The sequence below is a fragment of the Murimonas intestini genome (assembly GCF_024622195.1).
In the GTDB taxonomy this organism is placed as follows: domain Bacteria; phylum Bacillota; class Clostridia; order Lachnospirales; family Lachnospiraceae; genus Murimonas; species Murimonas intestini.
The window spans coordinates 115,343-173,013 of record NZ_JANKBI010000012.1; the positions used below are offsets into that span (position 1 = coordinate 115,343).

General features: G+C 47.5%; 51 protein-coding genes, 1 pseudogene and 1 other annotated feature (2 of these 53 running past the window's edge). Of the genes and pseudogenes, 46 read left to right on the plus strand and 6 right to left on the minus strand.

Going from position 1 to position 57,671, the window contains the following annotated elements:
• The 14 genes and pseudogenes from NSB28_RS16390 to NSB28_RS16455 form a co-directional block, all read left to right on the plus strand.
• Positions 1 to 212, plus strand: partial view of an ABC transporter permease gene (locus tag NSB28_RS16390; protein ID WP_109624897.1) — the end only. The gene continues 649 nt to the left of window position 1, outside the view; only the last 212 of its 861 coding nucleotides appear in the window; the start codon falls outside the window, past its left edge; it ends in the stop codon at positions 210 to 212.
• Between the two features lie 9 nt (positions 213 to 221).
• Positions 222 to 2,225 (plus strand): ABC transporter ATP-binding protein, encoded by a 2,004-nt coding sequence (locus NSB28_RS25245; protein ID WP_109624896.1) that lies wholly within the window; start codon positions 222 to 224, stop codon positions 2,223 to 2,225.
• Between the two features lie 16 nt (positions 2,226 to 2,241).
• Positions 2,242 to 3,399, plus strand: coding sequence for a CapA family protein (locus NSB28_RS16400; RefSeq protein ID WP_109624895.1), 1,158 nt, complete (start codon positions 2,242 to 2,244; stop codon positions 3,397 to 3,399).
• Positions 3,399 to 4,250: an alpha/beta fold hydrolase gene (locus NSB28_RS16405; protein ID WP_109624894.1), complete on the plus strand. Its 852-nt coding sequence runs from the start codon at positions 3,399 to 3,401 to the stop codon at positions 4,248 to 4,250. Before NSB28_RS16400 ends, NSB28_RS16405 begins: the two co-directional genes overlap by 1 nt.
• 35 nt (positions 4,251 to 4,285) lie before the next feature.
• Positions 4,286 to 5,443 carry a 2-hydroxyacyl-CoA dehydratase family protein gene (locus tag NSB28_RS16410; RefSeq protein ID WP_187374128.1) on the plus strand — a complete coding sequence of 386 codons (1,158 nt, stop codon included), beginning with the start codon at positions 4,286 to 4,288 and terminating at the stop codon, positions 5,441 to 5,443.
• A complete protein-coding gene (locus NSB28_RS16415) occupies positions 5,434 to 6,825 on the plus strand; it encodes a 2-hydroxyacyl-CoA dehydratase subunit D (protein WP_109624892.1) in 1,392 nt (463 codons plus the stop codon). The genes NSB28_RS16410 and NSB28_RS16415 overlap by 10 nt, the downstream gene beginning before the upstream one ends.
• Positions 6,815 to 8,029: a CaiB/BaiF CoA transferase family protein gene (locus tag NSB28_RS16420; protein ID WP_109624891.1), complete on the plus strand. Its 1,215-nt coding sequence runs from the start codon at positions 6,815 to 6,817 to the stop codon at positions 8,027 to 8,029. The genes NSB28_RS16415 and NSB28_RS16420 overlap by 11 nt, the downstream gene beginning before the upstream one ends.
• Before the next feature lie 170 nt (positions 8,030 to 8,199).
• On the plus strand, positions 8,200 to 8,547 hold the full coding sequence (locus tag NSB28_RS16425; RefSeq protein WP_109624890.1) for a PadR family transcriptional regulator: 348 nt from the start codon (positions 8,200 to 8,202) through the stop codon (positions 8,545 to 8,547).
• Positions 8,548 to 8,584: 37 nt separating this feature from the next.
• The gene (locus NSB28_RS16430) at positions 8,585 to 9,658 is read left to right on the plus strand and encodes a permease prefix domain 1-containing protein (protein ID WP_148409211.1); all 1,074 of its coding nucleotides are present in this window, start codon (positions 8,585 to 8,587) and stop codon (positions 9,656 to 9,658) included.
• Positions 9,659 to 9,880: 222 nt separating this feature from the next.
• Positions 9,881 to 10,432: pseudogene (locus NSB28_RS25000) on the plus strand (HAD family hydrolase); the annotation flags it as partial.
• 78 nt (positions 10,433 to 10,510) lie between these two features.
• Complete coding sequence (locus tag NSB28_RS16440) at positions 10,511 to 11,836, plus strand: L-cysteine desulfidase family protein (RefSeq protein WP_243134680.1); 1,326 nt, start codon at positions 10,511 to 10,513, stop codon at positions 11,834 to 11,836.
• Complete coding sequence (locus tag NSB28_RS16445) at positions 11,814 to 13,202, plus strand: MATE family efflux transporter (protein WP_109624888.1); 1,389 nt, start codon at positions 11,814 to 11,816, stop codon at positions 13,200 to 13,202. Before NSB28_RS16440 ends, NSB28_RS16445 begins: the two co-directional genes overlap by 23 nt.
• Before the next feature lie 60 nt (positions 13,203 to 13,262).
• Complete coding sequence (locus tag NSB28_RS16450; protein WP_109624887.1) at positions 13,263 to 14,636, plus strand: MATE family efflux transporter; 1,374 nt, start codon at positions 13,263 to 13,265, stop codon at positions 14,634 to 14,636.
• Position 14,637: 1 nt separating this feature from the next.
• Positions 14,638 to 15,516 carry an EamA family transporter gene (locus NSB28_RS16455; RefSeq protein WP_109624886.1) on the plus strand — a complete coding sequence of 293 codons (879 nt, stop codon included), beginning with the start codon at positions 14,638 to 14,640 and terminating at the stop codon, positions 15,514 to 15,516.
• Positions 15,517 to 15,759: 243 nt separating this feature from the next.
• On the opposite strand, the gene NSB28_RS16460 is transcribed toward NSB28_RS16455, so the two are convergent.
• Together NSB28_RS16460 and NSB28_RS16465 are read right to left on the minus strand one after the other, a co-directional pair.
• Complete coding sequence (locus NSB28_RS16460; RefSeq protein ID WP_109624885.1) at positions 15,760 to 16,212, minus strand: hypothetical protein; 453 nt, start codon at positions 16,210 to 16,212, stop codon at positions 15,760 to 15,762.
• A gap of 138 nt (positions 16,213 to 16,350) precedes the next feature.
• Positions 16,351 to 17,049, minus strand: a complete 699-nt coding sequence (locus NSB28_RS16465) for a TetR/AcrR family transcriptional regulator (protein WP_109624884.1) — start codon at positions 17,047 to 17,049, stop codon at positions 16,351 to 16,353.
• A gap of 235 nt (positions 17,050 to 17,284) precedes the next feature.
• Here NSB28_RS16465 and dcuC (NSB28_RS16470) point away from each other — a divergent pair, with 235 nt between their 5' ends.
• From dcuC (NSB28_RS16470) to ftsZ, 17 genes are all read left to right on the plus strand, one after another.
• Positions 17,285 to 18,661: a C4-dicarboxylate transporter DcuC gene (gene dcuC / locus NSB28_RS16470; protein WP_109624883.1), complete on the plus strand. Its 1,377-nt coding sequence runs from the start codon at positions 17,285 to 17,287 to the stop codon at positions 18,659 to 18,661.
• Between the two features lie 40 nt (positions 18,662 to 18,701).
• Positions 18,702 to 19,808 carry a uroporphyrinogen decarboxylase/cobalamine-independent methonine synthase family protein gene (locus tag NSB28_RS16475; RefSeq protein ID WP_109624882.1) on the plus strand — a complete coding sequence of 369 codons (1,107 nt, stop codon included), beginning with the start codon at positions 18,702 to 18,704 and terminating at the stop codon, positions 19,806 to 19,808.
• Between the two features lie 15 nt (positions 19,809 to 19,823).
• On the plus strand, positions 19,824 to 20,819 hold the full coding sequence (locus NSB28_RS16480) for a uroporphyrinogen decarboxylase family protein (RefSeq protein WP_109624881.1): 996 nt from the start codon (positions 19,824 to 19,826) through the stop codon (positions 20,817 to 20,819).
• Positions 20,820 to 20,837: 18 nt separating this feature from the next.
• Positions 20,838 to 22,106 (plus strand): SLC13 family permease, encoded by a 1,269-nt coding sequence (locus NSB28_RS16485; RefSeq protein ID WP_187374126.1) that lies wholly within the window; start codon positions 20,838 to 20,840, stop codon positions 22,104 to 22,106.
• A 12-nt stretch (positions 22,107 to 22,118) separates the two neighbouring features.
• Positions 22,119 to 23,501, plus strand: coding sequence for a C4-dicarboxylate transporter DcuC (gene dcuC, locus NSB28_RS16490; protein WP_109624879.1), 1,383 nt, complete (start codon positions 22,119 to 22,121; stop codon positions 23,499 to 23,501).
• Between the two features lie 111 nt (positions 23,502 to 23,612).
• Positions 23,613 to 24,557 carry a 2-hydroxyacid dehydrogenase gene (locus NSB28_RS16495; protein ID WP_109624878.1) on the plus strand — a complete coding sequence of 315 codons (945 nt, stop codon included), beginning with the start codon at positions 23,613 to 23,615 and terminating at the stop codon, positions 24,555 to 24,557.
• A gap of 471 nt (positions 24,558 to 25,028) precedes the next feature.
• A complete protein-coding gene (mraZ, locus tag NSB28_RS16500; protein WP_109624877.1) occupies positions 25,029 to 25,460 on the plus strand; it encodes a division/cell wall cluster transcriptional repressor MraZ in 432 nt (143 codons plus the stop codon).
• A 15-nt stretch (positions 25,461 to 25,475) separates the two neighbouring features.
• On the plus strand, positions 25,476 to 26,423 hold the full coding sequence (gene rsmH / locus NSB28_RS16505) for a 16S rRNA (cytosine(1402)-N(4))-methyltransferase RsmH (RefSeq protein ID WP_109624876.1): 948 nt from the start codon (positions 25,476 to 25,478) through the stop codon (positions 26,421 to 26,423).
• A gap of 64 nt (positions 26,424 to 26,487) precedes the next feature.
• Entirely contained in the window at positions 26,488 to 27,024 is a 537-nt protein-coding gene (locus NSB28_RS16510) for a hypothetical protein (RefSeq protein ID WP_109624875.1), read from the plus strand.
• 11 nt (positions 27,025 to 27,035) lie between these two features.
• Positions 27,036 to 29,171, plus strand: a complete 2,136-nt coding sequence (locus NSB28_RS16515) for a peptidoglycan D,D-transpeptidase FtsI family protein (RefSeq protein WP_109624874.1) — start codon at positions 27,036 to 27,038, stop codon at positions 29,169 to 29,171.
• Between the two features lie 77 nt (positions 29,172 to 29,248).
• The gene (locus NSB28_RS16520) at positions 29,249 to 31,000 is read left to right on the plus strand and encodes a peptidoglycan D,D-transpeptidase FtsI family protein (RefSeq protein WP_109624873.1); all 1,752 of its coding nucleotides are present in this window, start codon (positions 29,249 to 29,251) and stop codon (positions 30,998 to 31,000) included.
• Positions 31,001 to 31,116: 116 nt separating this feature from the next.
• Positions 31,117 to 32,076, plus strand: a complete 960-nt coding sequence (gene mraY, locus NSB28_RS16525) for a phospho-N-acetylmuramoyl-pentapeptide-transferase (protein ID WP_109625264.1) — start codon at positions 31,117 to 31,119, stop codon at positions 32,074 to 32,076.
• 37 nt (positions 32,077 to 32,113) lie between these two features.
• Complete coding sequence (murD, locus tag NSB28_RS16530) at positions 32,114 to 33,469, plus strand: UDP-N-acetylmuramoyl-L-alanine--D-glutamate ligase (RefSeq protein ID WP_109624872.1); 1,356 nt, start codon at positions 32,114 to 32,116, stop codon at positions 33,467 to 33,469.
• Between the two features lie 21 nt (positions 33,470 to 33,490).
• Positions 33,491 to 34,573 carry an FtsW/RodA/SpoVE family cell cycle protein gene (locus NSB28_RS16535; protein WP_109624871.1) on the plus strand — a complete coding sequence of 361 codons (1,083 nt, stop codon included), beginning with the start codon at positions 33,491 to 33,493 and terminating at the stop codon, positions 34,571 to 34,573.
• A 63-nt stretch (positions 34,574 to 34,636) separates the two neighbouring features.
• Complete coding sequence (gene murA / locus NSB28_RS16540; protein ID WP_109624870.1) at positions 34,637 to 35,908, plus strand: UDP-N-acetylglucosamine 1-carboxyvinyltransferase; 1,272 nt, start codon at positions 34,637 to 34,639, stop codon at positions 35,906 to 35,908.
• Between the two features lie 19 nt (positions 35,909 to 35,927).
• Positions 35,928 to 36,956: a cell division protein FtsQ/DivIB gene (locus NSB28_RS16545; RefSeq protein ID WP_109624869.1), complete on the plus strand. Its 1,029-nt coding sequence runs from the start codon at positions 35,928 to 35,930 to the stop codon at positions 36,954 to 36,956.
• A 180-nt stretch (positions 36,957 to 37,136) separates the two neighbouring features.
• Positions 37,137 to 38,318 (plus strand): cell division protein FtsZ, encoded by a 1,182-nt coding sequence (gene ftsZ / locus NSB28_RS16550; protein ID WP_109625263.1) that lies wholly within the window; start codon positions 37,137 to 37,139, stop codon positions 38,316 to 38,318.
• Positions 38,319 to 38,422: 104 nt separating this feature from the next.
• On the opposite strand, the gene NSB28_RS16555 is transcribed toward ftsZ, so the two are convergent.
• Complete coding sequence (locus NSB28_RS16555; protein WP_109624868.1) at positions 38,423 to 39,328, minus strand: AraC family transcriptional regulator; 906 nt, start codon at positions 39,326 to 39,328, stop codon at positions 38,423 to 38,425.
• A gap of 223 nt (positions 39,329 to 39,551) precedes the next feature.
• Between NSB28_RS16555 and NSB28_RS16560 the strand changes: the two genes are divergently transcribed.
• From NSB28_RS16560 to galE, 3 genes are all read left to right on the plus strand, one after another.
• The gene (locus tag NSB28_RS16560; RefSeq protein WP_109624867.1) at positions 39,552 to 40,475 is read left to right on the plus strand and encodes a sugar phosphate nucleotidyltransferase; all 924 of its coding nucleotides are present in this window, start codon (positions 39,552 to 39,554) and stop codon (positions 40,473 to 40,475) included.
• Positions 40,476 to 40,478: 3 nt separating this feature from the next.
• Positions 40,479 to 41,594 (plus strand): phosphotransferase enzyme family protein, encoded by a 1,116-nt coding sequence (locus tag NSB28_RS16565; RefSeq protein WP_109624866.1) that lies wholly within the window; start codon positions 40,479 to 40,481, stop codon positions 41,592 to 41,594.
• 65 nt (positions 41,595 to 41,659) lie between these two features.
• Positions 41,660 to 42,676 (plus strand): UDP-glucose 4-epimerase GalE, encoded by a 1,017-nt coding sequence (galE, locus tag NSB28_RS16570; RefSeq protein WP_109624865.1) that lies wholly within the window; start codon positions 41,660 to 41,662, stop codon positions 42,674 to 42,676.
• A 90-nt stretch (positions 42,677 to 42,766) separates the two neighbouring features.
• Here the strand turns inward: galE and NSB28_RS16575 are convergent, their stop codons facing one another.
• Entirely contained in the window at positions 42,767 to 43,663 is an 897-nt protein-coding gene (locus NSB28_RS16575) for a shikimate dehydrogenase (protein WP_109624864.1), read from the minus strand.
• Between the two features lie 216 nt (positions 43,664 to 43,879).
• Between NSB28_RS16575 and aroD the strand changes: the two genes are divergently transcribed.
• The 4 genes from aroD to NSB28_RS16595 all read left to right on the plus strand — a co-directional run bounded on the left by aroD (position 43,880) and on the right by NSB28_RS16595 (position 46,873).
• Complete coding sequence (gene aroD, locus NSB28_RS16580) at positions 43,880 to 44,644, plus strand: type I 3-dehydroquinate dehydratase (protein WP_109624863.1); 765 nt, start codon at positions 43,880 to 43,882, stop codon at positions 44,642 to 44,644.
• Between the two features lie 198 nt (positions 44,645 to 44,842).
• Positions 44,843 to 45,622, plus strand: a complete 780-nt coding sequence (locus tag NSB28_RS16585) for a sigma-E processing peptidase SpoIIGA (protein WP_109624862.1) — start codon at positions 44,843 to 44,845, stop codon at positions 45,620 to 45,622.
• A 12-nt stretch (positions 45,623 to 45,634) separates the two neighbouring features.
• Positions 45,635 to 46,375: an RNA polymerase sporulation sigma factor SigE gene (gene sigE, locus NSB28_RS16590; protein WP_109624861.1), complete on the plus strand. Its 741-nt coding sequence runs from the start codon at positions 45,635 to 45,637 to the stop codon at positions 46,373 to 46,375.
• 12 nt (positions 46,376 to 46,387) lie between these two features.
• Complete coding sequence (locus NSB28_RS16595; RefSeq protein WP_109624860.1) at positions 46,388 to 46,873, plus strand: hypothetical protein; 486 nt, start codon at positions 46,388 to 46,390, stop codon at positions 46,871 to 46,873.
• Between the two features lie 59 nt (positions 46,874 to 46,932).
• Here NSB28_RS16595 and NSB28_RS16600 read toward each other — a convergent pair whose 3' ends face one another.
• Together NSB28_RS16600 and NSB28_RS16605 are read right to left on the minus strand one after the other, a co-directional pair.
• Positions 46,933 to 48,309: a TrpB-like pyridoxal phosphate-dependent enzyme gene (locus NSB28_RS16600; protein WP_109624859.1), complete on the minus strand. Its 1,377-nt coding sequence runs from the start codon at positions 48,307 to 48,309 to the stop codon at positions 46,933 to 46,935.
• A gap of 116 nt (positions 48,310 to 48,425) precedes the next feature.
• Positions 48,426 to 48,590 carry a ribbon-helix-helix domain-containing protein gene (locus tag NSB28_RS16605; RefSeq protein ID WP_109624858.1) on the minus strand — a complete coding sequence of 55 codons (165 nt, stop codon included), beginning with the start codon at positions 48,588 to 48,590 and terminating at the stop codon, positions 48,426 to 48,428.
• Positions 48,591 to 48,806: 216 nt separating this feature from the next.
• Here NSB28_RS16605 and NSB28_RS16610 point away from each other — a divergent pair, with 216 nt between their 5' ends.
• From NSB28_RS16610 to thrS, 8 genes are all read left to right on the plus strand, one after another.
• Positions 48,807 to 49,832, plus strand: coding sequence for a hypothetical protein (locus NSB28_RS16610; protein ID WP_109624857.1), 1,026 nt, complete (start codon positions 48,807 to 48,809; stop codon positions 49,830 to 49,832).
• Between the two features lie 306 nt (positions 49,833 to 50,138).
• Positions 50,139 to 50,645 carry an SEC-C metal-binding domain-containing protein gene (locus tag NSB28_RS16615; protein WP_109624856.1) on the plus strand — a complete coding sequence of 169 codons (507 nt, stop codon included), beginning with the start codon at positions 50,139 to 50,141 and terminating at the stop codon, positions 50,643 to 50,645.
• Positions 50,646 to 50,715: 70 nt separating this feature from the next.
• Positions 50,716 to 51,444 carry a YdcF family protein gene (locus tag NSB28_RS16620; RefSeq protein WP_109624855.1) on the plus strand — a complete coding sequence of 243 codons (729 nt, stop codon included), beginning with the start codon at positions 50,716 to 50,718 and terminating at the stop codon, positions 51,442 to 51,444.
• A gap of 12 nt (positions 51,445 to 51,456) precedes the next feature.
• On the plus strand, positions 51,457 to 52,053 hold the full coding sequence (locus tag NSB28_RS16625; RefSeq protein ID WP_243134654.1) for a TIGR01440 family protein: 597 nt from the start codon (positions 51,457 to 51,459) through the stop codon (positions 52,051 to 52,053).
• A 183-nt stretch (positions 52,054 to 52,236) separates the two neighbouring features.
• The gene (locus NSB28_RS16630; protein WP_109624854.1) at positions 52,237 to 52,617 is read left to right on the plus strand and encodes a GntR family transcriptional regulator; all 381 of its coding nucleotides are present in this window, start codon (positions 52,237 to 52,239) and stop codon (positions 52,615 to 52,617) included.
• Positions 52,604 to 53,506 carry an ABC transporter ATP-binding protein gene (locus NSB28_RS16635; RefSeq protein WP_109624853.1) on the plus strand — a complete coding sequence of 301 codons (903 nt, stop codon included), beginning with the start codon at positions 52,604 to 52,606 and terminating at the stop codon, positions 53,504 to 53,506. Before NSB28_RS16630 ends, NSB28_RS16635 begins: the two co-directional genes overlap by 14 nt.
• Positions 53,481 to 55,568: a DUF6449 domain-containing protein gene (locus tag NSB28_RS16640; protein ID WP_109624852.1), complete on the plus strand. Its 2,088-nt coding sequence runs from the start codon at positions 53,481 to 53,483 to the stop codon at positions 55,566 to 55,568. Before NSB28_RS16635 ends, NSB28_RS16640 begins: the two co-directional genes overlap by 26 nt.
• A gap of 75 nt (positions 55,569 to 55,643) precedes the next feature.
• Positions 55,644 to 55,836, plus strand: a binding site (T-box leader).
• A 113-nt stretch (positions 55,837 to 55,949) separates the two neighbouring features.
• A protein-coding gene (thrS, locus tag NSB28_RS16645) for a threonine--tRNA ligase (RefSeq protein ID WP_109625261.1) crosses the window boundary here: on the plus strand, positions 55,950 to 57,671 show its 5' portion. The gene runs 243 nt beyond the window's last position; only the first 1,722 of its 1,965 coding nucleotides appear in the window; it begins with the start codon at positions 55,950 to 55,952; the stop codon falls past the right edge of the window.

Genomic DNA, 57,671 nt, shown 5'->3' on the forward strand with positions numbered 1-57,671 from the left:
CAGAATCATCTCTGAGTTTTTTAGGAATGGGAATTAATCCGCCGACGGCTTCCTGGGGAGCAATGGTCAGTGCCGGTTGTTCGAAGCTGCTTTTAAATCCTGTATATGGAATAGCCCCGGGAATATGTGTATGCCTGCTGGTCTATGGCTTTAATGTACTTGGGGACGGACTGCGGGATGTGCTTGACCCGAGACTGCGCGGGAGCTTATAGGAGGGGAATATGGAACACTTTTTAGAAGTAAAGAATCTGCGGGTTTCTTTTACGGGCGATATACAAAAATCCATTGCGGTAGATGATGTCTCCTACTATGCAGAGCCGGGGGAGGTAGTTTGTTTTGTTGGAGAAAGCGGCTCGGGGAAATCTGTGACCCAGCTGGCGGCGCTGCAGCTGCTGCCTGTCCCTCCGGCAGTGATTGAGGGCGGTGAGGTATGGCTGGAAGGGGTAAACATCATGCAGTATAAGGCTGACAGCCCACAGATGCGCGCTGTGAGAGGCGGGGAGGTTGGAATGATATTTCAGGAGCCAATGACCTCTTTAAACCCGGTCAAGACAATAGGGGTGCAGATTATGGAATCTGTCATCCTACATTTAAAATGCAGCAGGGAAAAGGCAAGGGAGCGGGCATTGGAGCTGCTGGGCCAGGTAGGGATCCCGGATGCCGCAGCAAGGCTGAATGACTTTCCATACCAGTTTTCAGGCGGGATGCGCCAGAGGATCATGATTGCCATTGCTCTGGCGGCAAGCCCAAAAGTCATAGTGGCAGATGAGCCTACGACAGCCCTGGATGTGACTACTCAGGCACAGATACTGGACCTGCTTACCTCGCTGGCGGCTAAGAATAATACGGCATTGATCCTGATCACTCATAATCTGGGGATAGTGGCTAGATATGCCCAGCGTATATATGTGATGTATGCAGGAAAAATTGTAGAGGAGGGGCCGGCAGAAAAGATTTTTGGACATACTGCCCATCCTTATACAAAGGGACTTCTGCAGGCTGTCCCCCGGCTGGATGACCAAAACCGGCGCCTGGTTCCCATAGACGGGATAGGGCCAAGCCCGGGAAAACGTCTTACTGGCTGCCAGTTCAGAAACAGATGCAGGTATTCAAGTGAAAAGTGCTGTGAAGAGCAGGCGCTCAGGGAGATCGGAGGGGGCCAGCGTTCAGCTTGTATCTGGTCCTATGAGGAGTTAAAAGAGCAGGAAAAGGAAGGCGCAGAGGACGAAAGAAAAGAGACGGAGGAGTTCGGGGAAAATGTATTAGAAGTAAAAGATCTGCGTGTAACTTATCCTCTGCGGAAAGGTATCTTAAACCGAAAGGCCGGGGAACTGACAATTATAGACGGTATCTCCTTTAGTATACGCAAGGGAGAGACACTGGGCCTTGTAGGAGAATCCGGATGCGGAAAGACTACAACAGCCAAGGCCATACTGAAACTTCTGGAAGGGACTTCAGGACGTGTACTGCTTAATGGGCGGGATATCCTGCCGCTGCGGGAAAAGGAGTTCCGCAGCCAGAGGAAGAATATCCAGATGATCTTTCAGGATCCATTCAGTTCTCTGGATCCCAGAAAACCTGTGGAAGAATTAGTGGGAGAACCCTTGCTGATACATAAACTTGTTAAAGACCGTGCGGAATATGACAGGAGGGTAGATGAGCTGTTTTGTCTGGTGGGTTTGGAGCCGTCTATGAAAAACCGCGTTGCCCATGAATTTTCGGGCGGACAGCGGCAGAGGGTGGGGATTGCAAGAGCTTTGGCAGCAGCTCCCGACATTATTATCTGTGATGAGCCGGTTTCCGCATTGGATGTGTCCATTCAGGCGCAGATCATAAATTTGCTGGAGGATCTTCAGCAGAGGCTGAAATTAACTTTTTTATTTATAGCCCATGACCTGTCTGTCGTAAAGCATATCAGCCACAGGGTAGCTGTGATGTATCTTGGCAATATAGTGGAGATTTCAGACAGTGAAGAATTGTATGCAAAAGCCAGGCATCCGTATACAAAAGCCCTGCTGAATGCAGTGCCCATACCGGATCCGGCCATTGAACAGGAGAGAGAACGCAGGATGCTGCCGGGAGAAGTGCCAAGCGTAATGAAAAGGCCGGCAGGCTGCTGCTTTTGTGACAGATGTGAACTCTCAGATGAACGGTGCAGAAAAGAAAAACCAGAGCTTGTCTGGGATGGAAAAAAGCATGGAACGGCATGTTTTCAAATAACCTAGAGGGGGATTTTATGAAATGGAAAACAAAAATGAATTTGTATTGCTGGCTCTTGGCGATATTATCCTGGGAGAGGATTCCCCTAAATTTATGGAGGGGGTAAGGCCTGCATTAAAGGAGGCAGACATCCGGATCGGGCAGCTGGAAGTACCCTACACCACACGGTGTGAAGTGATGGAGGGACTGTACAGGGAGCCCTGGCGGCTGGAGCCGCTGGCAGACTGCATGGATATATTGACTTTGGCGGGCAATCACCTGTACGACGCCAAAGAGGAGGGGATTGAAGATACGCTCGGATGGCTGGATGCTAATGGGCTGCTACATGCCGGCGCTGGTAATAATCTGCAGGAAGCCAGGAAGCCTGCCCTTATTGAAAAAAACGGATGCAGGATAGGAGTGCTGAATTATAACTGCACAGGGCCTAAAGTGACATATGCCGGGGAGGACAAGGCGGGATGCGCTTACGTAAAGATTATTACAAAATATGAGCTGGGAGATGTGGCCAATCCGGGCGGGCCTCCGGAAAAGATATATACATTTCCTGACCTGGAATCCCTGGAATGGATGAAAGCTGATGTCAGTGGGCTAAAAAAGGAATGTGATCTGGTTATTGTATACTTTCATAAGGGTATTGTACACAAACCGGTGCAGCTGGCTGACTACGAGGCAGTTGTATCTCATGCGGCAATAGATGCGGGCGCTGACCTGATCTTAAGTTCACATGCCCACATTCTGCACGGGATAGAATTTTACAAAGGTAAAGCAATATTCCACGGTCTGGGTAATGGAGTTGCCTGGGTGCCGTCCCTGGGGCCGGACTATGAATTTGGGAAAGCTGCAAAAAAGAATGATGTTTTTGATCCGAAAGGATGGGCAGAAAAAAGGATAGAACGTTTTGGATTTGTACCGGACCCGGATTATCCCACTTATCCATTTCATCCTGAAGCTGTAAATACGATTTTGGCAAAATGTATAATCAGGGATAAAAAAATAGCTGAGGTCAGATGTATGCCTGCAATTGTCGGCCGGGATGGTGTTACCAGAATTGTAAAAAAGGGCAGTGGGGCAGAAGATGTTTTTAGATATCTGGACGATATTACACAAAAGGCAGGGCTGAATGCGTCCTACAGATGGGATGATAATGAAATAATAGCAGAGGAAAGGGAGGGATTTTAATGCCATATGCAAATGTAAATGGGGTATCTTTGTACTATGATGAATTCGGGAGCGGTGATAAGGTGGTGATCACGGCTTCCGGAGGGGATTTTAAGCATCCTGACAATAAAAAATGGCCATATTATCTGGCGGATTATGGATACCATCTCTATACGGTCACCTTGAGAGGTCACTGGAAATCTACCCATGTGACAACAGATTATGGAATGGAATGGTATAACATCTGGGCAGACGATATCTACGAATTTGGAAAATATATAGGAGCAGAAAAATATATTTATATGGGCCTGTCACACGGAAGCGGCGTGGGCTGGCATTTGGCAGACCGCCATCCTGAGGTGTTAAAAGGATTTGTGGCAATTGTGTGCGGGCCGCATTACCTGAACGGGGATCTGAATGATAAACAGACATCTTTTGCCCGGGAGCGGACCATACAGGCCGCTGACGATCCAGAGCTGAAAGCGGAAATAGCCAGATCCTGGGAGCCGGACTGGAGCAAGATCCCGCCGGAGGATATAGAAGCGGAAAAGAAGAGATACGAGCAGCGGGTAGAAGAATGGATGGAAATGTCTCCTGAAGAAATGCGTATCCGTCCCAGGATTGCTTTTGCGTGGATTGATACAGAAGACGATCTGGCAGAGAAGCTAAAGACAATACATGTGCCGATGCTGATGATAGCAGGTGTGCAGGATGAGATCGTATCTGTGAGGGCTATGCTACGTTCAGCCTGCTCGGTTCCGGATGCGAAGACGATCTTTTATCAGTCGGGAGATCATGGAGTAGCCTATGACCCTGAATGGAAAGAGGATGTAAGGGATGAGATACTGTTGTTTTTAAGTAAGAAGGCATAAAGGTTAATAGCAAAAAGAGAATGGGTGTGAGCAGTATGGGAATCAGGAAGTGTGCCCTGAGCAGCAGTGCATTTAGAAAATTGAAGGAATATTATGACAATAGAGAAGCGGCATCTGAAAAATGGAGGATGCAGGGCAGAAAAGTCGTGGGTGAACTGGGAGCAGATGTGCCTGATGAATATATTATAGCCGCCGGTATGCTGCCTGTCCGTATTTATGCAGCCCCAAAAGAATGCCTGCCAGAGGCGGAGCGTTTTTTGGAGTATGCTTTTGACCCCATGATGCGTGCTAAATTTGAAAAAATTGCAGACGGAACTTATGCACGGGAAATAGACGCCCTGGCTGTCTCCAACAGTACAGATGTAATTATACGCCTGTATCTGTATCTGAGGGAGCTGCACCGTGTGGAGCCTGAAAGGCCTCTGCCTGAAATGGCTTTTATTGACTGGCTGTTTACACGGAACAGGCTGCATCAGGAGAGAAATGAGTTTATAATGCAGAAGTTTATGAAAACCATAGAGAAGTGGTCCGGGTCCCCTCTCAGTGAAAAGGCGGTGGAAACGGCAGCAAAGCTGTGTAACCGGGACAGGGAAGCGCTGCGCCGTATGGGGAGGCTGCGCCACGGTGGGGAGGTACATATCAGCGGAAGCGAAGCACTTGTGATCATTGGCAGTGCATTTTTTATGGAGAGAGAAGAACATCTGAAACTGGTGGAAGAAGTTGTGAAGGAAGCAGAGGAATGGCCGTCACTGGATGGGATACGGGTGTTTTATACAGGCAGTGTCCAGGAAGATACAGAATTGTATGATATGGTGGAGAATTGCGGCTGTGTTATTGTGGGAGAAGACCATGACTGGGGAGACCGCTTCTATGACAGGGACTTTATGACAGAATATGGGGCTGTGCGCGGGGCAGCTGACTGTTATATGATGCGTGAATTCAGCAGTAAGAAAGCATTTGTCAGCCAGAGAGTGGAGGCTATAAACAGGCAGGCCGACAGGACAGGCGCACAGGCTGTTTTTTTCTATAACAATATCTATGAAGAAGCTGCCAGCTGGGATTATCCGGAACAGAAAAAGAGCCTGGAGGCCAGGGGAATCAAGACAGCCTGCTTTGCGAAAATGCAATGGCCATGCGGGAAGAATGAAGAGTTGGAAGAGAGGATTCGGGAGGCGGCAGAAAAATGGAAGTAAACGGGCAGGGGGCAACAAAATCAAAGGCTGTAAAAAAACTGAAGGCAACTGCAGCTGCGGGGGCGTACCAAAAGGAATGGTTTTTTAAGCTGAAAAAAAGAGTGGAGGATGGTGAGCACTTTGCATATCTGAATGCAGATGTGCCTATGGAGGTTCTGCGCACCATGGATATACCTTTTGTAGTCAACCAGTGGTGGGCGGCAATCTGCGGGGCTAAGCGCATGACGCCTAAATATTATGGCCTTTTAAAGAAAGAAGGCTATCGGGATGACTTGTGCAGTTACTGTGCAACTGCTTTTGCTGAGAGCCTTGACCCGGATGACCATAAAACGGATCCTGAGGGAAAGCCCCTGGGGCCGTGGGGAGGCCTTCCCTCACCAACGCTGGCAATTACACGTCTTACATGTGACTGTCAGGGGAAAATATTTGAACTGTTTGCCAGGCGGCATGGAGCAGATTTTTATGCAATGGAAAATACCGTGCCGGACAAAACACCAGGCGGATGGTATGAAATGGCTGCTGATAATTGGGAGGAACTCTACGATAAAGACAGACTGGATATGGCTGTGGAGGAGCTTAAAGAACTGATCCGTTTTCTGGAGATGAAAACGGGGAAGATGTTTGATAAGAACCGGCTCATCGGGGTGATGAACCTCATTAATGAACAGGAGGGGTGGTACAGGAAGATCCGGGATCTGATAGCTGCCTCGCATCCTGTGCCGGTGACGGTAGTAGATACCATAAATGCGGTGATGCAGGCTCAGTGGCAGAGAGGGACAAGATGGGCGGCGGATCATGCCAGGGGCCTGTATGAAGAGATTAAGGAGCTGGCAGACAATAAGGAGGCCGCCGTACCTGGAGAAAGGTACCGCCTGATGTGGATAGGGCGTGGAATCTGGCATGATTTCAGCTTTTACCAGCGGTTTGAAAAAAAGTATGGCGCAGTGTTTGTCTGGAGTATGTATCTGGCAATGGGGGCGGACGCATATATCCGCAACCATGTGGAGGAAGACCCTTTGCGCGCTCTGGCAGCCAGATATATCGGAATGGAGGACTTTCTCCATATGCCGCCCTGGAACAGCCAGTGGTATCTTCAGCAGGCACGTCAAAATGATATAGACGGTGTTGTATACATGGTACCGGAGAATTGTATGCAGGCTGTAGAAGGGAGCTACTTTATAAAAAAGACACTGGAGGACGCAGGTATACCGGTGCTGCTTTTTAAAGCCGACCCTGTAGATGCGAGAAAATGGGACGCGGGGTCTATGACATGTCTGGTTGAGGACTTTATTGAAAAGCGGGTCATAAAGGACGGGCCGGATACGTCCTGTTCTGAGACTCACGGCAATCTGGGAAAGGAGGGAGTGGAAAATGGCGTGTAAAGGACCATTAAGCGGATACCGTATATTAGATATGACACAATTTGAATCAGGGACTGTATGTACTGAGACACTGGCCTGGCTGGGAGCGGAAGTACTGAAAGTGGAGAGGCCGGGGAAGGGTGAGCAGGGACGTTATTCTGTAGAAGAGCCGGATGCGGATACATATGGCTTCCTTATCATGAATATGAACAAGAAGTCTGTTACATGCAATGCAAAGACGCCTGAAGGCCTTGCGCTCCTGAAGAAGCTGTTAATTAAATGTGATGTGATCATTGAAAATATGGGGCCGGGAAGCATGGACAGGCTGGGGCTCTCTTATGATGTATGCAGGGAAATAAATCCGGAAATTATCTATGCAAGCCTGAAAGGTTTCGCACAGGACGGGCCGTATGCAGATTATCCGGCGTTTGATCCCATCGCGACCCACACGGGAGGTCTTGTGGCTGCCACAGGCCTGCCTGATATGCCGGTTAAAGCAGGTATTTCTGTGGCAGATTCAGGAACCGGGATCATGATGGGATTAAGCATCATAGCTGCGCTTTTACAGAGAGAGCGTGAGGGCGGCGGCCAGAGGATAGACATTGCCATGCAGGACTTTATGATCGGATTGTCGCGCTCCAGCTGGGAACCTTATTATAATACTGGCAGACCTCCCAGGCGGGTGGGAAATGGAATGCCGCTGGAAGATGTGGCCCCGTCAGATACTTATCCCTGCCGGCCTTTTGGAAGCAATGATTATGTGCATATTTACTGCAGCCGGTCACCGGGAAGCAGCCATTGGACAAACCTGTGCCGGGCCATCGGAAGGGAAGATCTGCTGAAGGATCCAGATATGGCCACACCTCAGAGCAGATACCGTCATAAAGAAAAATGTGATGAAGCCATAAAGGCATGGTGTGCGCTGCATACGAAGCAGGAGGCTATGGATATCCTGTGTAAAGCAGATGTTCCGGCGGGAGCCCTCCTTGATGCGTCGGATATCACAAATGATCCTCAGTATCAGGAAAGAGGGATGATAGTTGAAATCGACCATCCCGTAAGAGGCAAGGTCAAGATTCCCGGATTTGCCCCGCGGATGAGCAGGAACCATATTGAATATGAGCCGTCGCCGGGGCTGGGGGAGAACAATCTGGAAGTGTACCAGGGGATTTTGGGACTTAGCTCAGGTGAAATAGAACAGCTGAAAAAAAAGAAGGTAATTTAGATAACGGTTATAGATAATAGATAAAGGCTATTGTGAAGCAGGCGTATCTGCTGAAGCAATGGCCTTTTTGTACTGCGGCAATACTAATAAAATATTACTTGACCTGTCGTAGTAATTGTGCTATCTTTATATTACTACGACAGACATAGTACGACAGGCGTAGGAATAGAATGAAGACAGGAGGCGGCGGATTGATAAGCAGTGACGTAATTCGTGGTTATAATGATACGATTATCCTGTATCTGCTCCTGGATGGGCCTTCATACGGATATGAGATTTCAAGGAGAATTAAAGAGCTGTCGAATGAAAAATACATAATAAAAGAGACTACCCTGTATTCCGCATTCACAAGGCTGGAGAAAAATGGCTGCATAGCCTCCTTTTATGGGAGTGAGACAAACGGGAAGCGCCGCACCTATTATGAGATAACCCAGGAGGGGAGAAAGTACTACAGGGAAAAGTGTGAGGAGTGGGAACTCACAAAGGAAGTAGTGGAAAAATTTATACGCAGGGATTGAGCCGTTGCCGGCCGCTGTGCGGGAAGTGGAGGAAGAGATGGATACAATTAAAACATATCTGGAAAATATGTTTATGCAGCTGCCAAGGACGCCTGAGGTATTAAAGGCAAAAGAAGAGCTTCTGAGTATGATGGAAGACAAGTACAATGAGCTTAAGGCGGAGGGGAAGACTGAGAATGAGGCCGTGGGTATCGTGATCTCAGAATTCGGAAATCTGGAAGAACTGGCGGCTGAGCTGGGTATTAATGCATATGTCACCGGAAACCGCGGACAGAACCGGCAGGCATTCGGAGGAAATGATGACAGATATGACCAGGACAGAGAGAGCGGACGGGAATATAATAGTGAAGGCTTTTATGTGACTATGGATGCTGCCACAGAGTTTATGGAGGAGCAGAGAAAATTTGGGATCAGGATAGGACTGGGAGTGCTTATGTGCATTTGTTCACCCATACTGCTTATTATTTTCGGGGGAATAGGGGATGATGACATCAACAATCTTCTCTCATGGATATCCTCAGGGCCGCTGCTTACCGTGGGGCTTGGGTTCTTGTTCCTGCTGATAGCCGCTGCTGTGGGTATTTTCATCTTCAGCGGACTGAGGATGAACAAATATGAATGCCTGAAAACTGAAAAGTTTTATCTGGATTTTCAGACAGAATCATATGTGAGGGAACAGCAGGAGGAGTTTAAAGCCAGTTTCACAGTCTGCCTTGTGCTTGGTGTGGTGCTGTGTATCCTCAGTGTAGTGCCTGTATGTGTAGTTGCCCTTGTGCTGCCGGATGCTTCCATGAGTATCCTGGTGTGCGTGGCTGCGCTGCTTCTCCTTGTTGGTGTCGGCGTCTGGCTCATTATCTATGCAGGTGTAAGAAATACCGGTTACAAGGTGCTTCTGCAGGAGGATGAGTATGATTATAAAAAAAAAGAGAAAAGCAGGCTGATTGAGGCGGTCTCAAGTGTGTATTGGCCAGTCATTACATGTATCTATCTGGGCTACAGCTTTATCACCGGACGTTGGGGAAGCTCATGGATGATATGGGTAGTTGCAGGTGTCCTGTACGGGGCGGTGGAAGGGATCCTGGGCGGAACAGGAAGCAGGAGAAGAAGATAGAATTATATAGATAAATATTAATAGAAACATTAGAACAGACATTTAAACAAACAGACCATCCGGCAGGATTATACCTCTGCCGGATGGTCTGTTTGTTCTGCAGGCAGCAGCAGTTTTCTGTAACAGTTTTCTGCTTAAAATATGCAGCACCCATTTCCTTTCCAGGATATTTATGTTAAAATGTACCCATTAGTTGGAATATTGTAACAGAGGAGAAGAAGAATGATAAAAGCAGTAGTATTCGATATGGACGGTGTACTCTTTGACACAGAGCGGATCTGTCTGGAGGCCTGGAATGAGGCGGCCATCCTGATGGAGGAGGCTCCCGGGGATATTGAGGCATCGCTTAAAGATTGCATTGGACTGAACAGAAATGATACGCAGCTGTATTTCCAGGAGAAGTACGGAGAGGATTTTGATTATGACAGGTTCAGGCAGCTGAACTCGAAAGCTTTTGGGGAGATAATAGCAAGGGACGGACTTCCTGTAAAGGACGGAGTATATGAAATACTGGAATATCTGAAAAAGGCCGGGACAAGGATTGCCCTGGCCAGTTCTTCGCGCAGGGTAAGCGTGCTGGGGCATCTGAAGGAAGCTGGGATCACAGATTATTTTGAAGCGGTAGTGACAGGTGATATGGTAGAGCACAGCAAACCGGACCCGGAGATATACAGAATGGCCTGCGAGAGCCTGGGGCTGCCGCCCTGTGAGGTAATGGCGGTAGAGGATTCTCCGAATGGTATACGGTCTGCAGCGGCAGCAGGAATGAAGGCTGTCATGGTGCCGGATCTTGTCCAGCCGGATGAAGAGATATCGCAGCTTCTCTATCTTAAATGTGATTCTCTGCTGGGAATTGTGGATTATCTGAAAAAATATAAGACGTATGTGGAAATACTGGACAGGGAGCTGATCCCGGCAATGGGATGTACGGAGCCGATAGCTGTTGCGTATTGCGCCGCCTGTGCAAGAGAGCTGCTTCAGAAGAGGCCCGAGAAGGTCCGCATCATGGCCAGCGGCAATATAATTAAAAATGTAAAGAGTGTGATCGTGCCGAATACAAACGGGCAGAAGGGGCTGGAAGCAGCGGCGGCAGTGGGTATCATCGCAGGAGATGCAGCCCGCCAGCTGGAAGTGATAGCAGACGTGAGCCAGGAAGAAAAGGAGGAACTTGCCGGATATCTAAAAGAGGCTGATATATGGGTGGAGCCTGCTGATAACGGTTTTGTCCTGGATATTACAGTGGAGGTCTTCTGTCAGGGGGATTCAGCCAGTGTCAGGATTGTAAATGAACATACAAATATCGTGCGCAAGGAGAGAAATGGGGAAATATTATTTAATAAGGATCCCGAAGGCTGTGCAGAAAATGATAAGGAAGAGGACTGCCCCGATTATGGTCTGCTGAATATAGAGGATATCTGCAGGTTTGCAGAAAAGGCGGATCTGGATGATGTGAGGCCTGTATTGAAGCGGCAGATAGAGTGCAATACTGCCATATCGGCGGAAGGCATCCGCGGGGACTATGGAGCAAATATTGGTTCCGTTCTGCTCCAGGCTTATGGTGACAACATACATATCAGAGCCAAGGCTGTGGCAGCTGCAGGTTCGGATGCCAGGATGAATGGCTGTGAACTGCCTGTGGTCATTAATTCAGGGAGCGGTAACCAGGGGATGACGGCATCACTTCCTGTGATAGAATATGCCAGGGAATATGGAGTGGATGATGATACACTGTACAGGGCGCTGCTGGTGTCGAATCTGAGCACTATCCATCAGAAGTCCCATATCGGCAGACTTTCCGCCTACTGCGGAGCTGTCAGCGCCGGAGCCGGAGCAGGGGCGGGAATCGCCTGGCTGCTGGGGGGCGGCTACAGGGAAGTGGCCCATACGATCGTAAATGCGCTTGCCATAACCTCAGGGATCGTGTGCGACGGTGCCAAGCCTTCCTGTGCCGCAAAGATAGCGGCAGCCGTGGATGCCGGGATACTGGGGTATGAGATGTATATTCATGGGCAGCAGTTCTATGGAGGTGACGGTGTTATTTCAAAGGGTATTGAGAATACTATAAATAATATCGGGCGCCTGGGCAAGGAAGGTATGAAAGAGACAGACAGGGAGATCATACAAATTATGACAGCAGGACGGGAATTGCAGAAGGATGACAAAAGTGGAAAAGAATGAATTTTTAGGTACAAAGAAAGTAGGAAGCCTGCTCTTAGAGCTGGCGCTTCCTGCGATCACTGCGCAGCTGGTGAATATGCTTTACAATATAGTGGACAGGATCTATCTGGGGCACATTGAGGATATAGGCCCCATGGCGCTGACAGGCGTCGGGCTCTGCTTTCCCGTGATCATACTGATAACGGCGTTCAGCAACCTGATAGGTATGGGAGGGTCGCCTCAGGTGTCTATTAAGATGGGAAAGCAGGAAAAGGATGGCGCTGAAAAGATCCTTGGAGCCTGCTTTACCACTCTTCTGATACTATCAGCAGTGCTGACAGCCGTATTTTTGATATTTGGCAGGCAGCTTTTATTCTTATTCGGAGCCAGTGATAATACGATCCAGTATTCTCTTGATTATATGAACATTTATGTGTGCGGGACTGTATTTGTCATGATGGCTCTTGGGCTGAATCCGTTTATTTCAGCGCAGGGCTTTGCTAAGATCAGTATGATGACTACTCTTATAGGCGCAGTAGTGAATATTGTGCTGGACCCTGTCCTTATATTTGGATTTGGGATGCAGGTGAAGGGAGCGGCTCTGGCTACTATCATTTCCCAGGGTGTATCCGCTGTCTGGGTCCTTCATTTCCTGACTGGCAAAAAGACGATTCTCAGGATCAGGAAACGGGACATGCTGGTTAAATCAAAGATTATTCTTCCTGTGCTGGCGCTGGGGTTGTCACCATTCATTATGACAAGTACGGAGAGCCTTCTAAATATTGCATTTAACACATCGCTCCAGAAATACGGAGGTGATCTGGCAGTAGGAGCTATGACCATCATGAGCAGCGTTATGCAGATCATCACACTGCCTACCCAGGGCCTGTCCCAGGGGGCGCAGCCGATCATCAGCTATAACTACGGCGCCGGGAAGCCTGACAGGGTGAAAAAGACGTTCAGGCTTCTGTTTATATGGTCCGTAGGGTACTGTGTCTTGTTCTGGGCTGTGAATATGACATTTCCGTGGCTGTTCCCATCTATATTTGCCAGCAGCCCGGAATTAAAGGAGATATCAGCGTGGGCAGCCAGGATCTATCTGGGGGCAGGCTTTATACTTGGCGTGCAGTTCTCATGCCAGCAGACCTTTATCGCGCTGGGAGAGGCCAAGATATCCCTCTTCCTTGCGCTTCTGCGGAAGATCATTCTGCTGATACCGCTGATCTATATCCTGCCTAACTTTTTTTCAGATAAGGTCTTTGCAGTATTTCTGGCGGAGCCGGTGGCAGACATGCTGGCTGCGCTTACCACCTTCAGCCTGTTCATATGGAGGTTTGGAAAGCTGATGAAGCAGATAGAAAAGCGCCATGCGGCTGCATCCATTTAAAATCGCATCAGGTGATAGAAGAGTTACAATATTACAGTCAAAGGGAACTTGGAAAGAAATATGGAAAAAGAAAACAGGCTGGGGACGGAGGATGTAAGGAAGCTGGTGCTGAGCCTTGCAATACCGTCCATGCTGGCACAATTTATTAATGTCCTGTACAGCGTGGTAGACCGTATGTACATTGGAAATATTGCGGAAACAGGTGAAATGGCTCTTGCGGGAGTGGGCGTATGCGGTCCGCTGATTGCTCTTATATCGGCATTTGCTTCTTTTATAGGAGTGGGAGGTTCGCCTCTTATGAGCATCAGGCTGGGAGAGCAGAAAATAGAAAGGGCCAGGCAGATACTGGCAAACAGCTTTCTCATGCTGTCTGTGATATCAGTGGGTACGACAGGAATTATATTTCTTGTGAAGGACAAGCTGCTCATGGCTTTTGGCGCAAGTGCGGCCACATTTACATATGCGGATGATTATTTCACGATCTATCTTCTGGGCACCATATTTGCCCTGCTGTCTATCGGCATGAACCAGTTTATCATAGCGCAGGGATATGCAAAGACAGCTATGGCATCTGTAGTGATAGGGGCAGTTCTGAATCTGGCTCTGGACCCTCTCTTTATTTTTGTATTTGGGATGGGGGTGAAGGGGGCGGCATACGCAACTGTATTCTCACAGTTTGTGTCATGTGTGTATGTGCTCTTAGTGCTGTTTGGAAAGAAGATACCAGTGCGCATTACCTTTAAAGGCTATTCCTGGAGCGTTATGAAGCAGATCGCTTTTCTGGGATTTACTCCTTTTATTATTATTGTAATGGACAATGTGATCCTGCTGGCTCTCAATGCCACTCTTCAGGGATACGGGGGAGCAGGCAGGGGAGATATGCTTGTGACGTGTTCCACAATTGTCCAGAGCTTTATGCTGATCGTTACCATGCCGCTTGGAGGCATTACCTCAGGGACACAGACGATTCTGGGGTATAACTATGGGGCGCGGCGCTCAGGACGGGTCCGGTCAGCAGAAAAATATATCGTTCTGCTCTGCCTGGCCTTTACCACGGTCATGTTCATTGCAGCCCAGACCTGCTCCGGGTATTTTGTGCGGATATTTACAAAGAATGAAGAATATATCAGTTTTGCTTCACAGGCTATTAAGATATATACCCTGGGTATTATGCCGCTGGCCTTCCAGTATGCGTTTGTAGATGGTTTTACAGGCATGGGCATAGCGAAACTGGCAATACCTCTTTCTATGATGAGGAAGGTCATCTTTCTGGCGGGCGTATTTTTGATACCTGTCTTTTCTGTCATAGAGAATATCTTTTATGCCGAACCGTTAACGGACTTTATTAGTGCCATAATCACATCGGCATGTTACTTTATAATGATCGGAAAAGTATTGAGGCAGAGAGAACTTCTGCAGGAAGGGCGGGCATAGTATGTGGGTTTTATTTGCGTTTGGATCAGCTTTTTTTGCCGGGATCACAGCGATTCTTGCTAAGCTTGGGATTGAAGATACAGATTCCTACCTTGTCACGGCACTGCGTACTGTGGTGGTGGTGATATTTGCCTGGATCATGGTCTTCTTAGTGGGATCCCAGAACACTATAGGGGATATCAGCGCGAAGACTTTAGTATTCCTCATCCTTTCAGGGCTGGCCACGGGAGCTTCCTGGCTGTGCTATTTCAAAGCGCTGCAGATCGGTGATGTGAATAAGGTGGTGCCGATCGATAAATCAAGTACAGTACTTACCATGCTGCTGGCGTTTATATTTCTTGGAGAGAGTCTGACTGTCGTGAAGGCAGCTGCAATGGCGTGCATAGGCGGAGGCACTTATCTCATGATTGAGCGCCGGGAACAGGACAAAGTATCACCAGGACAAAGGTCAGGAGGTTCAGGCAGGGGATGGCTGTTCTATGCAGCCGGATCTGCCATATTCGCCAGCCTGACTGCCATCCTTGGCAAAGTGGGGATCAGCGGTGTGGAATCTAACCTGGGTACGGCTATCAGGACAGTAGTAGTGCTTATCATGGCGTGGCTTCTTGTGCTGGGGCTGGGAAAGCAGAAAGGCATCGGAAAGATCGGGCGCAGATCCTGGCTGTTTATCCTGCTGTCAGGACTTACCACGGGGCTGTCATGGCTCTGCTATTACAGGGCGCTGCAGGACGGCGACGCCAGCGTGGTGGTACCCATAGATAAACTGAGCATCCTTGTAACAGTAGTTTTTGCAGGGATCGTGCTGAAAGAAGAAATGAAGAAAAAATCTATCCTGGGACTGTCGCTTGTGGTCCTGGGGACCTTGGCGCTTTTGATCTAAGTACAGGCAGTTGTTCAGTATCTGCGCACAGAAATATCGTTACTGTTCACTCCGTGACCAGTAACACGCTCCGCGATGCACAGAAACGGCAAAAACCGCCGTTTCGCGCTGCAACCCTCGGTATTTTCGTGCAAATATGCACGAAAATACTTCGCGGGATGGTGACGTGTGAACAGTAACGAAATATCCCCCGTCTATCCGGCTGATGTTTTTTCAGTACGGATAAACGGGGGATAATAATTTTTAGTTTATGGAGACAGAGAACTGAACTGTGCTTTCCCGCAGAACATCTTTTGCAATATCCGTTGGCAGTCCATTGTAATTTCCATAGTAGTCAGAAAGGTCATCATTCCAGAACTGAATGACTGTCTTTTTGAAGATGCAGTATTCAAAGCTTATCCCTGCCAGCGACCTGACTTTTGTCTGCTCAAACAGGGGATTGCCTGTAAAAGCATCCTCGTAAAGTTCTAATTCCGGTTTTTCAGACGGTCTGACATCGTCTTCCGTGGGGCCGAAGATAGTTGCTGTTAATGTGATTCCGCCGAAGTCGACGTTTTGAATGAGTAAGGCCTTAATAGCTTCAGATTTTTCCTGATTATCCACTAACATCAAATAATTGTACTGGCCCTCCGGAGTCTGATACAGCTCCTTTCTCTTACAATCGGTTTTAGCAGCAGGCAGACTGCAGTACTGCATGTACTGTGCTGCATAAAATAGTGGTAATTTCTTCTTTACCAGTATAGCATTATGAAAATTAACTTCAATAGAATTTTGCGAATAACCAGTCTGGCTTGGCGAATAACGGAGGCTGCAAAAAAGTAAGGCTGCTGTGGATCACAGCAGCCTTACTTTTTCAGGGTCTATATCCAGTATGATATCAAATGCTTCGTAAAAACACTTATCTATTACGGCATTGGCTATACCGGCAAACCGGAATAAAGTTGTTACAGTACAGTATGAAATTGTGACAGACAGTCTGTACCACTCATCCTCAGAAAGCTTTTTATAGGTGTCTTTTTCATAATAGTGTATAAATAATTCACGTCTGCCGGCGGATTCCTGCAGCCGGAGGTTATAGATCATGCTCCTGGGGAAGGTGATATTGTGTTTTTCCAGGATCTCATCATAAAAGCTGTCATCTATTTCCGGCATGGTATTAGAGCTGGAAAAGATAGCATACATGGAAACCTTATTGGAAGCAGATGATTCACATTTAAAACGTCTGCTTTCGGGGGTGCTGTGTGTGGCGGTATTGATCAGAATATCATAGGCAAAGAGGAAGGTCAGAGGGTCCTTTATATCCCGGCTCTGGAGCTCTTCCCAAATGCGTGCATGAAAATCCCTGTTGATTACCTGTATAATATTATTAATATTCTTGAAATGGTAAGAAAGCAGGGAGGGCTGTGCCCCAATCCGTTTTGTGATCCCATTGACGCTTGCATTGAAATATCCCACTTCCCGAAATTCTGCTTTTGCTGCTTCAAGCAGCAGTTCTTTTGTCTGCTGGCCTTTTTTCATTTTCTTTAATTCCATTCTTTAAAATCTATACAGCCTCTGATAAATCATAGCTGGTAAACTTTTACTGTACCCATTTTACACAATCCTGTGGGAATAATCAATAGGAGATAAAGAATAATATTGAATTATTTTTGAATTTTATTTAAAAAATTCAAAAATAATTATAGAAATGCTTTCTTTTTCTTAGATCAGGTGATATAATACATTTAAAAATAATTACTAAAGTTTTAACACGAAAGGGGGATTTTTTGTGGGTATTGTTAAAATCATTCTCACGCTTGTTCTTTTTCTGGGGGTCATCTACGCCCTGAATAAGAAACTCAGTCCGGCTATTACACTGACCATGTTTGGTTTCCTGGCGATTTTTATCGGAGGGCTTCTGAATGGCTATCAGGTGCTGGGCGAGGAGACTACCGGAAACCTGGTATTTGATATATTCGAATACTTCAGGGCATCAGCTGTAGTATCTACCATATCTAAGATGGGGATAAGGATCATGTCGATCCTTACATATGTGGCATTTATGGATCACCTGAAGGCCACAAAGATGTTTGCGCTCCTGGTTTCCAGGCCGATCATGAAAATGAAAAATAAATACCTCCTCTCCGGCGGGGTATTCCTTCTGACTGCTGCGCTTATCATCGCGATACCTAACGGGACCGGACGTATGGCGATCCTGATAGGGACAGTTTATCCTGTCATGCTGGCCTGCGGTATCTCAAAGGCTACGGGAGCGGTGGCAATCTTTGCAGGAGCTATGTACTCCTGGGGACCGGCAAACCCGAAAATTCCTACGGCTGCGTCCTACATGGGGATTGAAGTCAATATGGCTGATTACTTCCTGAAAACAGAATGGATGTGGGATATACTGGCAGTAGTTGTGGGAATCCTTATTTTTGTGGTCACTTCTAAATATTTTGATAAAAAGGAAAAGGCAGAGACAGGAGAAGGGGTCTACTCAGGCGTGACAATAGAGTCCCTGGGAATACCTAAATGGTATGCGCTGCTGCCGCTTATCCCTATTGTCCTTATTATCGTATTTGGAGGAAATATTCCCGGGCTGCCGCAGCTTGAGATCGCGACTGTGGAATTTATGTCATTTTTCTTTGTATTTCTGTTTATCACGATTATATCAAAGGACAGAAAACAGGCATGGAATGACGGAAATCTGTTCTTTACAAGCCTGGGGAATTCCCTGGGAAGAATTGTGGGTATTATTATCGGAGCCACTACGTTTGGCGCCGGAATTACAGCCCTTGGCGGGATAGACCTGATCCTGGAGCCAGTACTGAATATGAGCGCCAGCAATGCAGGGGTATTTATCCTTATCACATCAGTGCTGGCAATAATAGTGGGCGTTGTATCTGCCAGTGATTATGTGGCCAATTCAGTGCTTGGTCCTGTGTATACGGCATATGCCACATCTGCAAATCTGAATGTAAATGCATTTTTGCTCCTTTCAGTCAATGCTGTCCAGATGTGTATTGCACTTACACCTGCGACTGCCCATGTAGCGCTTATCAGTGAGGGGTCCGGGGTACCCATCAATACAATTATAAAGCGTGCCAGCCTGCCGATCTTAAGTTCTATCATTGTGTATATCATAGGAGCTATGGTCATGGCCTGAACTGATGTGTGCAGGCAGGAGGATTTTATAGGAGGGATGTATGACAGTGGAATTTAATGAAAGTGAAATGGAGACAGCAGGCGTATCTGAAGTGTATGCGAGACTGGGAGCCCACATTCCTGTATACAGATATCCTATATCAATGAAGGAAGCGTGGAGAAGGGCATGCCTGGATAAAAAGCCGGTGTGGCTGAATACAGGTGCCGAGGCTTTCAGCTTTTTCCCGGATGTCATACCTGACAACAGATGCAGGGGCTTCTGCAACGAAGAGGGAGTCAGCCTGACTGACTCAGAAAAGGGCGGAAGAGACATGTTTGGTGTTAAATGGACGTATATTCCTGTGGCAGGCGGGTCGATGGAGGACCCGTCAGAGCCTCACCTTCTGCAGGATGCCAATGAATGGGAGGAAAAACTGATATGGCCGGATATTGATTCCTGGGATTTTGAGGGCTGCGGGAGAAGGAATAAAAAGCTGCTGGAAAATGGTCTGTTTAACTACATACCATTCATGAATGGGTGTTTTTTTGAGAGGCTGATTTCTTTTATGGGATTTGAAAATGCAGCTGTTGCACTTATTGACCCTGATCAGAAGGAAGCCGTAAAAAGACTGTTTGAAAGGACTTCGGACTTATTCTGCAGGATAGTGGACAAATGCTGTGATGCCTTTGACGTAGATGGCTTTTTAGTGCATGATGACTGGGGCGGACAGAGCGGGCCATTTTTTTCCTTCCAGACAGGCCGGGAAATGATCGTTCCCTATATGAGAAAGCTTACAGACCATATCCATTCGAAAGGCAGGGTGGCAGAACTGCACAGCTGCGGGAAAAATGAAGTACAGACGGAAAACTTTATAGCGGCGGGATGGGATGTCTGGATGCCGATGGCTGATATTAACGACACCCGGAAGCTGTTTGAAAAGTATGGTGATAAGATCGTTATTGGGATTGTTCCTGACATGTATGACAGGGAAGCACCGTCAGAGATCCAGAAGATGGCAGCCAGAAAGGCGGTGGAGCAGTTCTGTACTAAACAGGGGAAGGCCTGTGTGATCAATAAATATTTTACCCCGTATATTCAGGGAGCCTATGCAAAAGAACTGTACAGGCAGTCCAGGATAGCCTGCGGCAGGCTGGAGAGTGAAGGATAATGACAGGAGGAGAATATGCCAATATCAATAAGAGAAAATATGATACGTGTATTTCATCATGAGGTACCGCAATTTTTGCCTATGATAACAGATATACAAAATATAGCGACTGTTGAACCGGGATTTACCTGCCGGCTCATGGAAGGGCGCAGGCCGGGAAGCAAGGAGCGCGACTGGTTCGGACAGAACTGGGTATATGAACCTATGGTGAGGGCTTATAACCCGGACGCATCAGAGTATATAGTCAAAGATATCACCAGATGGAGGGAATATGTGCATCTGCCAGACCCTGACAGCGTGGACTGGGAAACATTGTTTGAAGAGGACGGCATACAGGTGGACAGAGAGAATAAGTTTATCATGCTCAAAGACGGGTTTGGCCTTTGGGAGAGAGCATTTTCTATGGTCCCTATTGTAGAGCTGCTGTGCAGCCTGAAACTGGAACCGGAGGCATGCGAAGATTTCTTTTCCGCTATTGCAGATTATAAGATTAAGCTGCATAATCATTATATCAGATACTACAGGCCGGATGCGTTGTGTATGCATGATGATTACGGCTCAGGGCAGGGGCTGTTTATGTCGCCGGATACATGGAGGGAGCTGATAAAGCCCCATCTGCAGCGGGTGATCGATAATGTGACTTCCCAGGGTGTCATCTATGAGCATCATTGCTGCGGTATGCTGGCTCCCATTGCGGAAGAAATAGCGGACATGGGGGCGGATGCCTGGGAAAATGTACATGTGGTGAATGATCCATACAAATGCAAGCAGGAGTTTGGAAAAAAGCTGGCGTTTATCGGCGGTGTGGCTGACAGCCAGATGCTTGATACGGACAGCACGACAGAGGAAAAGATACGTTCCCACATGAGGGAAACTATGGATAAGATGCTGCCCGGAGTGGGGACGGTTATATATGCGGCCTGCAAGGCACATCCGGAGAGAAGCGCCATAATCAATGAAGAACTGCTGGGCTATGGACAAAAATTCTTTCAGGAAAAAAGACCGAGGTAATAATGTGAGGTGATGGGTATGGATCCCAGGCTAATCGTAATGCTGATTCTGGCAGGAGCTGTTCTGCTGTTTTTGTCAAACAGGGTAAGCGCTGCGGTGACAGCGCTTCTGGTAAGTACGGCTCTGTATGTAACGGGCGTGATCGATGCTGGTGAGATGGTGGCAGGTTTTTCAAATTCTGCCGTCATCCTCACTATGGGTATGCTGATCATCAGCGGAGCCATGCTTTCCTGTGGATTTGCTGATATACTTGGGGGCTTTGTACTGAAGTTTGTAAAAGGTGAGCGGAACGTGATGACAGCGCTGGTAGTGCTGGGGATTTTCCTGTCGGCGTTTATGAGCGCGATCGGTACGGTCAGCGTGCTGATCCCACTGTGTATAGGCGTGTGCCAGAGAGAACCCGGCAATTACAGGCTTGGCAAGCTGGCAATGCCCTGTTCCATAGCGTGCTCAACGGGAGGAATGCTCACACTGATCGGGAAGCCGCCCAATATAACGGCGAACCAGATATTAATAGAAAATGGATATGGTTCAATGGGATTTTTTGAACTTGCGAAAGTAGGGCTTCCTATTGCAGTGATCTTTATTTTGTTTATGCATTTCTGGGGATATAAATTAATTCCTGATACGGGTATAGATCCTTTTAGCTTCAGTATCACTTCAAGGGGAACGGAAATTAAAAAATGGAAAAAAGCAGTCTGCATCGTTATTTTTCTGGGGACTGTTATTTCCCTGGCAATGGAAAATGTGACTGGTATCCCGTCGCATGTCTCTGCGTTTGTGGGGGCTGCAGCTGTGCTGGCTGCCAATATAGTATCTGACAGGGAAGCATTTAAGCGGATAGAGTGGAGGTCCATTTTCCTGATCGCCGGGATGCTCCCGCTGGCGAGGGCTATGGTCAGCACGAAAGCGGCTGACAGCATTGCCGGCTTTATCATTGATCTTCTTGGAGAGCATCCGTCACCGGTAATACTTACAGGGGTCCTGTTTTTAATTGTCACTGTGCTGACAGAATTCATGTCCAATGTGGCGGCATGTACTCTGTTTGCACCCATTGGTCTGGCAGTGGCACAGGGCCTTTCTATAAATCCTGTCAGTGTAGTGCTTGCTATCGCTATTGCTTCCGGCTGTTCATTTGCCACGCCGGTGGGTAACCCTGTATCCACATATGTAATGGGATACGGAGGTTACCGGTTCAGGGATTATATGAAGGTGGGCCTGTGGCTCAATATTATCAGCTGGCTGATCGGGGTGGCCATGATATCTGTATTCTGGCCATATTATTAAAGGAGAATTGCCATGGTTGCGGTCAAGCTTTTAATTACTTTTGTTATGTTTGCACTGGTGCTGATTGCGCTGAAGAAAAAGATCAATTTTGCAGTGGCGCTTACAATGATCGGTATCGCCGGGATCTTTGCCGGCGGGCTTATAAACGGTACAACTCCTATGGAGGAGAACAGTACGGGGATCCTGTTCTTTGACGTGTTTGAATATTTTAAATCTGTGGGCATTGTCAGTACTATTACAGGGGCCGGAATTAATATCCTGACAATCGTGGGATATGTGGCCTATATGGATTACCTGAAGGCCTCAACCCTGTTTGCTCTGCTTGCCGCCAGGCCAATTATGAGGATCAGGAATAAATATCTGATAGCCTGGGCCACATTCGTATTTGCGTCGCTGCTTCTTCTTGTTATTCCTAACGGGACAGGACGTATAGCGCTCCTGTTTGGGACAGTATATCCAATTTTGCTGGCATGCGGTGTGTCCAGGGCTACGGCGGCTACTTCGATTTTTGCGGGTGTCATGTATCTGTATGGCCCAACCTCAGCCAATATTGCGGTAGGTGCGGGGTATATGGGATATGAGAATTTTAATCTGGCAGAGCATTTTGTCAGATATGAATGGCCCTGGGCATTTGGGGCGATCCTGGCTGGTTCGGTGGTATTTATTTTTATGGCCAGACATTTTGACAAAAAGGAGAACGCCCAGGGCGGCCAGGCTGAGTTGAAGGGCAAAAAGATTGAGGAACTGGGGATACCTAAATATTATGCACTCTTTCCTGTATTCCCCCTCGTGATGATGATCCTTTTCAGCGGCTTAGTGGGAAAGCTTCCCACGTTAAGCATACCTTGTGTAGAACTGATGTGTTTTACGCTTGTCTTTGGCTTTGTGGTACTCACGTCCAAAAACAGGACAGAGGCGGTAAACGGAGGCTTCGAGTTTTTTAAAAGCATGGGGAAGACACTTACAAACATCCTGGGTATCGTTATAGGTGGAGCAATGTTTGGAAAAGCCGTCATGCAGATCGGCGGGATTGGAATTCTTCTCCAGCCATTCGTGAACGCAGGCACTGACATTAACCTGCCGCTTTTTATTATCCTTTCAACTATAGTAGGGCTGTTTGTGGGTGTTGTGGCGGCAAATAATTATGTGCCCATGACAATACTTGGGCCGGTTTATGCAGCTATCATTGCCTCCTCCGGCGCGAATCCTGACTATCTTATCCTGACAATGTGCAATGTACCGCAGTTTGCCATAGGCATGTCGCCTGCCACTGCCCATATTGCTATGACAAGCCAGAGCAGCGGGGTCCCTATCCCAACTATACTGAAAAGGGCATTTCTGCCTCAGGCTGTGTCTATACTTGTCTATCTGGCGGGAGCATGTATTATGGCATGAAAACAGATGCAGAAATCCCCTGATAGACAGAAAGCCTCCGCAAGTGTAAAATAAGATGCAGGGGCTTTGCGTCATGCGCAGGTTCCAATTGAAATCAGGAGGATACGTTGGATGAAGATAGTTATTATTGAGCCGCTGGGTGTTGAAGAGAGGGAATTGATGGATATGGCGGCCGGGGTTCTGGGTACAGAGACAGAGGTCATTTATCACAATACCCGCACAACGGATACAGAGGAACTTATCAGGCGTGGGCAGGATGCAGATATCATTGCCCTTGGAAACCTGCCGTTTCCAGGAGAGGTTCTGGAAGGGTGTAAATGTCTGAAGATGCTCGCTGTGGCTTTTACGGGGGTGGACCATGTGGATATGGAATACTGCCGGGAAAAGGGCATCACTGTCTGCAATTGTGCGGGATATTCTAATACAGCAGTATCAGAGCTGGTATTTGGCTTAGTGCTCTCTCTGTACAGAAATCTGATCCCCTGTGACAGGGCAGTGAGGAATGGTGGGACTAAAGACGGACTCATAGGGGGAGAGCTGGAAGGCAGAACTATGGGCATAGTGGGGACAGGCGCCATTGGCAGGAGAGTGGCAGCGCTGGCACAGGCGTTTGGCATGAAGGTGATTGCATACAGCAGAACTCCGGGCAGAGTGGGGGAGATCCCTTATATGAGCCTGGAGGAGGTTATGAGACAGTCGGATATCATATCGCTCCACGTACCATTAAATGAGACGACAAGAGGTATGATCGGGGCCAGGGAAATATCCTGGATGAAAAAAACAGCAGTCCTTGTAAATACGGCGAGGGGACCAGTGGTGGATGGGGCAGCCCTTGCAAAAGCTTTGAAGGAAGGCCGGATCGCCGGTGCGGCAGTGGATGTTTTCGACACAGAGCCGCCTATCAGCCAGGAAGATCCGCTTGTACATGCCCCGAATACGATACTCACCCCGCATGTGGCGTTCGCCACAAGTGAGTCTATGGTGAAACGGGCCAGGATCGAATTCGAAAATATTGCAGCCTTTATAAAAGGCAATCCCGTCAACATCGTACATTGAATACAGGAAAGAACATGACAGGGCCGCTGCATTTTGCAGCGGCCCTGATTTCTGTCTGTGGATTGTGGATAAATCTTCCTGCTAAAATCCCCCCACTTTGCTCCACAGATTTTGATCATCCCCCACACCTCTCCACAGCATAAGGGTCCCTGCAAATGCGGGAAAAGCTCATTTGGTAGGCCCTGAAAGGGGCTCTACAACATCTGGTAGAGGCCAGGAAAATACTGGAAAAATCCCGGTTTCGCAAAAAATTCTTTTGGAAATTATTTTATTTTCCCCTTGTAATTTTCGGGGTTTTGGATTATTATAAACATACAAGTGGTGAGAAGTGGTGGATAGTGGTGGAAAATGGAGAACATGTGGAAACCATTTTCCGTATCCGCCGCAGATGCAGGACGAACACTCCGAGAGGAATGTCAGTGAAAATACTGAAGAGATGATGCTGTATCTGCTTGAAAGAAGGTATGATATATGTTTATGGGAGAATACAATCATACGATCGATACCAAAGGCAGACTGATTATCCCCTCCAAGTTCCGTGAAGAATTAGGAGAAGAATTTGTTGTTACAAAGGGATTGGATGGATGCTTATTTGTGTTTCCCGAACATGAGTGGAATACCTTCGAGGAAAAACTCAAATCCTTACCACTTACAAACAAAAGCGCAAGACAATTTTCACGTTTCTTCGTCGCGGGCGCAGCCCCGTGTGAAGTAGACAAGCAGGGGAGAATTCTCTTACCGGGTACACTGAGAGAATTTGCGGGTCTGGAAAAAGACGTGGTATTGACCGGCATGCTGAACAGAATCGAGATTTGGAGCAAAGTCAAGTGGGATGAAAATAACACTTACGATGATATGGATGACATCGCAGAGCAAATGTCGGATTTAGGATTGAGCATATAGCCTGGGGAGGACAATATGAATTTCAAACACAAATCTGTACTACTGGATGAAACCATTGAGGCTCTGAACATCAGGCCGGACGGAATATACGTGGACGGCACGCTGGGAGGCGGAGGCCATTCATATGAGATCTGCTCACATTTGTCGCAGAACGGAAGGTTGATTGGAATCGACCAGGATGCGGCAGCTATTGAAGCAGCGGCAAAGCGCTTAGGGGAGTTTAAAGATAAAGTAACTATCATTCGCAGCAATTACTGCGACATGAAAAAGGAACTGGACAACATACATGTGACATCTGTGGATGGAATCGTTTTGGATCTAGGTGTATCCTCCTACCAATTGGATACGGCAGACCGCGGGTTTACTTACAAAGTGGATGCTCCGCTTGATATGCGGATGGATCAGCGTCAGACGATGACGGCAAAGGACATTGTAAATAATTATAGTGAAATGGACCTTTACCGAATCATACGTGACTACGGGGAGGACAAGTTCGCTAAGAATATTGCCAAACACATTGTAAGTGCAAGACAAGAAAAAACATTGGAAACAACTGGGGAGTTAGTTAATGTTATAAAAGCGGCAATTCCAATGAAGATCCGTGCGGTAGGCGGACACCCAGCCAAAAAGACATTCCAGGCCATAAGAATAGAACTTAATAAAGAGCTGGAGGTTCTTTCGAATTCTCTGGATGATATGATAGAGCTTCTGAATGAGGGAGGGCGGATCTGTGTGATCACCTTCCATTCTTTAGAAGACAGGATAGTGAAAACAGCATTTAAGAAAAATGAGGATCCATGCACGTGTCCAAGGGATTTTCCGGTGTGTATATGCGGCAAGAAGTCAAAGGGCCGCGTTATCACAAGAAAACCCATCGTGCCGGGCGAGGAGGAGTTGGAGGAAAACGCACGGGCTAAAAGTGCAAAGCTCCGCGTATTTGAACGAGGAACAGGAGACTCTTAGGATCAGGCAGCATGGGCTGCCAGTGACGGGAACAGCACGTGCAAAGAGATAGGGGAGATTTTATATGGGCAGAACATCAGGCAGACCGGCCGGAAGAACTACGGGCGGCCAGCAAAGGACAAGTAGCAGGCGTTACCAGACAAGGACATATATAGATGGAAATACCGTCCGCACAGTAGAGACTGAAGTAAGGCCGAGACAGCAGCAGCCAAGAAAAGTACAGAAAGCCGTGAGGCCGGGAACCAGCAAAAGGACGCGCAGAAACAGGGAAAAGGCCCTGAAGATGGATCTCGGATACGTGGCATTTTTGGCTGTGGCAGCGTCTGTAAGCCTTTTTGTTTGTGTAAACTTCCTGCAGCTGCAGGCTGAAAGCACATCACACAGAAAGTCTGTAGCGAGTCTGACCAGTGAATACAGTGAGTTAAAGTTAGCAAATGATACCGAATACGAGAGAGCATTAGCTTCAGTTGATTTAGAGTACATCAAAGATGTGGCTATGAATAAGCTGGGCATGGTCTACGCAACCCAGGGACAGATCATCACTTATGACAGCCAGGCTTCTGACTATGTAAGGCAGTATGAAGATGTTCCCACAAAATAGGTGAGGTTTAAGTGGCTACAAGAAGAAAAACTAAAAAAAAGAGATTTACACACAAAATGCAAATAAAGCTTCTGGCTATATTTGCATTCGTTTTATTAGCACTTGCAATCATAAATATCAGGATTTCATATATTGCCAAGACCAGCGGTGACAAATATACAAAGCAGGTGCTGTCACAGCAGCAGTATGACAGCAGGACGATCCCCTTCAGGAGAGGGGAGATCAGGGACAGAAACGGCACGGTACTGGCAAAAAGTGAGAAGGTCTATAATCTGGTTCTGGACTGTTATGCAGTCAACCAGAAGGAAGATTACATTGAACCAACAGTCAGGGCTCTTGTCTCCACCATGGGACTGGACGAGTCAGAGGTGCGCAGCCGGCTCACAAGTGATGAGACGAAAGACAGCCAGTATCAGGTTTTGAAGCGCCAGGTGACAATTGAGGAAAAGCAGGCATATGAAGACTATGTATCCACGGATGCTGAAAAAAAGCTCACTGATGAACAGATCAAGGAGCGGAGGAACATTACGGGAATCTGGTTTGAGGAAAATTATATCAGAGAGTATCCCATGAGCACTGTGGCAAGTACAGTAGTTGGATTTTCCAATAACTTAAATGACGGCGTGAGCGGCCTGGAAGTCTGGTATTCAGATGTGTTAAACGGCGTGAACGGCCGTGAGTTCGGGTATTTGAACGAGGATTCTGAACTGCAGAGAACAATCATTGAGCCGACTAACGGAAACACACTTGTAATGTCTATTGATACAAATATCCAGCAGGTGGTGGAGAAGTATATCGCCCAATATGAAGCCGAGCACATGGATGGCCCCAGTGATGAGAACGCGGGGCATGGGGCAAAAAATGTAGGCGTTATCGTGGCTGACTGCAATACAGGCGAGATCCTGGCTATGGCTACAAATAAAGGCTATGACCTGAATGATCCTTTTGACCTGACAGGCTGGTACAGCGACACAGAAGTGGATAAGATGTCAGAGGAAGACCACAGTAAGGCTCTCAATGAGAGATGGGCCAATTTTACTGTCTCAGAAGCATTTGAGCCGGGGTCTACCATGAAACCGATCACGGTGTCATATGCACTGGACATCGGGGCAATAACAGATGATGAGTCTTATATGTGTGACGGCGGGGAACAGATAACTGACAGGTATATTAAATGTGATAATGTATGGGGGCATGGGATGGAATCCCTGAGTGATGTTATTATGAATTCCTGCAATGACGCCATCATGCAGATATCCATGAAGGTGGGGATAGGTAATTTCCTCCAATGTCAAGCGGAGTTTGGGTTTGGACTGAAGACAGGGATCGACCTGCCAAATGAAAATGCGGGTATCCTGTATACAAAGAATTCTATGCATGAGGTGGAGCTGGCCACAAATGCTTTTGGCCAGGGATTTACCTGCAGCATGATTCAGGAGCTGGCTGCATTTTCTACTGTTGTAAACGGCGGATATTATTACCAGCCTCATGTGGTCAGACAGGTGCTGGACCCCAGCGGCGGTGTGGCAAAGACGATTGATCCGGTAGTCCTGAGAAATCCTATCTCACAGCGCAGCTCATCACTCCTGAGGGATTACCTGGAGAAGGGTGTTTCTGAGGGAACTGGAAGGAGGGCGCGTGTACCGGGGTATCGTGTAGGCGGCAAGACAGGAACAGCCGAAAAACTTCCGAGAGAAAACGGCAAGTATGTGGTCTCCTTTATAGGAGCAGTGCCTATCAATGACCCTCAGGTTGTGTGCTATGTGGTTATTGATGAGCCAAATGTGGAAGACCAGACCTTTGGCGGCTTTCCTCAGATCATGTTCAGACAGATCATGACGGAAGTCCTTCCTTATATGAATATATATCCGACAGAGGAAATAACTGATGATCTGCTGAGTGAACTTGGCATAACTCAGGATGAGGCTCTCGCCGGAGGTAATGCCGTACAGAATGAGACACAAGAGACAAATGAAGACGGCACGCCCGTGGAAGGTGCAGGCAGCGGGGACGGTGTCCAGGGGGATCCGGAAAATCCAGTCGCCCAGCAGGATAACCTGCCAGGCCCGCCGGAGGCAAATGAGAATGCCCCTGTGGATGACGGGGCAGAGGGTGTCACTCCTGATGATCTTCAGTTAAACGAGTAATAAGAGATTGGATATAAATTAACATAACCTCATAAAAGCGAAAATACATTATAGTAAAGCTTTTATGAGGTTTTTTTATGCTGAATATCAAGACTTACCATAAAAAGAAAATCGTAGTGGTCTTCACGCTCTGTTTTGGCGTGCTCATTTTCCTTGTGGGCAGGCTGGGATATCTGATGCTTTTCCAGTCCGACTACTACAGCCAGAAAGCACAGGAGCTGCACGAGAGGGAGAGGGATATAAAGGCAGCCAGAGGGAAGATCATAGACGCTACGGGGAAGGTGCTGGCTACAAATAAGACGGTCTGCACCATATCAGTCATCCACAGCCAGCTGAAGGAGCCTGATAAGGTGGTTGAAGTTCTGTCTAAGGAGCTTGGGCTCTCAGAAGAAAAAGTGAGAAAGAGAGTGGAAAAGGTCACCTCGATCGAGCGTGTGATGACAAATGTGGAAAAAGAAGTGGGGGACCGTATCAGGGAATATGATCTGGCAGGGGTAAAAATCGATGAGGATTTTAAAAGGTATTATCCCCTGGATGATCTGGCCAGCAAGGTGCTGGGCTTTACAGGAAGTGATAACCAGGGGATCGTGGGCCTGGAGGTACAGTATGAGGATGTATTAAAGGGGGATGACGGGCAGATCCTGACAATGACAGATGCAAGAGGCGTAGAACTGCCGGACGCAGGGGAAGGGCGTCTTGAGCCGGTGGCGGGGAATGACCTGTACATAAGCCTGGACAGCAACATCCAGAAATATATAGAACAGGAAGCCCTGAAGGTAAAAGAACAAAAAAGCGCTGACAGCGTTTCAGTCATTGTAATGCGTCCGTCCAACGGGGAGATCCTGGGAATGACAAATGTGCCGGAATTTAACCTGAATGAACCGTTTACACTGAATGTAGATTCTTCATCAATGTCGGACAAGGAAAAGCAGGATGCCCTGAACCAGATGTGGAGGAACGGGTGCATTAACGACACATACGAGCCGGGATCTACTTTTAAGATCATCACAGCGGCAGCAGGGCTGGAGGAGGGGGTGGTCAGCCTGAATGACCAGTTTTCCTGTCCTGGATTCAAGATTGTGGAAGACAGGAGGATCCACTGCCACAAGAGAGCCGGACATGGGGCTGAGACGTTTCTGCAGGGAGCCATGAACTCCTGCAACCCTGTTTTTATTGAAGTGGGGCTGAGACTTGGAGTGGACAATTATTTTAAGTATTTTGAACAGTTCGGCCTGATGGATAAAACAGGGATAGACCTGCCCGGTGAAGCCGGGACCATCATGCACAAAAAGGAGAATGTGGGAGAAGTAGAGCTGGCGACAATCTCATTCGGGCAGTCATTTCAGATCACACCGATCCAGCTGGCAGCCACAGCCGCCTCCATAGTGAACGGGGGGAAGAGGATAACGCCGCACTTTGGCGTAGAGGTGCGTGACCAGGATAACGCGCTGGTAGAGGTATGCCAGTATCCTGTGGGGGACCAGATCATATCTGAAGAGACATCGAAGACTATGCAGTATATCCTGGAAAACGTAGTTGACGGTGGATCAGGAAAAAATGCTTACATCGAGGGATATCATATCGGGGGCAAGACGGCCACCTCCCAGACCCTGCCCCGAAGCGCCAACAAATATATATCATCCTTTGTGGGATTTGCACCCATGGATGATCCCCAAGTGCTGGTTCTGCTAATTATCAATAATCCCCAGGGAGTCTACTATGGAGGTACGATAGCGGCTCCTGTTGTAAAAGAGATATTTTCCAACATCCTTCCCTATCTGGGAGTTGAAAGAGATCCTGTAACAGAGGCAGAGAGTGAGACGAATTAATAGTTGAATAATAAAGCAAAAAGCTATATACTAATAACAAGTATGTCCGGACGCAGGAGGGGTTTGTAAGGCCTGCGTCCGGATAAAATGAAGAAAATAAGAGGTGTGAAATGATAATAGGTACAGAAGTGATAATCCCATTGTTAGTGGCATTTGCGATCAGCGTGGCATTAAGCCCGTTTGTGATTCCATTCCTGAGGAAGCTCAAAGTAGGGCAGACAGAGAGAAAAGAAGGCGTGCAGTCCCATCTGAAAAAGGCAGGAACGCCTACCATGGGAGGGCTGATCATTCTGATAAGCATCCTGGTGACATCCCTGTTTTTTATTGGAGATTACCCGCAGATCATACCGGTCCTGTTTCTGACACTGGGATATGGTATCATCGGTTTTCTGGATGACTACCTGAAGGTAGTCTTAAAGAGGTCTGATGGTCTTATGCCTATGCAGAAAATGATCGGCCAGATAGTAGTAGCCACTATTTTTCTGGTATACCTGCTGATTGCAGACAGAGACAGCCTGTCTATCCTGATCCCCTTCAGCGGCGGAGAGTATTTTGACAGCCTCTGGCTGGCAGTACCCATGCTTTACATAGCAGTGCTGGGGACAGTGAACGGCGTGAACTTTACAGATGGTCTTGATGGACTTGCTACAGGCGTGACCACTATGGTGGCAGTATTTTTTACGATCGTTTCCATTGCGCTTGGGGGAGGGATACAGCCTATCACAGCGGCAGTTGCAGGCGCCCTGCTTGGATTCCTGCTCTTTAACGTGCATCCGGCCCAGGTATTTATGGGCGATACGGGATCTCTCGCCCTTGGGGGATTTGTCTCAGGATGTGCCTATATGCTTAAGATGCCCTGGATCATACTGATCGTGGGTCTGATATATCTTGTTGAAGTGATCTCCGTAATGCTTCAGGTCACTTATTTTAAAAAAACAGGCGGAAAGAGACTGTTTAAAATGGCCCCTATCCACCATCATTTTGAGCTGTGCGGATGGTCTGAGACAAGAGTAGTAGCTGTCTTTACAGTCATCACGGCCCTGCTCTGCCTGGTGGGGCTTGTGATCTTATCCTAAGATACTGAACAGTTGCGAAAACAGGAGGAATAAGGAAGTGGAATTAAAAGGGAAAAAAGTTCTTGTGTACGGCACCGGAAAAAGCGGCATCGGTGCGGCAGAACTTCTGGAAAAGGTGCAGGCGCAGCCTGTGCTGTTTGATGAAAATGATAAGCTGACTCTTGAGGATGTAAAGTCAAAGCTCCCTGCAGACAGCCATGCAGGTGTGATACTTGGAAAATTAAAAGAAGATGAGCTGGATCAGTTCGACCTGTGCATCATGAGCCCGGGAGTGCCTACAGACCTGCCCCTGGTAAATGAGATCAGGAGCAGGGGGATCAGGATCTGGGGAGAAGTGGAGCTGGCGTATGAGAACAGTAAAGGGGATGTTCTGGCTATAACAGGCACAAACGGAAAAACCACCACGACCAGCCTTTTGGGGGATATCATGAGGCAGCATACGTCATCTGTATATGTGGTGGGAAATATAGGGAACCCCTATACCGACATAGCTCTTAAGACCGGGGAGGATACCGTGACAGTGGCCGAGATCAGCAGCTTCCAGCTGGAGACTATTGAAAAATTCAGGCCAAAGGTAAGCGCCATATTAAATATTACCCCGGATCATCTCAACCGCCATCACACCATGGAGGAATACATAAGGGTAAAGGAGAGCATCACTGTAAACCAGACAGAGGAAGATACCTGCGTGCTCAATTATGAGGATGACGTCCTCCGTGAGTTTGGTAAAAATGTGAAGGCAGAAGTAATATTTTTCAGCAGCCTGCGTACATTAGAGAAGGGCCTATATCTGAAAGACGGCAGCATCATGTATAACAGCGGGACAGAAGAGACAGAAGTCTGCAGGACATCAGAGCTGAATATCCTGGGACGCCATAACCATGAAAATGTAATGGCAGCCGTGGGGATGGCTCTGGCATATGGTGTGCCTCTGGAGGAGATCAGGCGTGCTGCCAGGCAGTTCAAAGCTGTGGAGCACAGGATCGAATTTGTAGAGGAAAAGAACGGAGTCGCTTATTATAATGACTCCAAAGGGACGAATCCCGATGCGGCCATAAAGGGAATACAGGCCATGGACCGCCCCACAGTCCTCATCGGAGGAGGATATGACAAAGGTTCTTCCTATGAGGAATGGATCAGGTCTTTTGACGGGAAAGTCAGGAAGCTGGTGCTTCTGGGCGAGACGAAGGAGAAAATAGCAGAAGCCGCCAATAAGTGCGGATTTACAGATATAATATTTGCAGAAACCTTAGAGGAAGCAGTTGATATCTGCGCAGGGGAGGCAAGGACGGGGGATGCCGTTCTGCTCTCACCGGCATGTGCCAGCTGGGATATGTTCCCGAGCTATGAAGTCAGGGGACAGATGTTTAAAGAGTATGTGAGAAAGCTTTAAAACCTTTAAGGAGTGGATGCCATGAACAAAGCAGTGAAAAAGCAGGATTACACCCTTCTGATAATAGTGCTCTTTCTCGTAGGCTTTGGGCTGGTGACACTCTACAGCACGAGCGCATGGAATGGGCAGGTCAAATTCGATGACGCTGCCTATTATTTTAAGAAGCAGCTGTTTGCCACCATTCTGGGGGTGGCAGCCATGTACATGATCTCCTGTATGGATTACCACATTTTTATAAAGCTGGCAATTCCGGGTTATATTGTGTCCCTGGCTCTTTCGGGAGCCGTGCTGCTGGTCGGGGATTCCTATAACGGCTCTAAGCGCTGGCTGTCCCTGGGGCCTCTATCGTTTCAGCCGGCAGAGTTTGCTAAGCTGGCTGTTATTTTATTTCTGGCCTACATGATCAGCAGCCAGAAGAAAAAGCACAAGAATTTTTTTGTCATGTGTATGGTAATGGTGCTGGTGCTTCCCATCGTGGCTCTTGTGGGAACAAATAACCTGAGTACTGCTATCATTATACTGGGAATCGCAGTGATCATGGTCTTTATATCGAATCCCAGGTATCTCCCCTTCATATGGGTGGGAGGAGGAGGAATAGGATTCATCGGGATATTCCTCAGTATGGAGTCATACAGGCTGGAGAGGCTGGCCATCTGGAAAAATCCGGAGGCTTATGAGAAAGGATATCAGACAATACAGGGTCTGTATGCCATAGGTTCCGGAGGCCTCTTCGGCAAGGGGCTGGGGGAGAGCATCCAGAAGCTGGGGTTTGTACCTGAAGCCCAGAATGACATGATATTTTCCATTATCTGCGAAGAGCTTGGCCTGGCAGGCGCTGCTATACTGATCATTGTTTTTATGGTGCTTATATGGAGGTTTATGGTGGTGGCCACACATGCCCAGGATCTTTTCGGAGCGCTGGTGGCTGCGGGAGTCATGGGACATATAGCCATCCAGGTCATGCTGAATGTGGCTGTTGTCACCAACACGATACCCAATACAGGGATCACGCTTCCTTTTATCAGCTATGGAGGCACTTCGGTACTTTTTCTCCTGGCTGAGATGGGGCTGGTCTTGAGCGTGAGCAGATGGCAGAAATCTTAATGCGCAAAATCATTTCTCCTGCATATAATAGGATATAGGGCTGAAATTTGGAGGAGACATACGTTGTGTATTGAAGTTCAGGGCGGCCATGCGCTGCACGGGGAAATCTGTATTCAGGGATCTAAAAATGCCGCTCTGCCTATTATCGCCGGAGCGCTGCTGCATGATGGAATTACCGTACTCCATAATTGTCCAAGAATACTGGATGTTATGTATATGGTTCAGATACTTAGAGAGATGGGCTGCCGGGCTGAATTTGAAGGAAGCAGCCTGAGGATTGACGCCAGCGGGACAGATTCTTATACAGTTCCGTTTGGATGCGCATCCATGATGCGCTGTTCCATTGTACTGCTGGGGAGTCTGCTGGGAAGGTTTAAGAGGGCTGTCCTTCCGTATCCGGGAGGCTGTACCATAGGTGCCAGGCCCATAGACCTGCATCTGGATGCTCTGAGGAAGATGAACGCTTCCATTGAAGAAGAGGGAGAAGTCCTGAATGCATGGACAGCAAGGCTGACCGGGACAAAAGTGAACCTGGCATTTCCAAGTGTGGGAGCCACGGAAAATGCGGTTTTGGCTGCAGTGCTGGCCAGGGGTGAGACAGAGATCATTAATGCGGCGAGAGAGCCGGAGATACAGCAGCTTTGTGAATTTTTGACAGCAAAAGGGGCAAGGATAACAGGGACCGGAACAGGGCATCTGAAGATCCGGGGCGTGGAAAGCCTGACGGACAGTGAATATGAGCTGATGCCTGACAGGATAGTCACTGGAACATATCTGCTGGCAGCCGCGGCCACAAGGGGAAGTATCGTCATAGAGAAGGCTCCTGTTGACCAGCTGGATTCTTTTCTTGATATTTTGAAGGAAGCGGGAGGCAGGTACCGGCTGGAGGAGCCGCCCGGCAAAGGAAGCCATCCCATGCTTATTTTTGAAGGAAAAGATGCCTGCCTTCCTGTGAGGGAGGTGGAGACGGCCGTATATCCGGGATTTCCCACGGATCTGCAGTCACCTCTTATGGCAGTTCTGGCAAAGGCGGAAGGGGAGAGCGTGATCCGGGAGAATGTGTTTGAAAACAGGTTCCAGTCTGCGGAGCTGTTAAATGCCATGGGAGCCAGGATCAGTACGGCGGGACGCACTGCAAGGATAACGGGAGTGAAAGAACTATATGGGAAGACTGTGAGTGCGCCTGACCTCAGAGGCGGAGCTGCACTTGTGATCGCCGGCCTGTGCGCGAGAGGAAGTACTGTCATCTCGAACGAACATTTCATTGGCCGGGGATATGAAGACATAACAGGCGATTTAAGAAAGCTGGGTGCAAAGATCTGGCGGACGGATTAAAAAGGACACAGGTGATAGTGTGAAAGAGATACGTTATAAAAAGAAGAAAAATAAGAAGCTGATAGCGGCAGGGGTGCTGCTGGGCGCAGTCCTGCTGGCGCTGTTGGTCGTATTCGGGCTTTTTCATATACAGGAAGTGGTCGTGGAAGGAAATGAGCACTACACAAGCCAGGAAATCCAGGATATGATATTAGATGAGCCGATGTGTACAAATTCAATATACCTGATGTGGAAGTATAGTCATGACACTGAGGCGGGGAGCAGGTTTCCATTTCTGAATGATGTGGAAGTGGAAATGATATCCCCATTTAAAATAAAGATCCGGGTCTACGAAAAAATAGAGCTGGGGTATCTGAAGAATGGTGAGAAATACGCATATTTTGACAAGGATGGGACTATCGTTGAGAACTCAACCGAGCTCCATGAAAATGTACCTCTTGTGACAGGAGCCTCACCCAAGGGTCTGACCCTTTACCAGAAGATGGAGTTCGAGGATGAGAAGCAGTTAAAAGCGCTGCTGGGAGTGGCTGTGCATCTGAGCAAAAATGAACTGATACCGGATGAGATACGCTTCGGTGAGGATCAGAAGATCACTCTGGTTTTTGGCAAAATACGCGTATATCTTGGGGCTAACCAGTATGTGGAAGAAAAAATATCACATTTAAAGGCAATTTTTCCGAATCTGAGTGATTTAGAAGGCGGCCTGCACATGGAGAATTTTACTGACGCCACGAATACAGTCACATTCAAAAAGGGAGAGAAAGATCCCGCTGAGACAGAGAGCCGGAAGGCAGGCGAGGTAAAGCCGGAGGGTGAGAGCGAGGGAGAATCTGAATCAGAGAGTGAGATTGAGACAAGCCCCCAGAAGAAATTTGTGGAAGATCCGAACGCATTCAGTACAGATGCAGAAGGAAATAAAATATATACAGATCCTTTGGGGAATACTACGGACAGGACAGATTCTTACAATTATGTGGATGATAATGGTGAGATCATTATGGATGGCTATGGATATATTGATCCATATACAGGCGCATATATTAACTAAATATGAAGAATTTTTAAAAAATAGTTGCAATTTCAAATTAAGGCTTGATTAATTGCGAAAAAAACTATATGATATAAGAAATACGGTTAAATACTGGTAGTAGTATGCTCAGAACTGTAAAATTAAAATATCGGTAGATTGTTACAGGTACAGAAGGAGGAAATACCCTTGTTAGAGATTATGACGAATGAAGCTGAATCTTCAGCGAAGATTATAGTAATAGGCGTGGGTGGCGCAGGCAACAACGCAGTAAATAGAATGGTGGAAGAGACTATCGGAGGTGTAGAGTTTATCGGTGTAAATACTGATAAGCAGGCGTTGTCACTCTGCAAAGCTCCGACTACTATACAGATCGGTGAGAAGCTTACGAAAGGACTTGGAGCAGGAGCACAGCCTACAGTTGGACAGCAGGCTGCTGAGGAGAGTTCTGAGGATCTGAAGCAGGCAATGCAGGGCGCCGATATGGTATTTGTTACCTGCGGTATGGGCGGCGGAACAGGTACAGGCGCTGCTCCCGTCGTAGCAGGGATCGCCAAAGAGATGGGTATTCTGACTGTAGGTGTAGTTACAAAGCCGTTTCGTTTTGAAGCAAAGACACGTATGAATAATGCTCTTGCAGGCATCGAGAAGCTGAAAGAGAATGTTGATACGCTTATCGTTATTCCAAATGACAAGCTTCTGGAGATCGTGGACAGAAGGACAACAATGCCTGAGGCATTGAGAAAAGCTGATGAGGTTCTTCAGCAGGCAGTACAGGGCATCACAGACCTGATCAATCTGCCGGCGCTTATCAATCTGGACTTCGCAGATGTTCAGACTGTCATGACTAATAAAGGCATCGCCCATATCGGTATTGGACAGGCCAAAGGCGATGACAAGGCTATGGAAGCTGTTAAGCAGGCAGTATCCAGCCCGCTTCTGGAGACAACTATTGAGGGAGCTTCCCATGTCATCATTAATATTTCCGGTGATATTTCCCTTATGGATGCTAATGATGCGGCAAGCTATGTTCAGGAACTGGCCGGCGAAGATGCAAATATTATCTTTGGCGCTATGTACGATGATACATATGCAGACGAAGCAAGCATAACAGTCATCGCTACAGGACTTGATACAGCAACAGCCACACAGCCTTCAGTGAGCAAAAAGATAGTTCCGGAATTCCCGAACTACCCGAAGCACGAGGAGGAAGCTCCGGCCGTTCAGCCTTTCAGAAGGACAACTACTCCGTTTAATCCTTCAGGAAGCGCAGCCCAGAGCAGGCCTCAGCAGCAGTCTTCTTCAATGGGCAGACTGAGGACACCTGAGAGCAACGTGCAGGAGAGAAGCATTCAGATACCGGATTTCTTAAAGAGAAGATAAATTTCTAAGTGATAGAGAATTATAACTGACGATAAAGCCAGGAGTACTGTAAAAACAGTACTCCTGGCTTTTGCAATGCACTTTTTGAGATTCACAAAAAATATTTACAAGATATCTTTTTGAGGCTCTGAGAGGACTTTTATGCTGGAGGCATACTCCGTGGGGGTCATGCCGGTGATCTTCTTAAACTGCCTGCTGAAGTAATGTATAGATGTATATCCCAGGGCATCTGCTATCTGGGTAAAATTCATCTGCTGTTCCCGGATGAGCTGTTTGGCGGCTTTGATCTTCAGCCGGGAGAAATAGTCGATGATGCCGCACCCGTTTCTGGACTGGAAGAGCTTCTGCAGCTGTGAGCGGCCTGTCAGGTTGTCATGGCAGATCTTCTCGATAGTGAGCTGCCTTGTGATATTGGCGTCCAGATATTCCAGTATCCTCTGGTAAGTCTCTCCATCCTTCTTCTGGGGGTTTTCACGGTGCACCTGCGGACCCGGCGCCAGAGTATTATAGCGGCGGTAGAGCTGTATCAGAAGGTGCTCCAGATACAGGCCTATCATCTGCTCAGAGCCAAAGCCCTGATCCTGCCGTCTTTTCAGTTCAGTGAGGTAAGGGTCGTCAAGGCGCGAGGAAAAAGCCTGCCGTGCCTCTGTTATGATGGAGGCAAGCAGATTCTTCTCGGCCTCCCCGACTGTCACTATCCTGTTCTCAAAAAAGGACATGGCGGGTGAACAGCAGCAGAAGCTCATGACTACCAGGTTGGGAGCGATGACTCCGTTGGCACGGACATTGTGGAATTCATTGGGCTTGTGGAAGATGAGCTGGCCCTTTCTGAGGGTGATCTCTGTATCCTGGGCAGTCACTGTTATCTCACCCTTGTCCACACAGAGTATTTCCCAGAAGTTATGCCTCTCCCCCGGAAAATTAAAATCATTCATATATTCAAAATAATGTACGGATACGACCGCCTCTACACGGAATTCCTGTCTTAATTCAATTTTCCTGTAATCCATGTGGATCTCCTTTGCTTATCTGATGCAACTGTGAAGGCACTTAATATTTACTAATAAGTTTACTATAACAGATGACAAAAATGCAATCAAAAAATGCAGATTGTGCAAAAGCAGTGTAAAATAAGATAAATACAATTCCCGGTATTTATAATATTATAAAACATAGCAAATGCAGGATGGACTAAAAAGTTTGAGGATCATGCAGAAAATTAGGAGGATGTATATGAAAAAACCAGTATTAGTGATTATGGCAGCAGGAATGGGAAGCCGTTACGGCGGATTAAAACAGATCGACCCCATAGACAGTGAGGGCCACATGATCATTGATTTCTCAATCTACGATGCTGTGCAGGCAGGATTTGAGAAAGTGGTATTCATTATAAAAAAAGAAAACGAAAAGGACTTCAGGGAGACTGTAGGCGACAGGATAGAAAAAAATGTGGAAGTTGCCTATGTGTATCAGGAGCTTACTAATCTGCCGGAGGGCTTTGAAGTGCCGGAAGGCAGGGTGAAGCCTTTTGGGACCGGCCATGCCATCCTTTCCTGCCAGGGAACAGTAGACGGTCCTTTTGCCGTGATCAATGCAGATGACTATTATGGAAAAGATGCATACAAGATGATCTATGATTACCTTGTCTCGCATGAGGATGATGACAAGTACAGATATGCCATGGTTGGCTATATCCTGGAGAATACCCTGACAGACAACGGCCATGTGGCCAGGGGAGTGTGCGAGACAGATGAGAACCATTTCCTGACTGATATCCATGAGCGCACCCACATCGAGAAAAAAGACGGAGGTGCAGCGTACACAGAGGATGACGGGGCTACATGGACACAGCTTCCTCTGGATTCCACAGTTTCCATGAATCTCTGGGGATTCTCGGAGAGTCTGCTGGGGGAATTAAAGGATCGCTTCGTAAAGTTCCTTAAAGAGAACCTTCCGGTAAATCCGCTGAAGTGTGAATATTTCCTGCCGTTTGTAGTCAATGAGCTGCTCGAGGAGAACAAGGCTACTGTAGAGGTCCTCAAGTCTGCAGACAAATGGTACGGTGTAACATATAAGGAAGATAAGCAGTTTGTTGTGGATGCTATTAAAAAGATGAAAGAAGAGGGGCTGTATCCGAAGCACCTCTGGGGGGAGTAAGAGATGGAATTTGAAAGCAGGGTACCTGGGATTGAAGAGGCTGCAGGGGCGTTCCTTTTGGAAGGGGATCCCTTTATCTGCAGGCCGTATGGAAGCGGCCACATCAATACTACATTCCGTGTCAGCTGCCGTCTGGGAGATGGCAGCCACAGACACTACATTCTTCAGCAGATGAATAAAAATGTGTTCACTAAGCCGGACCAGCTGATGGAAAATGTGGTGGGGGTCACCACATTTCTGAGGAAGAAGATCATTGAGCAGGGAGGAGATCCGGACAGGGAGACGCTTAATATTATAAAGACCAAGGCAGGAAAAAATTATTTTGTGGACAGCCTGGACGGATACTGGAGAGTTTACCAGTTCATCGAGGATGCGTTCAGCTATGACCTGGTTGAAAAGCCGGATGATTTCTACCAGAGCGCCCTGGCCTTTGGAAATTTCCAGCACCTGCTGGCAGACTATCCCGCAGCCACTCTTCATGAGACTATAGAAGGATTCCATGATACGGCCGCCAGATTTGAGGCGTTTAAAAAAGCAGCGGCAGCTGATGTTATGGGAAGGGCGGCAGGCGTGCAGGAGGAGATCAGGTTCGTTATGGAAAATGAGATCTATACTCACGTGCTCGGTGATCTGCTGGCGAAAAAAGAGCTTCCACTGAGAGTTACCCACAATGATACTAAGCTGAACAATGTCATGATTGACAAGGCTACAGGAAAAGGACTGTGCGTCATAGACCTTGATACAGTCATGCCCGGCCTTTCAGTCAATGACTTCGGTGATTCTATTCGCTTTGGAGCCAGCACTGCCCTGGAGGATGAGCAGGACCTGAGCAAAGTAAGCTGCAGTATGGAGCTTTTTGAAGTCTACACGAAAGGATTTATGGAAGGCTGCCATGGCAGCCTCACAGAGAAAGAGACAGAGATGCTGCCAATGGGAGCCCTGGTGATGACGCTGGAATGCGGCATGCGTTTTCTGGCTGATTATCTTTCAGGTGATACATATTTTAAGATCCACAGGGAAAAACATAATCTGGACAGAGCCAGGACTCAGTTTAAGCTGGTCAGCGATATGAAGGAAAAATGGGAAACTATGAAAGAAATAGTTGCCAAGTGCCGTTAGGTGGAGTATAATAAACAAAAAACATGTAACAAACCAAAATTATTGTTTTAAAGGAGGAGTTTCTCATGGCAATTTTAGTAACAGGCGGAGCAGGATACATAGGAAGCCATACTTGCATAGAACTTATGAATGCCGGATATGATGTGGTTGTAGTTGACAATTTATATAACTCCAGTGAAAAAGCTTTAGAGAGGGTTGAACAGATTGCAGGCAGGAAGGTAAAATTCTACAAAGCTGATATCCTGGACAGGGATGCTTTAAATAATATATTTGACAATGAGCAGATAGACTCAGTTATTCATTTCGCCGGCCTGAAGGCTGTAGGCGAATCAGTGGCAAAGCCCCTTGAATATTACCACAATAATATGACAGGCACATTTATCCTCTGCGATGTCATGAGAAATCATGGTGTTAAGAATATTATTTTCAGCTCCTCCGCAACAGTTTACGGTGATCCGGCTTTCATACCTATCACAGAGGAATGCCCGAAGGGAAAGATCACAAATCCCTATGGACAGACAAAGGGAATGCTGGAGCAGGTGCTGACTGATCTGCACACAGCTGATCCTGAATGGAACGTGGTGCTCCTGCGCTACTTTAATCCTATCGGTGCTCATAAGAGCGGGCTTATCGGGGAGGACCCGAAGGGAATCCCGAATAATCTTGTGCCATACATCGCGCAGGTGGCTGTAGGCAAGCTGGAATCCCTGGGTGTATTTGGAAATGATTATGATACGCCGGATGGTACAGGCGTCCGCGACTACATCCATGTAGTTGACCTGGCAGTGGGTCATGTGAAAGCGCTCAAAAAGCTTGAGGATAAGTCAGGCGTAAGTATATATAACCTGGGGACAGGCGTCGGATACAGTGTGCTGGATGTGGTGCACGCTTTTGAAAAAGCATGTGGCAAGGAAATCAAATATCAGATAAAGCCGCGCCGCCCGGGCGATATTGCAACCTGCTATTCAGATGCCACTAAGGCAAAAGAAGAGCTGGGCTGGGTAGCCGAGAGAGGGATCGATGAGATGTGCGAGGATTCCTGGAGATGGCAGAGCAATAATCCAAATGGATATAATGATTAAAGACAGCAGCAGCTGTTGAGAGAGACTGTACTATTTGACAAAAGGATGTGCCCGGGGTGAGTATACACGGAGCACATCCTTTTGCTGGTTTTAAAAGAATTTATTTCTGATGAGATCAACAGGCATATCTCTGCCTGTCCAGAGACGGAAAGCTTCGGCTCCCTGGAAGAGGAGCATGTATAATCCGTTAAAGGTCTGGCAGCCTGCCTCTTCTGCCATCAGCATAAGACGTGTTGTGCGCGGGTTATAGATGATGTCGGACACAATGAGGTCAGGATGCAGCAGGGAGGGATCCTCCAGAATACATCCCTGTGTATCAGGAGTCATTCCGCAGGAGGTGGCGTTTGTGAGGATACGGCTGCTTTCCAGGCAGGTTTTCAGGGAGGCAGTGTCCGCCGTATCATAGAGGCTGGCACTGCAGCCTGTACTCCTGTTTATGGAGTCAGCCAGTTTTGCTGCCCTGTCCCAGGAGCGGCCGCGGCGGCAGAAGAGGTTAATATTCTTAACGCCGTCAAGTGCTGCCTGTACAGCGATGGCAGTGGCGGCGCCTCCGGCCCCGAAGAGCGTCATTGTCTGGTCCGTGATATCAAAGCCGGCCGCCTTTACTGCCTGCATGTATCCGATTCCGTCGGTATTGCAGCCTGTCAGTATGCCGTCATCGTTGATGACTGTATTTACCGCGCCGATCATGCTGGCGGCGGGTGAGAGCTTGTCACAGAGAGGGCACATGGCTGTCTTGTCAGGCATAGTGCAGTTAAAGCCCCGCACACCTATGGTCTTCAGGCCTTCAACGGCAGTTTTCAGTTCAGCCTCACCCACATCAAAGCACAGATAGACGTAATCAAGGCCAAGCTGCCGGAATGCTTCATTGTGCATAAGGGGTGAGATACTGTGGATCACGGGGCGGCCCAGAAGGCCCGTGAGGCGGGTGTGGCCCGTAATGGGAACAGGCGCACAGGCCTGATCATCTGAAGTAGTTTTTGTCATTTGGTTTCTCCTTGTATGTTGCAGGTAAGTGATTCTTTGCAATATATCTTAAGGGATGGAACCTTTTGTGTCAAGAAAAAGAGAAATGGACTTTATCACATTTATGTGTTAAAATATAAAAATGTAGGTTACAGGGTAACCAATTTGAAACCGGAAGAGGCTTTCTGATAATAGGAAACAGAAGAACAGGTTTGACAAAACGAGGGGGAGATAGGATTGAGCAGACAGATAGAAGTGAGAAATCTGGTAATAGGAGACGGGATCCCTAAAATCTGCGTGCCCATAGTGGCGAAGAACAGGATTGAAATAAAAGTGGCATTAAAAGAGATGAAGAACCAGGCTTTCGATATGGTTGAGTGGAGAGCTGATTATTTTGAGGAATATAACCAGCCTGAAAAGGTAGAGGAGGTTCTTGGGATCATCCGCGATGAATTGGGGGAGATGCCCATCCTCTATACATTCAGAACAAGAAAAGAGGGGGGTTACAGGGAACTGAGCTCTATAGAAGAATATATCCATATGAATACAGGAGTGATAACAAGCGGCCTGGCGGATCTTGTGGATGTGGAGACTGCCATGGGGGATGATGTGGCCTTTATACTGATAGAGACGGCGCATAGTAATGGCGTGAAGGTCATTGCATCCAACCATGATTTTTCCGGGACTCCTAAAAAGGAGGAGATGCTGATGCGTCTCTGCAAGATGCAGGAGCTTGAGGCGGATATAGTAAAGCTGGCAGTCATGCCGCAGTGTGAGCGGGATGTCCTGAATCTTATGGATGCCACCCTCACTATGAAGGAGCTGCATGATGTGACCCCGGTAGTCACAATGGCTATGGGTGAGATGGGGCTGCTGAGCCGTGTGTCAGGCAGTCTTTTTGGGTCGGCTGTCACTTTCGGATGCATAGGGGAGGCTTCAGCGCCGGGTCAGATTCCGGCAGAAAGGCTCCGCGGAGTGCTGAAGGTGCTCCAGAGATCTTAAGTCCGGCTGTTTAAAATCATTTATATGGAATATACTGTGTAACCAGGGGCGTGCATGTCATTAATATGACATGCACGTTTTTTTTGTCGAAGAAAACTTGGGTATAGCACTGTAATTTTGACAAATTTCGCACTGTCATTCAACTATAATAGAGACTGCTTAGCTTAAGTGCTTTCGTATCGTGACAGGAGGTGCTTTGTGTATTATGAGTTCTACATAGATGTGTATTTTCTGGAGAACCTGTTTATGGATCTTATACTGATCGGGATAACATGCAGGGTCCTGAAGATCCGCCCTAAAGCAGTCAGGTGGATGGCTGCGGCAATTGTGGGAGCTCTGGGAGCGTGTGCGCTCATGATACAGCCTTTACACTCCGGGATATGGGTCATCGTCTTGGGCGATGTACTGCTGGGCTTACTGATGGTAAAGATCGGATGCGGCGTCAGGCAGAAAAAAATGCTGCTTAAAGGGATTGTGACACTGTATCTGATATCATTTCTGCTGGGCGGGATTTTCCAGATGCTGTTTTCCTTCCTCCCCCTATCTGTCATTGTGACAGGAGGAATCAGCTCCCTCATCCTGGTATGGCTGCTGGACGGCTACAAGAAAATGAAATGCAGAACACAGGATATTTATCAGGTAACCTTGTCATTAAAGGGAAAGACAGAGGTCATGCAGGCCCTCCGGGATACTGGAAACCACTTAAAAGAGCCGTATGGAGGACGTCCTGTCTGTATCACAGATTCTCTTTCCGTGAAAGAGCTTGTAGATGACAGCGTCAGAATTTTCTATATCCCATACCACAGTGTTGGGAAAGATGCCGGCATCCTGCCTGGAATTACATTCGATTATATGATTATAGCACGAGAACCGGTGCCTGTAAGGATCGAGCACCCCGTGATAGCCATAAGCAAGGAGCCTGTAAGTATAAAAGGGGAGTATCAGATGATATTGAACCCTTTGCTGATAGATGAATAGGAGGATTTAAAAATGGTCATAAAAGTTGCAATGCCTCGCCGGTTTCAGTTCCGCATGGTATCTTCACTGCCGAATCTGCTGTTATCGAGGCCTAACGACGTTCATTATATAGGAGGAAGCGAAGTGCTGCCGGCGCCTCTTCTGCCGGAGAGGGAATCACAGCTGATAAATATGCTGGGAGAAGAAGGGGACGATGAGGCAAAGTCGGCACTGATCGAACACAATTTAAGACTTGTAGTGTACATAGCGAAAAAATTTGACAATACAGGGGTTGGCGTTGAAGATCTGATCTCAATTGGGACAATCGGCCTGATCAAAGCAATCAATACATTCAATCCCCAAAAGAATATCAAGCTGGCAACATATGCTTCCAGATGCATTGAAAATGAGATCCTCATGTATCTGAGAAGGAACAATAAGACAAAGATGGAAGTATCCATAGACGAGCCGCTGAATGTGGACTGGGATGGAAATGAACTTCTGCTCTCAGATATTCTGGGAACAGATGAGGACGTCATCTATAAGGACATGGAGACGGAGGTGGAAAGAAAGCTGCTGACCAAGGCTATAGCCAAGCTCACGGACAGGGAACAGACAATCGTTAAACTGAGGTTTGGGATCAATACAAGGGACGGGGAGGAGAAGACACAGAAGGAAGTAGCTGAGCTTCTGGGAATATCCCAGTCCTATATATCAAGGCTGGAAAAAAAGATAATGAAGAGACTGAAAAAAGAAATAGTAAGATTTGAATAAGGAGAGATTAAAATGCAGAAGAAAAGATTGTGGGTCCCGGCAGGACTCATATTAATAAGCCTGTGCGGGGCTATGATGCTGCCGCTGTCATCCAGAGTAAACAGGGTGGGAAGTATATTGCCGGCTGCGGCGCTATTTTTCGCTGCTGTATATCTGCTGCTGAGATACCAGGATAAAAATTACGGACTCCTCCGCATGGGCAGGAGATATGAAGAGCTGGCTCAGCTGGCGGGAGAGAGCATTTTTGAATATGATTATAAGACAAAGAGCCTTCAGTTCCTGATCAGGACGCCTCAATGCGCCAAGCTGGATGAGCGGGCAAAAGAAGAGATGTGCAGATATCTGGAAGGACAGCATGAGGGGAAGGTCATCATCCATCTGAAGGATGCAAATGGAAAAGAATACTGCTGCCGTATGTTCGTCAGAGGCTGCAGGGGCTATGAGGATCAGGAGGGGACAAGAGCTATAGGGAAAGTAACTGAGATCCTTGAAGCGTGAAGCAGTATTTTAACGGGGCGCTGCAGTCTGCAGCGCCCCGTTTGGGAGAATCATTTATCTCAGGCCTCTACCTTCGGAAGCTTTGCAAATTCTTTTGCCAGCTCTTCATCTGTAGGGATATAGTCACTCATTTCACCATTATTATATTTCTCATAGGCAGTCATATCAAAGTAGCCTGTTCCTGTGAGACCGAATACGATAGTCTTTTCCTCTCCTGTCTCTTTGCACTTAAGGGCTTCGTCGATAGCAGCGCGTATAGCATGGCTGCTCTCAGGAGCCGGAAGGATGCCTTCTACTCTGGCGAACTGTTCCGCAGCGGCAAACACGCTGGTCTGCTCCACAGAGATTGCTTCCAGCAGTTTGTCATCATAAAGCTGTGACACGACGGAGCTCATGCCATGGTAGCGCAGTCCGCCGGCGTGGTTTGCTGAAGGTATAAAATTGCTTCCCAGAGTATACATCTTAGCCAGCGGGCATACCATTCCGGTGTCGCAGAAGTCATATGCGTAGCGGCCTCTTGTAAGGCTTGGACAGGATGCAGGTTCTACGGCAATGATCCTGTAATCAGCTTCCCCGCGGAGCTTTTCACCCATGAACGGGGAGATGAGCCCGCCCAGGTTAGAACCGCCTCCGGCGCAGCCGATGATGATATCAGGATGGATGTCATATTTATCAAGGGCAGCTTTAGTCTCCAGACCAATTATGGACTGGTGGAGAAGCACCTGGGTGAGTACTGAACCTAAGACATAGCGGTAGCCGTCCATTGACATGGCAGTTTCTACGGCTTCTGAGATAGCGCAGCCTAAGCTGCCTGAGGTTCCGGGATGTGCGGCAAGGATCCTGCGTCCAACTTCTGTAGTCTCAGAGGGAGACGGGGTCACGGATGCACCGTATGTCCTCATAACTTCCCGGCGGAACGGCTTCTGCTCATAGGAAACCTTCACCATAAATACCTTACAGTCCAGCTTAAAATAGGAACAGGCCATGGAGAGAGCCGTGCCCCACTGTCCGGCGCCAGTCTCTGTGGTAACTCCTTTCAGGCCCTGTTTTTTGGCATAGTAGGCCTGGGCAATAGCGGAATTTAATTTATGGCTTCCTGATGTATTGTTGCCTTCGAATTTGTAGTAGATCTTGGCGGGAGTATCAAGCTCCTTCTCAAGACAGTAAGCGCGGACGAGGGGAGACGGACGGTACATTTTATAAAAATCCTGGATCTCCTGGGGAATATCAAAATAGGGAGTAGTGTCGTCCAGCTCCTGCTGCACAAGCTCATCGCAGAAAACCTGACGGAGCTCATCAAATGTCATAGGCTTTAATGTAGCAGGGTTCAGAAGAGGCGCCGGCTTATTTTTCATATCGGCACGGACATTGTACCATTTTGCGGGCATCTCATTCTCTTCCAGATAAATTTTGTAAGGAATTTTCTTTTTATCCATATTAATATCCTTTCTTTTGCAGAAAATATTGTTTTAGCCGGGAATGAATCCCCGGCCAAAACGTTTTGTTTAAGATTATATCATAAACGAGTATTAAGCTGCAATGTGTATCTTGACTATTTCTTCTTCTGAATTGCGTTGTTTCTTCTATTTAAATAGCCACGCAGGACCAGATTGATATACTGAGAGACGGAGCGGTCATCTTTTTCGGCGAGTTCCCTGATTTCAATTACAATATCTTCATCTATAGTAATGCTGAGTTTCTTTTTCAGCGGCTTCATGTATGCACCTCCCGGTCTGGTAAAATATTCCAGACCAATATAGCATCGAATATTCTCAAAAGCCCTCCGTTAGTATAAATTAGCATAAAGTAGGATGGTAACATGTGAGCAGTAACGTTAGACGCACTTATTTTTATTATAATCTGTCAAAGATGATGACAAAAATAAAAAAATATTGTATAATTGTGTCAATAACAGGGCCTGGAGGGTAAGCGGATGAAGGGAAAAGTTATAGTGGCAGCGTTAGCCGCAGTTCTGGCCTTGGGGACGTGTGAGAGTACCACAGAAGCGGCAGCTGCAGACAGCCTGAGTACAGACTCAGGCCAGGAATATATGGGAGAGGGTTTAAGTGTGGCGGATGTATACCGGGATTTTCAGACCGGTGTTGAGTTTAATATGTTTGAGTGGGAGCAGGATGAATTCGGAGAGGATTCATCAGGATATGCTGATTACCAGAAAGAGTTCACATGCTCTGACGTCACCACGGATTATATTCTGGTGATGGATTCTCCGGGGGACAGCAATGCATTAGTTGCAGTCGCAAAGGGAAGGGGCCAGATGGCAAATGTCAGCCGGGGATATCCCGGGGAGATCGAGAGGATCGTCTCTTATATACAGGCGACGCCTGTTGAGCAGAGCGGCAAACAGGTTTCAGTTGGATATGTTGACACTTATGCGTATGAATATCTGGCTTATGATGAGGTAGATTATTTTCTGAATGCAAGTATCTATTCAGCTGATTTGAGAGACTGTATGGTTGTGTACAGGATCCGGGACGCCGCAGGTTCAGTCCTGGGGCAGGGCGTGACCATCCTGGCCAACGGAGAGGGGCAGCTTAATTTCTACAAGAAATATCCCATCGGGACACCGGACCCGGGTATGTGGGTGGAGATCAGCAGCACTGTGGACTTTTCGGAAAATGTTGCCGATCAATACAGTTTTAGCGGCCTCTCCTTCACGAAAAGTGATACAGAGAGCGGAAAGACTTACTGCCGCGGAAGCGGTTCAGTAGTGTCAGCTGATGTGGGGGAGGAGAGCCTCCTCAGTGTAAGAAAGCTGTCGCAGTCATCTGACGGCACGGCAGAGTCAGCCAGCTATGTAGTTATGAAATATGGGACAGGTGAAGTATGGACAGCCGATGTGATGACCCAGCCGGATGAAGATCCTCAGTACCAGTTCTGGGTAAATGGCATCATTATTCCTCATGATGTGCTGCTTTCACAGGAGGATGTTTGGAAATAAAAACCCCCGCAGCTTCGCGCCATTGCGACAACCACGGAGGTTTAAGGGGAGGATAAGTATTTCTTTTTTCTTTAGTAATTGTCCTTCCCGTAAAAGGGGGTTAGCAGTCAGGACATCTGTTAATCTTATAGAAAGAAAAAACGTGTTTACTTCGTTTTCTTTTCTATGAGATTAATCATAGTATGGGTAAAAAAAGAAATTTTATACAAAATAAAAATTCTTTTTGAAAAAAAATAGAAAGTGTTATATACTATAGCTGTTGTATAGATTTGAAATATTTGATGAAACAAAGGACGGTAGGAAAAAATGGGATTATTACAGGAATGGAGAGACGTTGCGTACTCTCAGGAGACAGATAAAAAACAGCTGCAGAAATTCTGGACAGACTATTTCCTTGTGGAAAAAGGCATATATGAGAAACTGCTCACAAATCCGGATGAAGTAGTCAGAGGCACAGTAAAAGAACTGGCGGATAAATACGGCATTCCGGTCATGACTATGGTGGGCTTTCTGGACGGTATTGATGACAGCCTTAAGGTTAAGAATCCAATCGATGAGATGGATGAGAATACGGAGGTCAATCTTGGCTTTGACAAAGAGATGCTCTTTAAGAACATGGTAGATGCGAAAGCTGACTGGCTGTATGAACTCCCTGTATGGGATGAGATCTTTACACCTGAGCAGAGGAAAAAGCTGTACATGGATGCAAAGAAAGCCAACACGATCGTAAAAGGGCCTAAGATTGGAAGAAATGATCCATGTCCGTGCGGCAGCGGAAAGAAATATAAAAAATGCTGCGGTAAAAATGCATAGGATCAGATAATCGATGCTGATTTCCAGGGGTTGATTCAGCCCGGAGATCAGCATTTTTTTTGGAGGGATAATGGACATATTTTTATTGGCGGCAGCAGTGGTCTGCCTGGTTTATTTTGTATTTCTGCTGGCTTTCGGAATGGATTTTGCAATAGTATGGTTATTGGCTGCAGTATTTTTAGGAGGGCTGTCATTTGTATGGCGCCAGCAGAAAGCTGGGATATGGCATCTTCCTCTCTGGCTGAAAATAGCCGCAGGAATAGTGATAGGAGCAGGGCTTGTCATCTTCCTGGCTGCGGAAGTGCAGATAGTTGGAAAGATGGGGGAGAAGGGAAAGCCGGACCTGGATTATGTGATCGTGCTGGGCGCCCAGGTACGGGGCGAGAACCCGAGCAAGGCTCTTACAAAGAGGCTGGAGGCAGCATATGATTACATGACAGAAAATGAAAGAACAACAGCTATTTTATCAGGAGGCCAGGGTGACGGTGAAGATATCACAGAGGCAGAAGCCATGCGCCGCTATCTGGAGGACAGGGGGATTGCCCCTGAGAGGCTTATAAAAGAGGATAAATCTACAAGCACCGAGGAAAACCTTCGCTTTTGTGCAGGTCTGATTGGCGGCAGTGATGCTTCTGTGGGAATTATATCAAATAATTTTCATATATGCCGTGCCCTTATGATTGCCGGGAAGCAGGGCTATACTAATGTATGCGGAATAGCGGCTTATTCTGATCCGAAATTCCAGGTGCATTATATGGTGAGGGAGGCATTTGCGCTTGTGAAAGAAAAACTGAGGTGAGGAGATGATATTATGGCACAGGAAAAAGGGATGTCAGAGGAGAAGCTTACAGCCGGGGAACTGGAGCAAATTGCAGAGGAGGCATACGAAGCTGTGAGCCAGCTTCTGGATGCGGCAGGATTAAGAAGCGGTGATATCCTGGTGGCAGGATGTTCCACCAGCGAGATAGAAAAGCACAGAATAGGTTCTTACTCAAATAAAGAGGTGGGGGAGGCAGTGTTTGCCGGTATACAAAGAGCGCTGGTCCCGCGGGGCATCTATCTGGCTGCACAGTGCTGTGAGCATTTGAACCGCGCTATTATAATAGAAGAAGAGGCGGCGGACAGGTATCATCTGGAGAGGGTGAATGTGGTGCCCATGCCAAAGGCCGGAGGGGCATTTGCAACAGCGGCATACAGGGGATTTGTCCATCCTGCGGCAGTTGAGGAAGTGTCAGCGGATGCAGGAATAGATATTGGAGATACTTTGATTGGCATGCATCTGAAGAGAGTGGCCGTGCCTGTCAGGACAGAGAGAAAGAATGTGGGAAGCGCCCATGTGGTATGCGCCAGGACAAGATATAAGTTTGTGGGAGGGAGCCGCGCCCATTACGATGAAGAGCTTCTGTAGGGCTTTGTAAATAGTCAAAACGGCATATTTGATTAAGATAACTTAATAATACCTTAACCCCATTGCGCCCGGATAGTGCCTGTGCTATAAAGTAAGTGTACTAATGCGGATGGTACACTTGGAAACCTTGTTTTCTGTGTGCTTTTGTAAAGTATAATCTTATGGAGAAGAGAGGAAGGTTCTATGATAACGATCGATTATCAAAATCGGATGCCAATTTATGAACAGATTGTAGAACGCTTTCAGACGCTGATTGTGAATGGGGCGCTGGAACCGGACACACAGCTGCCGTCAGTGAGAAATCTGGCTGTAGATCTGGCGATCAACCCAAATACCATACAGAAGGCATATGCAGTTCTGGAGCAGCAGGGATTTATTTACCCTGTTAAAGGAAGGGGCAATTTCGTGTCCGGCGACAGTGAAGTAAAGAACAGAAAGATTCAGGCTTTTTACAGGACGCTGAAGAATGTGGTTATCCAGGGGAAAGAACTGGGAGTTACCAGGGATGAGTTTCTGGAGAAATCAAAAGAAATGTTTGAGGAGGGCCAGTATGATAGAAATTAACGGAGTGAATAAGTCCTTCGGAGATATAAAAGCCCTGGATAATATAGTGGCTACCATAGAAGAAGGCAGCATTTTCGGACTGGTGGGGACTAATGGGGCCGGGAAGAGCACGCTGCTTCGGGTACTCTCAGGAGTGCTTAAACCGGATACGGGCATGGCCATGGTGGACGGCGAGGATGTCTATGAGAATGCGGCAGCCAAGTCCAGGATCTGCTTTTTATCGGACACGGCATACTTTTTTCCGAATGCAACTGCCAGGAACATGGCCGATTATTATGCCATCGTTTATCCTGATTTTAATAAAGAGCGCTTTGATGAGCTGGTGGGGAAGTTCGGGCTTGATCCAAAGCGCAAGATAAATACCTTTTCAAAAGGTATGAAGAAACAGGTTTCCGTCCTGTTAGGGATCTGTGCCCAGACCAGGTATCTTTTCTGTGACGAGACTTTTGACGGACTGGATCCTGTTATGCGCCAGGCAGTGAAAAGCCTGTTTGCGGTGGAGCTTTTAAACAGAAATTTTACGCCGGTCATAGCATCCCACAGCCTCAGGGAGCTGGAAGATATCTGTGACCATGTAGGCCTTCTGCATAAAGGAGGTATACTGCTGTCAAAGGATCTTGAAGATATGAAGTTCCATATCCATAAAGTCCAGTGTGTCATCCGCAATCCCGTATTTGAGGAGGAGCTTTTAAAAGAGCTGGATGTGCTGCAGCATGAGAAAAGGGGGTCGCTGCTCACGATCGTGGCAAGGGGGACAAAGCAGGAAATATTAATGAGTGTGGAGCAGAAGGAGCCGCTGTTCTACGAGGTCCTTCCCCTGACCCTGGAAGAAATATTTATCAGTGAGACGGAGGTGGCGGGCTATGACATCAAAAATATCATTTTTTAAACTGATGAAGGTTGAAGGCAGGTATAAGAGCTGGCTTCCGGCGCTGATCTGCCTGGTGCTGTTTATAAGCCTGCCTGTGGCCTGCCTGCTGAAACTTGATGGTATGATGAGCTCTGTCAAGGAAGGGTATCTGGAACTGGAAACAGTGAGAAAAAGCTTCCAGGCTTTTGTAGGCTTCGGCAATCTGGGCAGGATCATTGTGACGGCAGGATGTGCAGTTGTCAGTGCATTTGCCTGTTTCAGCTATATGAATTCCAAACAGAAGGTTGACTTTTATCACAGCCTTCCCGTTAACAGGCAGAAGCTGTTTCTGGCAGAGTTCTTAAACGGCCTGTTCTTTTATGTGGTTCCGTGCTTTGTGTGTACTGTTATCTGCATCATTATCGGAGCAATCAATTCACTGCTGACAGGGCAGATATTTCTCATTGCCATGGAGGCTTTCCTGATGCAGGTCCTGTACTATCTGGTACTGTATCTGACAGGGATACTGGCGGCAGTGCTGACAGGCAAGATCATTGTGGGTATCCTGGCGGCAGCAACCTTTATGTGTTATGGCCCGATGGTCGTATTCCTGATCGTCGGCCTGGCTGAGATGTCTTTTCACACACTGATGTCTGTAGGCTCAGAAGTTACGTATGACATTATGTCATACTTATCACCCGTCTTCCTCTGCCTTATTACAGAGGCGAAGCTGGCGGGCGGGGAGACTTCATTCTTCTGTATCGGCTGGATCATACTTATGATCGCGCTGCTGTTCCTGCTGTGCTTCTGGCTGTATTGCAGGAGGGCGTCGGAAGCTGCGGGACATTCTATTGCATTTCCTAAGATAGAGAAGCCTCTGAAGTTCCTTCTTGTAGTGCCGTGTTCACTGACAGCAGGGCTTCTGCTGAAGATGATGAGCTACGGCAGTATCTGGTTCTTTGTGGGAATCATATTTGGCGGCATTATACTGAGCGCACTTATAGAATTTATATACCACCTGGATATCAGGGAGATTTTTGCACACAAGATATTGATGGCGGCAGCAGTCCTGACCTCACTGTTGGTAGCCTGCGGATTCTATTTTGACTGGATCGGCTATGACAGCTATATTCCCGATGAAGATGAGATTGTGTCCATGTCGGTCTATAACAGCAGCATAAACGGCAATTTTTACTACGGAGACTCCTATGATATCGGCAGCGGCAATACGGATATCAGGGCTCTGCAAAGTCTCAGTGTCACAAACTTTGAACCTGTCTATGAACTGGCGCAGGAGGGAATAGCGCGGTTGAAGGAGAGCGGTTCAGCTTATTATGAGGGTGATACAAGATTTGTCTCAGTCAGATATGAACTTGCAGGAGAAAAAGAAGTTTACAGGAATTACTATGTAAGCCTGGAAGCCCTGAATCATACCATGGACGAGCTGTTTAAAGATGTTTCCTTCAGGAGCAAGTTCTTCCCGCTCCTTGGCCGGGATAATTCGGAGGTCCGTTATCTGAATCTGAGCAGTGTTACAGGTTATACAGACCTGGAACTCACTTCAAAGCAGAAGGAGGAGCTGCTCCGGACTTATAAAGAGGAGCTTGAGGGAGTTACATTTGAGACTCTGAGAACAGAACCCGCATTAGGCAGCATCGGGTTCACCTATGAGAGCAGGGGGACGCAGCTGCAGATGGCGGCGGCTGAAACCTACTACGGCGGAATATCACAGTTCAGTGAGAATTATCCTGTCTATGAATCATTTACAGGAACAGTGGCGCTTCTTAAAGAGTACGGATATCCTGTGGATGAACAGCTGAATGCTTCTGATATTGAGTCTGTCACAATATCCTGCTACGATCCTGAATTTATAAGAAGTGATGGGATGAGGGCAGAATGTGTACTGACCTCAGAGGATGAGATCAGCCAGATAGCTCCGCTGCTGCGGGACAATATGAGCCAGTTTCCGGTTGCGTCAAATAGTTTTGCCAACATGGACATCATGGTTTATATGAAGAACGGAAATACGCTTTCACTTGGGATAAAGAGTGAAGATGTGCCGGAATTCGTGATAAAAGCTCTGGAAAAGGAATTTAGGTAGTTATACAGGGTCCTGAATATGGAATGAAATAAGTATTGACAAATCGTTCTTCAATGATATAATCGAGATATAAACAGAAAAGCGTTGATGAGAAGAGTAGAATGCAGAAAGACTTCAGAGAGGGATCAGACGGTGTGAACGTCCTGTCGGCATGTATTTGAAAACCAGCTCAGAGCGGCCTTAATACGGCACGGTGACTCCGTTATCGTCATGAATGAGAGGTTATATAAACAAACAGGGTGGAACCGCGGAGATATTCGTCCCTTGCAGTGCAGAGTGCACTGCAGGGGATTTTTTTCTTTTGTGGAAATTTTATTTCTGACAGGAGAGGACCCTCCGGAAGGAGGCGCAGCTGCGCCCGCTGAAAAAAGGAGAATTGATATGATAATCACATTAAAAGATGGAACAAAGAAAGAGTATGCAGAAGCAAAGTCAGCATATGATATAGCTCTGGACATAAGTGAAGGGCTGGCAAGGGCGGCATGTGCCGCTGAGGCTGACGGAAGAGTTGTGGATCTGAGGACAGTCATTGACAGTGATTGTGAGCTGAATATACTCACAGCGAGAGATGAGAAAGGCCTGGCGGCGCTGAGGCATACGGCCTCACATGTACTGGCCGAGGCTGTAAAACGTCTGTATCCGGAGGCAAAGCTGGCAATAGGACCTTCTATAGATACAGGGTTTTACTATGATTTTGACCATGAACCGTTTTCCAGAGAGGATCTGGATGCGATTGAAAAAGAAATGAAGAAAATAATCAAAGAAGGTGCAAGGCTTGAGAAGTTTACGCTTCCCAGGGCTGAGGCCATGGCTTATATGGAGGAAAAGGGAGAGCCATACAAGGTGGAACTGATCCGTGACCTCCCGGAGGATGCTGTGATATCCTTCTATAAGCAGGGCGGTTTTACTGATCTGTGTGCCGGCCCCCATCTGATGAACACAAAAGGAGTCAAGGCGTTTAAGCTCATCTCCTCCTCAGGGGCATACTGGAGGGGCAATGAGAAGAATAAGATGCTTGCCCGTATCTATGGAACAGCCTACTCGACAAAGGATGAGCTCAATGAGCATCTCAGACAGATGGAAGAGGCTAAGAAACGCGACCATAACAAGCTGGGACGTGAGATGGAGATCTTTACCACAGCTGATGTGATAGGACAGGGACTTCCGCTCATTATGCCAAAGGGCGAGATCATCATCCGTACTCTCCAGAGGTGGATCGAGGATGAAGAAGAGAAGCGGGGATATATGCGCACAAAGACACCTCTTGTGGCCAAAAAGGATCTGTATGTGATATCAGACCACTGGAACCATTATAAAGAAGGGATGTTCGTGCTGGGTGATGAAGAAGATCCTGAGTCAGAGGTGTTTGCCCTGCGTCCCATGACATGCCCGTTCCAGTACTATGTATATAAAGCGAGCCAGAAGAGCTACAGGGATCTGCCATGCAGATATGGTGAGACATCCACCCTTTTTAGAAATGAAGACTCAGGCGAGATGCACGGTCTTACAAGAGTCCGTCAGTTCACCATCTCGGAAGGTCATCTGATCGTCCGTCCTGACCAGATCGAGGAGGAATTCAAAGGCTGTGTGGATCTTGCCAAATACTGCCTGACTACGCTGGGGCTGCAGGATGACGTGACATACCGCCTGTCTCTCTGGGATCCCAAGAACCCTGATAAATACCTGGGTACAGTGGAAACCTGGAATGAGGTCCAGGACATGATGCGCAAGATCCTTGATCATATCGGCCTGGAATATACAGAGGCTGAAGGAGAATCTGCATTCTACGGACCAAAACTAGATATTCAGGCAAAGAATGTCTACGGCAAAGAGGATACTATGATAACGATCCAGCTGGATATGTTCCTGGCTGAGCGCTTTGATATGTATTATGTGGATAAGGATGGGGAGAAGAAACGGCCGTTCATCATCCACAGGACGAGTATGGGGTGCTATGAGAGGACATTGGCATGGCTGATCGAGAAATATGCCGGAATGTTCCCCACATGGCTGTGTCCTGAACAGGTAAGGGTACTTCCTATATCAGAAAAATTCCACGATTATGCCCACAAGGTAATGGAGCAGCTTAAGGATAACGGAATC

Bases quoted from the DNA above. Each gene is read 5' to 3' on its own strand.
- mraZ (WP_109624877.1), top strand. From the start codon at position 25,029: ATGTTTATGGGAGAATACAATCATACGATCGATACCAAAGGCAGACTG.
- NSB28_RS16450 (WP_109624887.1), top strand. From the start codon at position 13,263: ATGGAAAAAGAAAACAGGCTGGGGACGGAGGATGTAAGGAAGCTGGTG.
- NSB28_RS16460 (WP_109624885.1), bottom strand. From the start codon at position 16,212: ATGCAGTACTGCAGTCTGCCTGCTGCTAAAACCGATTGTAAGAGAAAG.
- NSB28_RS16430 (WP_148409211.1), top strand. From the start codon at position 8,585: ATGGATACAATTAAAACATATCTGGAAAATATGTTTATGCAGCTGCCA.
- NSB28_RS16595 (WP_109624860.1), top strand. From the start codon at position 46,388: ATGCAGAAGAAAAGATTGTGGGTCCCGGCAGGACTCATATTAATAAGC.
- NSB28_RS16485 (WP_187374126.1), top strand. From the start codon at position 20,838: ATGGATCCCAGGCTAATCGTAATGCTGATTCTGGCAGGAGCTGTTCTG.
- NSB28_RS16510 (WP_109624875.1), top strand. From the start codon at position 26,488: ATGGGCAGAACATCAGGCAGACCGGCCGGAAGAACTACGGGCGGCCAG.
- NSB28_RS16625 (WP_243134654.1), top strand. From the start codon at position 51,457: ATGGCACAGGAAAAAGGGATGTCAGAGGAGAAGCTTACAGCCGGGGAA.
- NSB28_RS16445 (WP_109624888.1), top strand. From the start codon at position 11,814: ATGACAAAAGTGGAAAAGAATGAATTTTTAGGTACAAAGAAAGTAGGA.
- sigE (WP_109624861.1), top strand. From the start codon at position 45,635: ATGGTCATAAAAGTTGCAATGCCTCGCCGGTTTCAGTTCCGCATGGTA.
- NSB28_RS16600 (WP_109624859.1), bottom strand. From the start codon at position 48,309: ATGGATAAAAAGAAAATTCCTTACAAAATTTATCTGGAAGAGAATGAG.
- NSB28_RS25245 (WP_109624896.1), top strand. From the start codon at position 222: ATGGAACACTTTTTAGAAGTAAAGAATCTGCGGGTTTCTTTTACGGGC.
- NSB28_RS16400 (WP_109624895.1), top strand. From the start codon at position 2,242: ATGGAAAACAAAAATGAATTTGTATTGCTGGCTCTTGGCGATATTATC.
- NSB28_RS16465 (WP_109624884.1), bottom strand. From the start codon at position 17,049: ATGGAATTAAAGAAAATGAAAAAAGGCCAGCAGACAAAAGAACTGCTG.
- dcuC (WP_109624879.1), top strand. From the start codon at position 22,119: ATGGTTGCGGTCAAGCTTTTAATTACTTTTGTTATGTTTGCACTGGTG.
- NSB28_RS16610 (WP_109624857.1), top strand. From the start codon at position 48,807: ATGAAGGGAAAAGTTATAGTGGCAGCGTTAGCCGCAGTTCTGGCCTTG.
- NSB28_RS16630 (WP_109624854.1), top strand. From the start codon at position 52,237: ATGATAACGATCGATTATCAAAATCGGATGCCAATTTATGAACAGATT.
- NSB28_RS16475 (WP_109624882.1), top strand. From the start codon at position 18,702: ATGACAGTGGAATTTAATGAAAGTGAAATGGAGACAGCAGGCGTATCT.
- NSB28_RS16535 (WP_109624871.1), top strand. From the start codon at position 33,491: ATGAACAAAGCAGTGAAAAAGCAGGATTACACCCTTCTGATAATAGTG.
- rsmH (WP_109624876.1), top strand. From the start codon at position 25,476: ATGAATTTCAAACACAAATCTGTACTACTGGATGAAACCATTGAGGCT.
- NSB28_RS16405 (WP_109624894.1), top strand. From the start codon at position 3,399: ATGCCATATGCAAATGTAAATGGGGTATCTTTGTACTATGATGAATTC.
- NSB28_RS16520 (WP_109624873.1), top strand. From the start codon at position 29,249: ATGCTGAATATCAAGACTTACCATAAAAAGAAAATCGTAGTGGTCTTC.
- NSB28_RS16560 (WP_109624867.1), top strand. From the start codon at position 39,552: ATGAAAAAACCAGTATTAGTGATTATGGCAGCAGGAATGGGAAGCCGT.
- NSB28_RS16415 (WP_109624892.1), top strand. From the start codon at position 5,434: ATGGAAGTAAACGGGCAGGGGGCAACAAAATCAAAGGCTGTAAAAAAA.
- NSB28_RS16410 (WP_187374128.1), top strand. From the start codon at position 4,286: ATGGGAATCAGGAAGTGTGCCCTGAGCAGCAGTGCATTTAGAAAATTG.
- NSB28_RS16615 (WP_109624856.1), top strand. From the start codon at position 50,139: ATGGGATTATTACAGGAATGGAGAGACGTTGCGTACTCTCAGGAGACA.
- NSB28_RS16620 (WP_109624855.1), top strand. From the start codon at position 50,716: ATGGACATATTTTTATTGGCGGCAGCAGTGGTCTGCCTGGTTTATTTT.
- NSB28_RS16495 (WP_109624878.1), top strand. From the start codon at position 23,613: ATGAAGATAGTTATTATTGAGCCGCTGGGTGTTGAAGAGAGGGAATTG.
- NSB28_RS16575 (WP_109624864.1), bottom strand. From the start codon at position 43,663: ATGACAAAAACTACTTCAGATGATCAGGCCTGTGCGCCTGTTCCCATT.
- ftsZ (WP_109625263.1), top strand. From the start codon at position 37,137: ATGACGAATGAAGCTGAATCTTCAGCGAAGATTATAGTAATAGGCGTG.
- NSB28_RS16420 (WP_109624891.1), top strand. From the start codon at position 6,815: ATGGCGTGTAAAGGACCATTAAGCGGATACCGTATATTAGATATGACA.
- NSB28_RS16605 (WP_109624858.1), bottom strand. From the start codon at position 48,590: ATGAAGCCGCTGAAAAAGAAACTCAGCATTACTATAGATGAAGATATT.
- NSB28_RS16640 (WP_109624852.1), top strand. From the start codon at position 53,481: ATGACATCAAAAATATCATTTTTTAAACTGATGAAGGTTGAAGGCAGG.
- galE (WP_109624865.1), top strand. From the start codon at position 41,660: ATGGCAATTTTAGTAACAGGCGGAGCAGGATACATAGGAAGCCATACT.
- NSB28_RS16455 (WP_109624886.1), top strand. From the start codon at position 14,638: ATGTGGGTTTTATTTGCGTTTGGATCAGCTTTTTTTGCCGGGATCACA.
- NSB28_RS16425 (WP_109624890.1), top strand. From the start codon at position 8,200: ATGAAGACAGGAGGCGGCGGATTGATAAGCAGTGACGTAATTCGTGGT.
- NSB28_RS16565 (WP_109624866.1), top strand. From the start codon at position 40,479: ATGGAATTTGAAAGCAGGGTACCTGGGATTGAAGAGGCTGCAGGGGCG.
- NSB28_RS16480 (WP_109624881.1), top strand. From the start codon at position 19,824: ATGCCAATATCAATAAGAGAAAATATGATACGTGTATTTCATCATGAG.
- NSB28_RS16635 (WP_109624853.1), top strand. From the start codon at position 52,604: ATGATAGAAATTAACGGAGTGAATAAGTCCTTCGGAGATATAAAAGCC.
- NSB28_RS16555 (WP_109624868.1), bottom strand. From the start codon at position 39,328: ATGGATTACAGGAAAATTGAATTAAGACAGGAATTCCGTGTAGAGGCG.